This window comes from Serratia sp. BNK-17 (assembly GCF_048684935.1).
GTDB lineage: Bacteria > Pseudomonadota > Gammaproteobacteria > Enterobacterales > Enterobacteriaceae > Serratia > Serratia nematodiphila.
The window spans coordinates 2,326,548-2,384,218 of sequence record NZ_JBLQTR010000001.1; the positions used below are offsets into that span (position 1 = coordinate 2,326,548).

A 57,671-nucleotide genomic window follows, 5' to 3' on the forward strand; every position below is an offset into this window, starting at 1 on the left:
TGATGTTCCCGGTCGCCGATCTGCCGCAGCTGTCGAAGGGCAAGGGCAACAAGATCGTCTCCATTCCGGCGGCGCAGGCCGCCGCCGGTGAAGACAAGCTGGCCTGGCTGTTCGTGCTGCCGCCGCAGGCCTCCGTCACGCTGCACGTCGGCAAACGCAAGCTGACGCTGCGTCCGGAAGATCTGCAGAAGTTCCGTGCGGAGCGCGGCCGTAAGGGCACCCAGTTGCCGCGCGGCCTGCAGCGCATCGATCGCGTGGAAGTGGATGCGCCGGTGCGGGCGTCGGGTGGCGACAGCGAAGAGTAAGCGTTGGCGCCGGCGTTAACGGGCGGTCGCAGCGAGCTGTGGCCGCCTTATTTATTTTTGCTGGCGTTTATTTTCCAAATAGTTAACATTTCTGCGCATAAAATTATTGTGCGTACTGCCGCCTGGCAGGAAAATAGCGAGAAATGCAGGCGACATCGGCGTGCTTACCGCCTGGCCGGCAAATAATGAGTAAAGGAATCTGCGCAGCGAAGTAAACTGCGTTGGCAGTGTGCTAATGAGGTTGTTATGTTATTGATTTTGCGTGCCGTTCTCGCCACTCTTTTCTGTATTCTGGTGTGTATTTTCGGTTCTGTTTATTGCTTGTTCAGCCCGCGCAACCCTCGCCATGTGGCGACCTTCGGCCATCTTTTCGGCCGCCTGTCGACGCTGTTCGGCATCAAGGTTGAAACCCGCGTGCCGGCCGATGCGGCCAACAATGGCAACTGCATCTATATCGCCAACCACCAAAATAACTACGACATGGTGACGGCCTCCAATATCGTGCAGCCGCGCACCGTGACCGTCGGTAAAAAAAGTCTGGTGTGGATCCCGTTTTTCGGCCCGCTGTATTGGCTGACCGGTAATCTGCTGATAGATCGTGATAATCGCGCCAAGGCGCACGGCACCATCGCCCAGGTGGCGGAGCAGTTCAAAAAGAAAGATATTTCGATCTGGATGTTCCCGGAAGGGACCCGCAGCCGCGGTCGTGGGCTGATGCCGTTTAAAACCGGCGCGTTCCACGCGGCCATCGCCGCCGGCGTGCCGATTGTGCCGATCTGCGTATCGACCACCAGCGGTAATATAAATCTTAATCGCTGGAATAACGGTCATGTGATCGTCGAGATGTTGGCGCCGGTGGATACCAGCAAATACGGCAAAGAAAACGTGCGCGAGCTGGCGGCCCATTGCCGCGAGCTGATGGAGGCGAAAATCGCCGAATTGGACGCCGAAGTCGCCCAGCGCAACGCCGCCAAAAAATAAGAGTCTACCGGCTTCAAAGAATAGGATTTTAATTGGCGTTCAGCGCCGTTAACGCCTGAACGCCTGCTAATCTTGATTGGCGGGCGTTTGGGTTTTGCACACGGTTTAGTTATTGCTTTTCATGGAGAAAATATGTCACTCAGTCGACGTCAGTTTTTACAGGCATCGGGCCTGGCGCTGTGCGCGGGCGCCGTGCCGCTGAGGGCTGAGGCGAGCGGAACGCAGACCCCGTTACCCATTCCCCCGCTGCTGGAGTCTCGCCGCGGTCAGCCGCTGTTCCTGACCTTGCAGCGCGCCCATTGGGCGTTTATGGATAACCGCAAAGCGGCGGTGTGGGGCATCAATGGCATGTACCTGGGGCCGACGGTGCGGGTTTACAGCGGTGACGACGTCAAACTGATCTACAGCAACCGCCTGCAGGAGCCGGTAGCGATGACCGTCAGCGGTCTGCAGGTGCCAGGCACGCTGATGGGCGGCGCGCCGCGCATGATGTCGCCTAACGTCGACTGGTCGCCGGTGCTGCCCATTCGTCAGGCGGCGGCCACCTGCTGGTACCATGCCAACACGCCGAACCGTATGGCACCGCACGTTTACAACGGGCTGGCCGGGCTGTGGCTGGTGGAAGATGCCGTCAGCAAAGCGCTGCCGCTGCCCAACCACTACGGCGTCGACGATTTCCCGCTGATCATTCAGGACAAACGCTTCGATAACTTCGGCACACCGCAATACGATGCACCGTCGCAGGGCGGTTTCGTCGGCGATACGCTGTTGGTCAACGGCGTGCAAAACCCGTATGTCGACGTGTCGCGCGGCTGGGTGCGTCTGCGCCTGCTTAACGCCTCCAACGCGCGCCGCTATACCCTGCAGCTCAGCGACGGGCGGCCGTTCAACGTGATTGCCAGCGATCAGGGCTTCCTGCCTGCGCCGGTCGCGGTGCAGCAGCTGTCGTTGGCGCCTGGCGAACGCCGGGAAGTGCTGATCGACATGTCGAAGGGCGAGGAGGTGACCATCACCGCCGGTGAAGCGGCGGGCATCATGGATCGCCTGCGCGGCCTGTTCGAGCCGTCGAGCATTCTGGTGTCCACCCAGGTGCTGACGCTGCGCCCGACCGGCCTGCTGCCGCTGGTGACCGACAACCTGCCGATGCGCCTGCTGGCGGATCAGCTGTTGGACGGCAGCGCCAGCCGCACCCGCGATTTCCGCCTGGGCGACGGCGGCGTCGGCATCAACGGCGCGATTTGGGACATGAACCGCATCGACGTACAGGCGCAGCAAGGCACCTGGGAACGCTGGAACATTCACGCGGATACGCCGCAGGCGTTCCATATTCAGGGCGTGCAGTTCTTGATCAAACGCGTCAACGGCGCGCAGCCGATGGCGGAAGATCGCGGCTGGAAGGACACCGTCTGGGTCGATGGCGACGTCGAGCTGCTGGTGTATTTCAACCAACCTACCTCCGAACACTTCCCGTTCCTGTATTACAGCCAGACGCTGGAGATGGCCGATCGCGGCACCGCCGGCCAACTGATGGTGCAGCCGACGATGTAATCTGCGCTGTGGGCCGCTTACGGCGCCCGCAGCATTTCCAGGAAGGCCTGCACCACCGGCGTGACGCTGTCGGTGCGATACACCGCGTATAAATCCGCCGGCGGCGCCTGTTGCAGCGAGCAAAAGCGTACGCCGGGCCACGGGATGCGGCCGTAGCTGTCCGGCAGCAGCGTGATGCCGCAGCCTTCCGCCACCAGCGCCAGCAGGGTCTGCGGTTCGTTGACCTGATAAGCGACGTCCGGCAAAAATCCCTGCTGCAGACACAGATTGTGCAGATACAGCCCCAGGCTGGCCTCATGCGGCGGCAGCACGATGAAGCTGTCGTTCTGCAGCGCCGCCAGCGGGATGTTTTCCTGCCGCGCCAGCGGATGATCGAGCGGCAGCACCACGGCGATGCTCTCGCTTGCCAACCGTTGGCAGGTTAACCCCGGCAGCGTCTGCTGCTGCGCCTCTCGCCAGACCCCGATGTCGATATGCCGCTTTTGCAGCGCGGCGATTTGCTGGCTGGGCGTCAGCTCGTTCAACGACCAGGTGACGCCGGCGCTCCGCTCGCTGAACCGCCGCAGCGCCGCGATCAGGCCGCCCCAGGCCGAGGTGCCGACCATGCCGACCACCATGTGGCCGCCTTCGCCACGCCCCATCTGTTGCACCTGATGCAATGCGCTGTCGGCCTGATCCAGCAGCCGCTCGACGTTGCGCAGCAGCGTGCGGCCGGCCGGCGTCAGCGTCATGGAGCGGGTAGTGCGTTTGAACAGCACCACCCCGAGCTGGCTCTCCAGCTCCTTGATGTGCTTGCTGAGCGGCGGCTGTGACATATTCAGCCGCCGCGCCGCCTGGGTGAAGTTCATCTCTTCCGCCACCACGCGGAAATAGTGCAGCAGGCGGAAGTTAATCCGGCCGGGATCGGGCAGGGCATGGGGCGGATTCATACGGGGTATCGCCTCCTTGTGACGCAGCTCAACTTATAGGTAAATGGAATAAATCGGCCGCCAAGAATGTATTGGTCTCGGCCGCGCCTCGCTCTCTACTATGGGGCTTATTATCCCCCGCTGAAAGAGAGAATACGATGTTTAATCAAGAAGATGCTTTTATCTGCGCCGATGTCGTCCGCGCACGCCTGCCGGGTTTCCAGCCGAAAGCGGCCTTGATTCTCGGCTCCGGGCTCGGCGCCCTGGCGGAGGTGATGACCGAAACCGTCACCCTCGATTACGCGGAGCTGCCGGGCTTCCCGGTGAGCGGCGTCGCCGGCCACGCCGGGCAACTGGTCGCCGGCAAGCTGGAGGGCGTGCCGGTATTGTGCATGAAAGGGCGCGGTCATTTCTATGAAGGGCGTGGCATGCAGGTGATGACCACCGCAGTGCGCACCTTCAAACTGCTGGGTTGCGAATTCCTGCTGGCGACCAATGCCGCCGGTTCGCTGCGCCGTTCGGTGGCGCCGGGCAGCCTGGTGGCCATTACCGATCACATCAATTTCATGCCGGAATCACCGCTGGTCGGCGCCAACGACGATCGCTTCGGGCCGCGCTTCTTCAGCCTGGCGAACGCCTACGATCGCGATCTGCGCGCCCGGCTGGCGGCGGTGGCCGAAAGCGCGGGCATCCCGCTGGCGGAAGGGGTATTCGCCGCCTACACCGGTCCGAACTTCGAAACGCCGGCGGAGATCCGCATGATGCAGACCCTGGGCTGCGACGTAGTGGGGATGTCGATCGTGCCGGAGGTCCTGACGGCGCGGCACTGTGGCCTCAAGGTGCTGGTGGTGTCCGCGATGACCAACTACGCCGAAGGGCTGTCGGATACGCCTCTTTCTCACGAACAAACGCTCAGCTGCGCGGCGCTGGCGGCGGACGATTTCATGCGCCTGATCCGCGAGCTGTTCAAAACGCTGTAACACCGCAAGCAAACCGGCGGCGGGCTGCAGGGGGCCCGCCGCACCAATCATCGTTGAAAGCATAATAACAAGGTGATGGCGATGGCGATAAAAACACGATTGAAGGTAATGATTTTCCTGCAGTTCTTTATCTGGGGCGCCTGGCTGGTGACGCTGGGCTCCTACATGATCAACACGCTGCATTTCAGCGGCATGCAGGTGGGGATGGTCTACAGCGCCAAGGGCATTGCGGCGCTGATCATGCCGGGCCTGGCGGGCATCATCGCCGACCGGTGGATGAAGGCCAACTATCTGTATGCGCTTTGCCACCTGCTCGGGGCGCTGGCGCTGTACTGCGCGGCGCAGGTCGAGCAACCGATGCTGATGTTCTGGGTGATGCTGTTCAATGCCATGGTCTATATGCCGACCATCGCGCTCTCCAACGCCATTTCCTATTTTTGCCTCGAAAAGCACGGCTTTGACACGGTGAGGGACTTTCCGCCGGTGCGGGTGTACGGCACCGTGGGGTTCATTCTGGCGATGTGGTTGGTCGGTTTCAGCCGCATCGAGCTCAGCAATCTGCAGCTGTATCTGGCATCTGCGGCGTCACTGCTGCTGTCCGCCTATTCGCTGACGCTGCCGCGCTGCCCGACCAACCGCGCGGCCGAGTCGAAGAGCTGGGTGAGCGTGTTGGGGCTGGATGCGCTGGTGTTGTTCCGCCAGCGGCGCATGGCGCTGTTTTTCCTGTTCGCCATGTTGCTTGGTGCGGCGCTGCAGATAACCAATACCTTCGGCAACCCGTTCCTGCACGATCTGTCGCTCAATCCGCTGTATCAGGACAGCCTCAGCGTCCGGTATCCGGCGGTGCTGCTGTCGCTGTCGCAGATCTCTGAAGTGTTCTTTATCCTCACCATACCCTTCTTCCTGCGCCGTTACGGCATCAAGCAGGTGATGCTGATCAGCATGGCGGCCTGGACGCTGCGCTTTCTGTTCCTGGCGTACGGCACGCCGGTCGGCTTTGGTTTCGTGCTGCTGTTGCTGTCGATGATTGTCTACGGCTGTGCGTTCGACTTCTTTAATATCTCCGGCGCCATCTTCGTCGAGAAGGAGGCCGATCACCGCATCCGCGCCAGCGCGCAGGGGCTGTTCATGACCATGGTGAACGGTTTGGGCGCCTATCTGGGGGCGCTCGCCAGCGGTGAGGTGGTGGACTTCTTCAGCCATGACGGCGTGAAAGACTGGCAGAGCATCTGGCTGGTGTTTGCGCTGTATACGCTGGTGCTGGGGATTGTGTTCGCGCTGAGCTTCAACTATCGCCACCGGCCGCAGGAGAACGCGGCGGCGGCGCAGTGAGGCAGAGGGCGCGGCTTTGCTGCGCCCTGAAACGTCAGGCCTGCGGGAAGCGCTGTTGCAGCTGCTGCCGGTCCGGCGGATTGGCGGCACCGAGGCTGGCCACCACGCAAGCGGCGACCCGGTTGGCCAGATCGACCGCCCGCGGCAGCGGCCAGCCGGCGGACAGGCCTGCCAGCAAACCGGCGCAGTGGGCATCGCCCGCGCCGATGGTGTCAACGACCTCTACCGGATAGGCCGGAACGTGCAGCGGCGGTGTGCGGCCGTCGCAGATCCATGCGCCGTCGCGATCCAGGCGGCAAATCAGCGTCAGATTACGCGCGGCGGCATAGCGCTGTGCGGCCTCCACGGCGTCGCCGGCGCCGCACAGCGTGGCCACTTCGTCGCGGTTAAGCGTCAGCAGGGTGTGGCTGTCGCTGAGCATGGCGAAGAAATCTTCGCTGAGCTGGGCGATGCGCGGGCCGGGATCGATCAGGCGCGGTTGGTCGAACGGCATGCGCGTCAACCACTCGCGCAGCGCTTCGCCGTTTTCGCCGGCCAGCTCGTAGCCGCTGGCGTAGATCAGCGTGTGTTCCGTCAGCGGCAGGGTCGCCAGCTGCGCTTTATTCCATTGGCTTTCGCAACCGGAAACCGTGATAAAGGTGCGTTCGCCGTCCGGTTCCACCAGCGCCAGGCACCAGCCGTTGTCCATCTGACCGTGGCGCAACAGCACCTCCAGCCCCAGTTCGCCCATGGCGGCTTCGATCGCCGCGCCCCATTCGCCGTTGCCGACCGGCATACCGTTGATCACCGGAACTTCAAGGCGCGTCAGCGCGCGCGCTACGTTGAACGCGCAGCCGCCGATTTGCCGCGCCTGCGGCTGGGCTTCGATATCTTCGCCGCTGGTCGGCAGGCGGGGCAGCGTCATCACCAGATCGCCGACCGCGCCCCCCATCACCAGGACAGGTGTTACAGCTTCCCACTCATTCATTGATGTTCTCTGCGTTGGGTCAGGTACAGACCGTAAGCGATCAGACTAACCGCAAACGACACAAACAGCCCCAGGCTGGAGTCGGCGAACAAGCCTTTGGCCAGCGGGCCGTCGATAAAACCGGTTTTGGTGACCAGCAGGCCGCACAGGGCGCCGAGGAACCAGCAGAACAGCGGGGCTTTGCGCACGCCGCGGTTCTGGCCATGCAGGCCGTACAAAGCGTTGCCATCATACCCGTGGCGGCGGCGCAGGCACAGGTAATCGAGCAGGAAAATCGCCTCCCAGGCCGCCAGGAACACCCCGCAGAACACCAGGAAGGAGATGAACGGCCCCATGAAATCCCCGGAGATGAACAGGACATACAGGGCGATGCCCAGCACCACCACGGCGTCGATCGATACCGCCAGCCACTGTTTGACCTGCACGCCGATGGTCAGCAGGTTAAGGCTGGCGGAATACAGGCTGAGCACTGCGATGGTGACGATGCCGGCGGTGGCGGCCAGCAGATAAGGGATGGCCATCCAGGCGGGCAGCACCGAGCCTATCAGCGCGATGGGGTTGGCGGCGCTGGCCAGATCGGGGAGCTGCACGGAAAGCAGAATACCGGCCAGCATCAGCAGCATCAGCGGCAAACAGGCACCGCCCATCACCGCGGCGAAAATGCCTTTGCTCGACGAGCTCGGGCTTTGATAGCGGCTGTAATCGGCGCCGGCGATTGCCCAGCTGATGCCGGTGCCGGCGGCGATCACCGATACCGCCGGCAGGAAACCGGTCAGCCAGCTGCCGGATGGCAGCGCCAGCACCTGGCTCCACTCGGTATTGAACAGGATATAGAGCACCACGATCAGCGTCATGGTGCCAAAGATGCGGCTGAACCAGCTTTGCATCCAGACCACGGTATTTTGCCCCAGCAGGCTGACGACGACAGTGAGCCCGCCGAACAGCAGCAGGCTGAGCGCGGTCAGCAGGTGGTTGGTTCCCAGTCCGAAGGCCTCGAACAGCGCCGCCAGCGTCAGGGTGCCGGTGATCACGTTGACCGCTTCCCAGCCCATCAGGTTGATCCAACTGAACAGGGTGGGCGCCACGTTGCCCTTCAGCCCGAAAATCACTCGCGAGAGCGTCAGCGTAGAGGTACGCCCACGCTTGCCGGCGAAGCTGGTGAGGCCGACCAGCACGAAGCTGGCGACGCCGACCAGCGCGGCGAGTACCGATTGCAGAAAGGATAAGCCGAAGCCGACGATGATGGCGCCGTACACCACGCCGAGAATACCGATATTGGCCGCCGACCAGATCCAAAACAGCTCGATGGGCTTACCGGTCTGTTCCGCGTCCGGCACCCGGTCGATACCGGTGCTTTCTACCTTCCATGCTTCATTGCGATTGATATCGGTCATAGCAAATGATCCCTGTTGCGCAGGGCCGCGAGGGCCGCCGCAGTTGACTGAAAATCGATTCCGTTGGCGCGGTTGAGGCCGGCTATCCCGTTGTCGGTGAAGACGCCGATTCCGCGCAGTGTGTAGCGGCTGATGCCGCCGGGTCTGTCAAAATGAGGGCGGTATCCGCCTTATCGGGTGAGGCACGTCGGCCGCACGGCGCCAATGAGTGTAGTCAAAGAGTGGGTCTGCAGCGGGGTTTGGCGAAGCGGGAACCTTTCTATTTGCCGACATCGATCCGGTTCGCCCACCGCGAGGGGATCCTGTGATGTGGCGATGAGCAGTGAGCAGGCTATCCATTAGCTACGTTGCTTATTCTCGGCCGTTTGTGCTGACAGTATAGGCCCGCTACCGGCCATCAAGGGTATCCTTTAGGGCTGGCAGCGGGTTTTTTATTGTTTTTAAAGTGGGTCCCTGGTGTTGGTGCGATTGATGTATCAACATCAATAAGCACAGATTACGCGCGATCTAGATCCAATGAAAGTCCATTAGGCAAAAATTGTGATGCCACACTGAAAACATTAGCGATATTTTAGTTAAGGTGAGGGGCTTATCGCCGGATCGGCGATAGGATAAAAAACGAAATCCAGACAAATGGCATAGGTAAGAGGGCGGGCGAATGACGGATTTTATGGCCTGGCTGCGTGGCCATCTGGCCCAGGGGGCGGTAGCGCCGCGTTATATTCAGCTGGCGACGGCGATAGAAACCGCGATCAGGCAGCAGGTGTTGGCGGCGGAGGCATTTCTGCCGCCGGAACGGCAGATGGCGGAAGGTTTGGCGCTGTCGCGTGTCACCGTCAGCAAGGCGATGAAGCTGCTGGAGGAGAAGGGGCTGATTTCGCGGCAGCAGGGCGTTGGCACCCGCGTGGCGATGCGCATCGGCTATTCCCTCGATAAGGACAGCGGGTTTACCGCTCAGGCGCTGCGTCATGGCAGCCGCGTCAGCAATCGATGGCTGCTGCGCACCCGAGTCGGCGCGCCGGCCAAGGCCGCGGCGGCGTTGGGACTGGCGGAGGGGGATGAAGTGATCAAACTGCGGCGGTTACGCTTGCTGAACGGCAGCCCGGTCTCGCTGGAAACCACCTATATACCACCGCGCTTCTTGCCCGAACCGGCGCAGCTGGAACACTCGCTGTATGCGTTATGGCAATCGCGCGGCATCGTGCCGGAGGATAAACACTTTCTGTTGAAGGCGGTGTCCTGCAGCGACGAGGTCGCCGAACTGCTCAACGTGCCGTGCGGCGCACCGTTGTTGCACATCATCCAAACCAGCCGCAACGCTCAGGGTGAGGCGCTGGAGTTCAGCGATATCTTGTGCCGCAGCGACGTTTATGAATTCGAAGTGAACGGTTAGCGAAATAACCATGCTCTTTTTGCCACTAGTGCGTATAATCGCCGCCCGGCGATTAATTAACCTGTAAAAAGAGCAGCAGAATGAGCACCACCAGCCTGATCCAACCCGATCGTGAACTGTTTTCCTATAAGCCTTATTGGGCCGAATGTTTTGGCACCGCGCCGTTTTTACCGATGTCGCGGGCAGAGATGGATCAACTGGGCTGGGACAGCTGCGACGTGATCATCATCAGCGGCGACGCCTACGTCGATCACCCAAGCTTCGGCATGGCGATCATCGGCCGCATGCTGGAAGCGCAAGGCTTTCGCGTCGGCATCATCGCGCAGCCGGACTGGAGCAATAAAGAAGACTTCATGCGGTTGGGGAAACCGAACCTGTTCTTCGGCATCACCGCCGGCAACATGGACTCGATGATCAACCGCTACACCGCCGATCGCAAACTGCGCCACGACGATGCCTATACCGCCGGCAACGTCGGCGGCAAGCGCCCGGATCGCGCTACCCTGGTCTACAGCCAGCGCTGCAAAGAAGCCTATAAAGACGTGCCGATCGTGCTGGGCGGCATTGAAGCCAGTCTGCGTCGCATCGCCCACTACGATTACTGGTCTGATACCGTGCGCCGCTCGGTGCTGGTGGACTCCAAAGCCGACATGCTGATCTACGGCAACGGCGAGCGTCCGCTGGTGGAAGTGGCGCACCGTCTGGCCGCCGGTGAGAAGATCGGCGATATCCACGATATCCGCAATACTGCGGTGATGCGCAAAGAAGCGCTACCGGGCTGGAGCGGCGTGGATTCCACCCGCCTCGACAAACCGGGCCGCATCGAACCTATCCCGAACCCGTACGGCGAGGATCTGCCGTGCGCCGACGGCGCCAAGCCGAAAGAGCCGGAAGCCAAGCCTGTCACGGTGCGCGCCGCCAAACCGAAGCCGTGGGAGAAGACCTACGTGCTGCTGCCGTCCTTCGAGAAAGTGAAGGGCGACAAGGTGCTGTATGCGCACACCTCGCGCATTTTGCACCATGAAACCAACCCAGGCTGCGCCCGCGCGCTGATGCAGAAACATGGTGACCGTTATGTGTGGATCAACCCGCCGGCGATCCCGCTGACCACGCCGGAGATGGACAGCGTCTTCGCCCTGCCTTATCAACGCGTACCGCACCCGTCCTACGGCCAGGATCGCATTCCGGCCTATGACATGATCCGTTTCTCGGTGAACATCATGCGCGGCTGCTACGGCGGCTGTTCGTTCTGTTCGATCACCGAGCATGAAGGGCGCATCATCCAGAGCCGTTCGGAGGATTCGATCGTTCGCGAAATCGAAGAGATCCGTGACAAGGTGCCGGGCTTTACCGGCGTGATCTCCGATCTGGGCGGCCCGACCGCCAACATGTATATGCTGCGTTGCACCAACCCGCGCGCTGAGCAGACCTGCCGCCGCGCCTCGTGCGTGTATCCGGAGATCTGCACCTATATGGATACCAACCACGAGCCGACCATCAAGCTGTATCGCCGCGCGCGTTCTCTGGAGGGCATCAAGAAGATCCTGATCGCTTCCGGGGTACGTTACGATCTGGCGGTGGAAGATCCGCGCTATATCAAGGAACTGGCGACCCACCACGTTGGCGGCTACCTGAAGATCGCGCCGGAGCACACCGAAGAAGGCCCGTTGTCGAAGATGATGAAACCGGGCATGGGCAGTTACGATCGCTTCAAGCAGCTGTTTGATCACTATTCGAAGCTGGCGGGCAAAGAGCAGTATCTGATCCCATACTTTATCTCGTCGCACCCGGGCACCCGTGATGAAGACATGGTGAACCTGGCGCTGTGGCTGAAGAAGAACCGTTTCCGCCTCGATCAGGTGCAGAACTTCTATCCTTCGCCGATGGCCAACTCCACCACCATGTATTACAGCGGCAAAAACCCGCTGAGCAAGGTGGGGTACAAGAGTGAAGACGTGGTGGTGCCGCGCGGCGATCGCCAGCGCCGCCTGCATAAGGCGCTGCTGCGTTACCACGATCCGGCCAACTGGGCGCTGATCCGCGCCGCGCTGGAAGAGATGGGCCTGAAGCACCTGATCGGCAGCCGCCGCGATTGTCTGGTGCCAGCGCCGAGCATCGACGAGCAGCGCGAAGCGAAACGGCTGCAGCGCCATACCCGGCCGGCGCTGACCAAACATACCGATATCAATCGGCAGCGCACGCCATCCAACCGGCCGCCGCGCAAACCGATTCGCAAAGCCAAGCCGTAACGGCCGCACCGCGTGCGTAAACAAAAAGGAGAACCCCCGGGTTCTCCTTTTTACTTTTGAGCGTCACAGCTGCTCGTAGGCGGCCTCCACTTTCATCAAATGGCGCGGCGCCTGCGGCGCGGGATGGTATTTGCGCACGTGCCAGTTAAAGGCCTCCGGCGACAGATTGTTGATCATCGCGATGGCCTGCTGACGGTTGCTGGAGAAGGTGCGCAGCAGCGCGCCGGTGCCGTTGACGTAGGCGATGATGGTGGCGTAGCGCAGCGTGACGGGATTGGCGATCCCTTTAAGCTGTTGTTTTTGCAAGGTGGCCAGATAGGCGGCGCCAAGATCGATATTGGTGTCGGGATCCCGCAGGTCATCGTCGTCCGGGCAGCCGCGTTTGCCTTTGTAGCGATAGGCATCGCAGCCGGCGGTATCGGCTTTCAGCTGCATCAGGCCGATCGCATTGGATCTGCTCACTGCGGCGGGGTTGAAACCGGACTCCACCTGGATCATGGCGGTGATCAGCTTGGCGTCCACGCCGTATTCGCTGGCGGCGTCTTTAATGGCGCTGTCGAAGGCGTGGCGATCGTAGCTGACGCGCTGTTTCTTGCCGGCGCAACCCGCCAGCACCAGCATGATGCAAAGCATGCCCAGCCGTGACCCGTGTGAGAAAGAAAATTTCATGGTGCTCCGTGCTTGTCTGTTTTTTTAACGGCGTGAACCGGCGGGCGGAGCCTCCGGCGTCGTCATCATAACGTCAGGCGGCGCAAGGGAGCAATGTGCGGGAAGGAAAAGCCCCCTCCGGCCGGAGAGGGCTTGAGGGGGTTACAGGGTATCCGGATCAGGCCCCAGGCGGTTGCCGACGTCCAGCTTGGCGATCTCGCCCAGCTCGTCCTTATCGAGTTTGAAATCAAATACCTCGAAGTTTTCGCGGATACGCGACGGCGTGACCGATTTCGGGATGACGATAAGACCGCTGTCCAGGTGCCAGCGCACCACAATCTGCGCCGGGGTTTTCTCGTATTTCTCGGCCAGCGCCTTGATCAGCGGCTGGTCGAACACCCCTTCACCGCCTTGCGCCAGCGGGCTCCAGGATTCGGTGGCGATATGGTGCGTGGCGTTCCAGGCGCGCAGCTGGCGCTGTTGCAGCAGCGGGTGCAGCTCGATCTGGTTGACCACCGGCGCCACGTTGGTTTCATCCAGCAGGCGCTGCAGGTGCGGCGTATGGAAGTTGCATACGCCGATGCTTTTCACCAGGCCTTGCTCGCGCAGTTTGATCAGCTCGCGCCAGGCGGAGACGTATTGATCCTGCTGCGGGCGCGGCCAGTGGATCAGATACAGATCCACATAGTCCAGCTTGAGTTTTTCCAGGCTGGTTTCCAGCGCCGCCAGCGGATCGCCCTGATCGTCGTTCCACAGCTTGGTGGTGATGAACAGGTCGCTGCGCGGCAGCGAGCTGGACTGCAGCGCGGCGCCGACGCCTTCCTCGTTCTTGTAGATCGCGGCGGTGTCGATGGAGCGGTAACCGATCTCCAGCGCTTTGCTCACCGCGCGGGTGGTCTCTTCAATACTCGCCTGCCAAACGCCGAGACCCAACTGCGGCATCAGATTACCATCGTGGAGTTTGATGATGGGTTGTTGCGTTGTCATGCGCATCTCCTTGTGTACGGATTGCGGCGCCTGCGGCGCCGAAACGGCTATAGATAAATTCTAGTTGGCAAAATGGGCGGTTGCCGGGTTTGCCAGCCTAATTTCAGCGGTGGCGGGAGGGCTATTTTCTCCCCGCTCTCCCTGCGAATGAGCGGTAAGACGAGTGGAGCGAAACGATCGGCGGCGCTGAAGCGCCCGACTGCGCCCGGTGATCGGCCGGGCGCAGGATGCGGCGAAAATGGCTGGCGGAGACTAAAGCCTAGCAAAAAATCGCCGTTTTGCGATTAACGCGCCGCTTCATAAATGCGGCGGCTGACGTCCAGGGTGATGTCCTGATGTTCCCCCAGGGCGGTCATACCGTGCTGATGGAGCTTGTCGAGCAGCGCCGGAATGCTGCTGCCGTCGAGCTGATAATCCGCCATGCGGGTCGGCACGCCCATCTGCTCGAAGAAGGCGCGGGTGGCGGCGATGGCGCCGTCGATGCGGCTGTCTTCGCTGCCTTCGCGCAGGCCCCAGACGCGGTCAGCGTACTGCAGCAGTTTTTCGCGCTTCTGCGCTTTCTTCTCGTGCAGCAGCGCCGGCAGCACGATGGCCAGCGTTTGCGCGTGGTCGAGATCGTGCATGGCGGTCAGCTCATGGCCCAGCATGTGGGTCGCCCAGTCCTGCGGCACGCCGGCGCCGATCAGGCCGTTCAGCGCCATGGTGGCGCTCCACATCACGTTGGCGCGCACCGCATAGTTCTCCGGCTCGGCCAGCGCGCGCGGGCCGTCTTCCAGCAGGGTCAACAGCAGGCCTTCGGCGAAGCGATCCTGCACCTTGGCGTCGACCGGATAGGTCAGATACTGCTCCAGGGTGTGCACGAAGGCGTCGACCACGCCGTTGGCGATCTGGCGCGGCGGCAGCGAGTAGGTCACCACCGGATCCAGCACGGCGAAGCGCGGCTGCACCAGCGGTGAGAAGAAGTGCTGCTTGTCGCCGCTGCTTTTGCGGGTGATCACCGCGCCGCTGTTGGACTCGGAGCCGGTGGCCGGCAGCGTCAGCACGCAGCCCATCGGCACCGCGTCGGCGATGTGGCTGCCAACGGTCTGCAGAATGTGCCAGGCGTCGCTGCTGGCGGTATAACGGGCGGCGGCGGCGATGAACTTGGTGCCGTCAACCACCGAACCGCCGCCGACCGCCAGCAGGAAATCGATGTTTTCTGCTTTCACCACCTCGACCGCTTTCATCAGCGTTTCGTAGGTCGGGTTCGGCTCGATGCCGGAGAACTCCCGCACGTCGCGGCCGGCCAGCGCGCTATGCACCTGATCCAGCACGCCGTTTTTCTTCACGCTGCCGCCACCGTAGGTGATCAGGATGCGCGCGTCCGCCGGGATTTGGCTGGCCACTTCGGCAATTTGCTCCTTGCCGAACAGGATTTTGGTTGGGGTATGCAAAATGAAGTTGTGCATGGTTGATTTCTCTCTTTCTGTCAGGCAGGCGCCAAAGCGGCGCAAAGGTGTCTGGCCCGTATTGTCAGGAACCGGGCGGCAACGCACAATGCACATTCCTGTTTGGTTCTTGCCTATTCCTACAAGTCACTGTAGAAATGGCGAGTTTTAAATTATGATTTATGCCGAATCGTTCTGACTGTAAGAGGGTGTTTCCGTGATTGAAATCGATGCGCTGCGCAGCCGCATGGCGCACCAGGCGATGGCTATCGCCAGCGGCAACGGCTACACGCCGTCGCCGGTGCCGCGGGTGAAGATTTTGTATGTCGATCGCCACAGCCCGCGTCAGCCGGTGATGTATGAACCGGGGATCGTCATCGTTTTTCAGGGGCACAAGGTCGGTTATTGCGGCAATAAGAAGTTCCAATACGATCCGCGCAACTACCTGCTGATGACGGTGCCGCTGCCGTTTGAATGCGAAACCTTCGCCAGCCCGGAACTGCCGCTGGTTGGGTTGGCGGTCAATATCGATACCCAAATGCTGCAGGACTTGCTGATCGACATCGGCGATGACGACTACCTGATGCAACCGCGGGCTGAGAGCAACGGGGTGAACCTGGCGGAAATGACGGAAGAGTTGCTGTGCGCCACCGAGCGTCTGCTGGACGTGATGGCCAATCCGCTCGACGCCCGGGTGCTTGGGCCGCAGATCGTACGGGAGATTCTCTATTATGTGCTGCGCGGCGCCTGCGGCGCGTCGCTGCAGGAGTTGGTCAATCGCCATACCCACTTCAGCCAGATCGCCAAGGCACTGCGGCGTATCGAACATCAGTATGCCGACAGCATCAACGTCGAGCAGTTGGCCAGCGAGGTCAACATGAGCGTCTCGGCATTCCATCACAACTTCAAGGCGGTGACCAACACTTCGCCGCTGCAGTACGTGAAGTCGTACCGGCTGCATAAGGCGCGCCTGTTGATGGTGCATGACGGTCTGAAGGCCAGCACGGCGGCGATCCGCGTCGGCTACGAAAGCGCGTCGCAGTTCAGCCGCGAGTTCAAACGGCTGTTCGGCATGACGCCGAGCGATGAAGTCGCCCGGCTGCGCGAGGCCAACCCGCTGCTGCTGGAGGGCTGAGCCGCGTTTATGGGGTTAAGACGATCTTGCCGAATGGCCCGCGATCGAGGTGATCCAACGCCTGAGACAGCTGATCGAAGCGGTATACCTGGTCGATCACCGGCTGCAGGTTGACGGCGTCCACGGCGCGCACCAGGTCTTCCAGCGCGCGGCGGTGGCCGACGCCGATGCCCTGAATCACTGCGGATTTTAATAGCAGTGGGCCGGCGGGAGCGGAAATCTCGTTGCCTTCCAGGATGCCGATTACCGAGATGCGTCCTCCCACCGCCACGGCGCGCACCGAGTTACCGAGGTTGGTGCCGCCGACGGTGTCGATCACATGGTCGATGCCGCGATCCTGCGTCAGCGCATAAATCGCCTCCACCCAATCGCCGTCCAGCCGGTTGATGCCATGATTGGCGCCCAATGCCAGGGCTCGCGCCAGCTTTTCATCGCTGCCGGAGGTGACATAGACCTCCGCACCGTGGGCTTTGGCGATCTGCAGCGCGAACAGCGCCACGCCGCCGGTGCCTTGCACCAGCACCGTATCGCCGGCATGCAGCTTGCCTTGTTCCACCAGCGCGAACCAGGCGGTCAGCCCGGCGCACGGCAGGGTGCTGGCCTGGACGTCGTCCAGCGACGCCGGCGCCGCTACCAGCCAGTCTTCATGCAAAATCACGTATTCCGCCAGCACGCCCTGATAAAAACCGCCGAGGGTGTGGTAAGGCACCCGGTGCGCATCGCCGTAGGGTTTTTGCTCGCCGTCGAGCCAACCGGGGCTGAAGGTGGAAATGACGCGCGCGCCGGGCTGAAAGCGGCTGACGCCGGGGCCGATTGCATCGACCTCGCCGGCCATGTCCGAGGCGGGCGTGAACGGCTGCGGCAGCGTGAGCCCCATGCCGCTTTCTATCATCAGTTTGTCACGGTAATTGAGTGAGATAGCCTTCACTTTCACTCTGATTTCGTGCGGCCCCGGCTGTGGGATGGCGCTTGCGCTCAGCTGCAGGTGCTCACGCCCCAGGGCGCTCATCGTCCAGCGTTGCATTGTATTGGTCATGATGTTCTCCAAAGTCAGCGATTAACAGACCTGCCGATAATATCGTTGATGAAGGTTCGCCAGTGGCGATAAGATTTCCGCAGATTGTTTCTTTCAGAGCGACAAATCATGAGCGATCGGTTGAGCGGTATTTCGGTATTCGTTACCGCCGTGGAGGCGGGCAGTTTTGCAGTGGCGGCCAGTCGGCTGCATCTTTCGCGTTCGGCGGTCGGCAAAACTATCGCCCGGTTGGAGCAGCGGCTGGGGGTGCGGCTGTTTCATCGCACCACGCGCAGCCAGAGCCTGACCGACGACGGTGCGCTGTTCTACGAGCGCTGCCTGCGGGCGCTGGAGGAGATCCGCAGCGCGGAAACGCTGCTGGAGTCGGGCAAGCGGCAGGTCAGCGGCCGGCTGCGGGTGTCGATGCCGGTGCTGTTTGGCCGCATGTGCATTGCGCCGCTGCTGACCGAACTGACGCGCGAGCATCCCGGCCTGGAGCTGGAGCTGTCGTTCAGCGATCGGGTGGTTGACCTGATTGAGGACGGCTTCGATATGGCGATCCGCAACGGTACGCTGGCCAACAGCAGCGGCTTGGTGGCGCGCCGCATCGGCGATCACCGTATGACGCTGTGCGCCTCGCCGGCCTATCTGCAGCGGTGCGGCGAACCGCACAGCATCGAGCAACTGGCGCAGCATGAGGCGGTGACCTATATGCGCGCCGGCGCGCGGCGCAGCTGGCTGGTATTGGATAGCGACGGCAAGCCGCAGGACGTGATGCCGAACAACCGGCTGCAAATGGACGACCTGCAGGCGATAGCGGATGCGGCGACGGCGGGTTTCGGCATCGCCTGGCTGCCGTGCTGGCTGGTGCGTGAGCAGTTGTTGAGCGGGGCGCTGGTGCGCTTGCTGCGCGATCGGCCGGGCGCCGCCTTTGAAGCGCATGCGGTGTGGCCGCACACGCCTCACCTGCCGCTGAAGGTGCGGCTGGCGGTGGATACGCTGGTGAGCAAACTGCCTGCCAGTCTGGCGTTGGTCGAGAAGGCGCTGTAGCGCGCCCGATTCAGGAAGAGGCGGCGCGTTTTTTACGCCAGATCACCAGCATGGCGCCCAGCAGGCCGACAAACAGCAGCAGCAGCGGCAGCAGCATCAGGCCGGTCATCACCTGGCTTTCGTAGCGTTTCACCAGAGGGATTTGGCTGAACGCGTAGCCGAGGCCGACCAGCGCGCAGACCCAGATTGCCGCGCTCAGCCAGTTGAACACCTGGAAACGAGAGCTGTTGAGCCCGGAAATGCCGGCCATGGTCGGCAGCAGGGTGCGCACGAAACCGAGGAAGCGGCCGATCAGCAGCGCCGTCAGCCCGTGGCGGTTGAACAGGTTGTGCGCGCGCTGGTGGTACTGTGCCGGCAGTTGCAGCAGCCAGCTCTTCACCAGGCCGGTGTGGCCCAGCCAGCGGCCCTGGATATAGCTCAGCCAGCAGCCGAGACCGGCGGCGGCGGTCAGAATCAGCAGGGTGGGGGCAAAGCCCATCACGCCTTTGGCGATCAGCGCGCCCGACAGCAGCAGCAGGCTGTCACCGGGAAGGAAGGAGGCGGGCAGCAGTCCGTTTTCCAAAAACAGAGTGGTGAAAAGTACGGCGTAAACCACCCAAATTACGCTTGGATCGGCGAGGGCGATAAAGTCCTGCTGCCAAAGCGCATGAATAATCTCTCGTAATACATCCATTTTATGTCCTGTTGCATGCCGGTTGCGCCCGGGGTCACATTCTCCAGGATGCGGCGGTTACCGTATCTGACAGTTACCCGGTTAGTGTACCGCTAATAGCTTAAGCCGACATTAAACGAGACGAAGAAAATTATCGGAATCCGCCTTAGCGCACGCCGTTGAGGCGATCGAAGCCGGCCGCCAGATCGGCGATCAGGTCTTCGACGTTCTCCAGGCCGATATGCAACCGCACCAGCGTGCCGGAAAAATCGACGCCGCCCGCCGGGCGGATCGCTTCCAGTTCTTCCGGCTGGTTGGCCAGGATCAGCGACTCGAAGCCGCCCCAGGAGTAGGCCATGCTGAAGTGGCTGAAGTTATCCAGGTAAGCGGCCAACTGCGTATCGTCCAGCCGTTCCTTCAGCACGAAAGAGAACAGCCCGTTGCAGCCGCTGAAGTCGCGGCGGTAGAACTCGTGGCCCTTGCAGCTCGGCAGGGCCGGATGATTGACCGTCGCCACCTCCGGCCGCGCCGCCAGCCAGTTGGCGACCTCGATGCTGCTGCGTTCGTGCTGCTTCAGCCGCACGCTCAGGGTACGCAGGCCGCGGCTCGCCATGTAGGCGGTGTCGGCATCCACCATCTGCCCCATCAGATAGGAGTACTCGCGCAGTTGATCCCAACAGCGCGCGTTGGCGACGGCGGTGCCAAGCATGTAATCGGAATGGCCGATCAGGTATTTGGTGCCGGCCTGAATAGAAATGTCGATGTCGAAATCCAGCGCCTTGAACAGCACCCCCGCCGCCCAGGTGTTGTCTATCATGATCACCACGTCCGGCGCCACGGCGCGAATGGCCTGCACCATCGCCGGAATGTCCTGCACTTCCAGGGTGATGGAACCGGGGGATTCCAGGAACACCACGCGGGTATTGGGCTGGATCAGTTTGGCGATATCGGCGCCGATCAGCGGATCGAAATAGGTGGTGCTGACGTTCATGCGGCCGAGGATATGGGTGCAGAAATCCTGGGTCGGTTCGTACGCAGAGCCGGTGACCAGCAGGTGATCGCCGGCGCCGACGAACGACAGGATCGCATTGGCCACCGCCGCCGCGCCGCAGGGGTACAGCACGCAGCCGGCGCCGCCCTCCAGCTCCACCATCGCATCCTGCAGGGCGAAGTGGGTCAGGGTGCCGCGTCGGCCGTAAAACAGCTCGCCGTGGGCGCGTTGCGCGGTGGCGTGTTTTTTGGCGGCGACGGAGTCGAAGACCAAAGAAGAGGCGCGTTGCGTGACGGGATTGACGGAGCCCTGGGTGTAGCGTTTGCCGCGGCCGGCGCCGATCAGCGCGGTTTCGATATGTTTTGACGTCATGGTACCTGGCTCACCTCTGGTTGCTCTGCACGTGCCCGTTTACGATAGCCCTTACGTTAACATGAGTTAATATAGCCATCCAGACGTTTTAACTTCCAGATATAGAAACGGCTATAATTGGCTGCCGGTCACGCATTTCTCGCGTAATCCTTCTGCCGAGTGGGAACAGAGAAGTCCATTCCTCGGCTGAGGCGCCGTTCGGCAGCGTGGTCTTGTTGCGCCGTTGTGGGATAAAAGTAACGAAATCACCCTATAAAAGGGGCATTTGGCGGTGAACGGACACAGATTGGCGCTTTGTGGCGATGCTGGCTAAAATTTTCTCGTTTATTTGGTAAATAATAATGAGAACCACTATCAATCCCCGGTTGGTTTGATATGATCGCACGCTGAATTATTCCTTAATTTTGATCGGTAATGGGTGGAGGCACAGCGTGAAAACGGCTGGCAAGAATTTAAATCAAGGATCGTTCGGCCAGGGCCGGGCGCAGTGGGGCAAGGCCTTCGGCCGCAGCCTGATGGCATCTATGGTGCTGGTCGTAGGGCTGGCCGGCAGCGCGCAGGCCGCGCCGGCGAGCAATCCGGCCGTTGCCGAAAGCGTTGCGCCGACCACCGCGCCTGCACCTGCTGCAGCCGCCGCGCCGGAGAGCATCACGCCGGTGAACCCGGCGCCAACGATCCAGCCACCGGAAACCCGCGGCATGGACCTGTCCGTTTGGGGCATGTACCAGCACGCCGACGCGGTGGTGAAAGCGGTAATGATCGGCCTGGTGCTGGCCTCGATCGTGACCTGGACCATTCTGTTCTCCAAAGGCAGCGAACTGCTGCGCGCCAAGCGCCGTCTGCGCCGCGAACAGCTGGCGCTGGCCGAAGCGCGCTCGCTGGATGAAGCCTCCGAACTGGCGCAAAACTTCGGTCCGGAGAGCGTCAGCGCGGTATTGCTGAACGACGCGCAAAATGAGCTGGAGTTGTCTGCGGAATCCAACGACAACAACGGCATCAAAGAGCGCACCGGCTTCCGCCTCGAGCGCCGCGTGGCGGCCTACAGTCGCAACATGGGCCGCGGCAACGGCTTCCTCGCCACCATCGGTGCCATCTCGCCGTTCGTCGGCCTGTTCGGCACCGTGTGGGGCATCATGAACAGCTTCATCGGCATCGCCCATTCGCAGACCACCAACCTGGCGGTTGTGGCGCCGGGCATCGCGGAAGCGCTGCTGGCGACCGCGCTGGGTCTGGTCGCGGCGATCCCTGCCGTCGTTATCTACAACATCTTCGCTCGCGTCATCAGCGGCCACCGCGCGCAGGTGGGCGACGTGGCGGCGCAGGTCTTGCTGCTGCAGGGCCGTGATTTGGATCTGGCCGCGACGGCGGAAGCCAAGCGCTCACAGCACGCGCACCAACTGCGGGCGGGGTGAGACATGGCGATGCGCTTAAATGAAGATCTGGACGACAGCGGCGAACTGCATGAAATCAACGTGACGCCGTTTATCGACGTCATGTTGGTGCTGTTGATCATCTTTATGGTGGCCGCGCCGCTGGCAACGGTAGATATCCGCGTCGATCTGCCGGCCTCCTCCGCCAAGCCGCAGCCGCGGCCGGAAAAACCGGTGTTCCTGTCGGTGAAGGCCGACAAACAGCTCTACGTCGGCGATCAGCCGGTGAATGCCGATCAGTTGACTTCGGTGCTGGATCAACGCACCCAGGCTAACAAAGAAACCACCATCTTCTTCCAGGCGGACAAGAGCGTGGACTATGAAACGCTGATGAGCGTGATGGACACCCTGCGTAAAGCCGGCTACCTGAAAGTGGGGCTGGTGGGCATGGAAGGCGCCGCCAAATAGCGGGCTGATGAAACAGAAAAGGGCGCTTCGGCGCCCTTTTTTACTGGTTCAGAGATATCACTCTTCGGCCAACAAAGCCCGGGAACCGGCATGGCGCCAGCGGATACGGCCCGGCAGATAAAGCGCGTTCTGTTCCAGAGGCCGCTCGTCGATCAGTGCGGTGACTTGGTCGAAGCTATGTTGCGCCAACGCCCGGCAGTCCTGTGCGACCGTATCGATCTTCAGCGTCATGCAGTCGAACAGGTAGTGATCGTCGAAGCTGCACAGGTGGATGTCGCTCTCCATCAGCTGATGTTGAGTCAGATAACGCAATACCCCTTCCAACAGGCCGCAGGCGGCGGTAAACAGCGCTTTGGGCGGCCGCCCCAGCTGTGCGCAAAGCTGAGCGAACATCTCGTAACCTGAGCTGGGGTGATAGTTGCCGTTGATGATCCATTCCGGTTTGCACTCGATGCCGGCGCGCTGCAGGCCAAGCTGGAAACCGGCCAGCCGATCGCGGGTCGGCGAAATGCGCGGCTGCCCGCCGAGAAAATAGATCTCGTCCGGATGTTGGCGCGCGACCTTTTCCACCAGGTCGGCGGTCGAGTTGACCGAATCGGTGATCACCAGCGGCAGTTCGGAACCAGCGATCAGACGGTCCATCTGCACCACCGGCAGTCCGACATTGATCTTCTGGTATTCCGCGTCGTTTAGCTGGCTGGAGGCGACAATCAAGCCGTCCACCTGCCGCTGCACCAGACTGTTCACCGCCATCATCTCCTGCGCCGGGTTTTCATCGGTGCAGGCGATCAACAGCTGCAGGCCGGCTTCGCGGCACAGCGTTTCCAGCTCGCGCGAAATCACCGCAAAACCGTAGTTGGTCATCTCCGGCACCACCAACCCCAGCGTGTGGCTGCGGTTGGAGCGCAAAGAGCGGGCGTGGATGCTGGGCTGATAATGGTGTTCGTGCGCCAGCGCCAGAATGCGATCGCGGGTGTCGTCGGACACCCGGTATTCCTTGCTGCGGCCGTTCAGCACCAGGCTGGCGGTCGATTTCGACACCCCGGCCAGCGTGGCGATGTCACTGATGGTAATGCGTTTATTTTTTTTCACTGACGCCATCTGAAGTCATCGGAGGATGCGTCATTCTAGCATGCATGGCGTCAGCGGCCAGTATTCCAACGCCAGCGGCGCGCTCCCGCACAGCCGCAGTTGCGGCTCACCCGCCGGGAAGTAGCGTGCGCTCATCACCGCCTCGCCGTGGTTGATGAAAATCTCCACGCTGGAACGATCGAACAGCAGTTGCAGATGCGTGACCGGGCCGCGCCAGTAACGGTGCTCCGGCCGGCCGTCGGTCAGGGAAGCGCGCGTCAGCTGCAGCCTTTCGCCGTCCCATTTCAGCGTCATCGCGTCGCCAAAGGTTGCGTTGAACGGGCCCTGCGGCGTCAATTGCAGCTCCGCGGCCCCCAGCGCATAGGCGGGGGCGTTATCGGCGCGGCCTTGCCAGCCTGCTCGCTCACCGCGCAGCTGTTGCAGCTCGCGCGCCGGGCGCTGGTGGAGGCGGCCATGCCGCAGCGACAGTTCGCGCGGGCAGGTCATGGTGTGGATCCAGCCGTAACGGCGTGTCGGATGGGCTTCTTCATCTTGCTCGGGCACGCCCATCCAGCCGAACAGCAGGCGGCGGCCATCTTCCGCCAACGTCGTCTGCGGCGCGTAGAACTCGAAGCCGGCGTCCAGCTCGCGGAATTCGCCGTGGCTGAAGGCCGCCTGCCGGTAATCCAGCTTGCCGAGCAGATAACCGGCCTGATAACGGTTGAGATAGCGTTCCGGCTGCGGCGTCAGCCCCTGCGGACAGCAGATCAACACCTCATCGCCGTCCAACGAGAACAGGTCCGGGCACTCCCACATGTAGCCGAATTCCTCTAAGCCGTTCAGTCCGGAACCGGCGATCTCTCCCAGCGCTTGCCAGTCGCGCAGATCGCTGGAACGAAACAGCAGCACCTTGCCGCGATCCTGCAGGTCACGCGCGCCGAGCACCATGTACCAGTCATTTTGATGACGCCACACTTTCGGATCGCGTACGTGACCGCTGTAGCCCTCCGGCAGCGGCAGCACCGGCCCAAGTTTGCGATATTCGCCCCGTTCGCTTTCCTGAGCCAGGCATTGGTAAGCGGTGCGTGAGCCGCCTGGGAATTTCACGTTGCCGGTGTAGATCAGCGTGATTTTGCCTTCCGCCACCACCGCCGAGCCGGAGTAACAGCCGTGGCTGTCGTAACAGGCGCCGGGCGCCAGGGCGATTGGCTGGTGCTCCCAACGCAGCAAATCAGCCGACTGCCAGTGTCCCCAGCATTTGTTGCGATGATCGCAACCCAGCGGATTCCACTGATAAAACAGATGATAAACGCCGTTGTGCTGGATAAAGCCGTTGGGATCGTTCAGCAGGCCAACGCTGGGTGCCAGATGCCAGTCCGGTCGGTGCGGATCGCGCCGCGCGAGCGGCTGGCCGTTCATGACCGCCCGCAGTGCCTGTTTGATTAAACTGAGTTCTTCCATCATTGCGCGTCCGTGTTGTATTTCAGCAGTAGGGAGAGGACAAAGGCGCTGCCAAACGCGATCGCCAGACCGATGATATAGCTGACCAGAGAACTGGCCTGCACGATCGCCATGCCGGGGATCGCCGTCAGCCCGACCGCGTTCATGCCGACATGGTTGGCCACCACCCAGGCGCCGCCGAGCGCGCCGCCCGCCAGCGCCGCCAGAAACGGTTTCACGAAGCGCAGGTTGATGCCAAACAGCGCCGCCTCGGTGATGCCGAGCATGGCGGAAAAGGCCGAAGGCACCGCAATGGCTTTGATTTTGGCGTCGCGGGTTTTGAAATAGACCGCCAGGCAGGCGCCGCCTTGAGCGATGTTGGCCATCGACCAGATCGGCAGCAGGAAGTTGACGCCGATATTGGGGTTGCCGAGCAGCCCGGCTTCTACCGCGTGGAAACTGTGGTGGATGCCGGTGATGACGATAGCGGAATAGAGGCCGCCGAACAGCAGCCCGGCTAACCACCCCGCATGGGCAATCAGCGTGCTGAGCACGAAGGAGATGCCGTCGCCCAGCGCGCGGCCGGCGGGGCCGATAAACAGCAGGGCGACAAAGCCTGAGATCACCACCGTCAGGAACGGCGTCAGGATCAGATCGAGCGCGTTGGGGATCACCTTGCGCAGCCGTTTTTCCAACAGGCTCATGAACCACACCGTCAGCAGCACCGGGAATACCGTGCCCTGGTAGCCGATCATGGCGATGTCCAGACCGAAGAAGTTCATGGTGTGGAACCCTCCGGCGACGCCCCAGGCATTGGTCAGCGCCGGATGCGTCAAAATGCCGCCGAGCGTGGCGCCCAGATAGGGATTGCCGCCGAATTCGCGTGCGGCGGTGAAGCCGATCAGAATCGGCAGAATAATGAACGCCGCCGAACTGAACATATCCAGCATGATGAACAGCGCGCTGTTGGCATCGGCCCAGCCATAGGTTTTCACCATGCCGAGCAGCCCCATCAACAGGCCGGACGCGACGATCGCCGGGATGATCGGCACGAAGATGTTCGACAGCAGGCGGGCGATGCGCTGCAGCGGGTTGAGCTTTTTCGCCGCGATATCGGCGGCTTCGGCCTTGCTGGATTCGCTGACGCCCGCCGCCTTGATGAATTCCGCATGCACCTTGTTGACCAGCCCGGTGCCGAAGATCACCTGGATCTGGCCGGCGTTGCTGAAGCAGCCTTTGACGCCGTCCAGTTTGCCGATGGCCTCTTTGTCCACCTTGCTGTCGTCCACCAGCACCAGGCGCAGGCGTGTGGCGCAGTGGGCGGCGCTGGCGATGTTCTCTTTACCGCCGAGCAGCGGCAACAGCGCGTTGGCGGTTGCGGTAATGTCCATGTTGTCCCCTTGCTAAATAAAAATGCCGCCGCGCAGTTTGCGGCGCAGCGCCGTGAATCGGTGTCAGAAGAAATACTTGAATCTGGCGCGCATGCCGTAACGTTGGTCGTTGTCGCCATTGGCGATCTTGCTGTCGGCGTTGGCTTCCAGCAGCGACACATAGGCGCCTAAATACAGGTTGAAATTCTTCATATTCATAATGTTAGGTATCTGATACGACGCATGAACGGTGTGGATGTCGTAGTTGCCTGGTTCGCTGAGCGGGTTGTGGATATCGGCGGCGATCCCGGCGGTATTGAACTCTTTGATGTTGTTGTGCGCATAGATATAACCCAGTTCGAAGCGTCGCCACAGCACGTTGACGCCGGCGGTCAAGTCTTGCTCGCCGGCGGCATCCAGGTAGGCGGCGCTCAGGTTGGCCACCACGCCGTTATCCGGATCGGCCGCGTTGGTGTTCCAGCTCATGGTCATGCCGTAGCCGTTGCGCTTGGATTGATCGACGAAGCGACCCTGGCTGTCCTGATAGCCGTAGGCGTTATTCACCACGTTGCTTTCCATCGCCGCCGCGATGCTGAAGGCGTCTTTCTTCCAGGCGATCACCGGGCGCAAATAGGCGACGTTTTTCTTATTTTCCAGCGCATTGCCGTGGTAGCTGTTGTCCTGGAACAGCGAGGTGCCGTCTTCCACCAGCGTGTTCAGTTCGAAATAGACATCCCCGGCGTATTTGCTCAGCATCAGGTTGCCGCCGCTGCTGCTGCGGCCGCGGCCTTCTTTCATCATGTAGATATAGCCGAAGCCGTCGGCGTACAGGTCGTTGGCGGTATTGCCGGAGTATTGAATGAAGGTGTCCTGATTCAGCGGGAACATGTCGTAGGCTTCGAAGCGGCCGATTTTGGTTTGCCAGTTCTTTTCATTGCCGAAGAAGAAAGCGGCGTCGTCCAGGTTCATTTTGCCGCTCATGTCCGCCAGCGGCTGGACGCTGAAGCCGGAGAAGTTGCCGTCCTGATTGCGGCGGTAGCCGTCCAGCCCGACCAGAATGCGGCCGTTGATGTCCCAGCGCTCTTTGTTGCCGGGTTTCCAGTCCTTGTGGTCGCTGCCTTTTAACGACGTCAGCTGGCCGCTGCGGCTGGCGCCGTCCAGGTTGAACTCCACGTCGCCATACAGTTTCAGATCGTTGAAACCGTTCAGTTTCAGCGCGCTGGTCGGAGAGGATTGCGTTTCCAGCGTGGCGGCGCGCTGCGCGACCTGCGCGGTTTGCCTTTCGGTGCTGGCGGTGCGCTGTTCCAGCTGTTGCGCCCGGCGTTCCGCCGCCGTGGCGCGGGTTTCAGCCTGAGCGGCGCGCCGTTCCGCCTGCGCCAGACGTTGTTCCAGCGCGTTGAGACGCGCCTCGATACTGTCGCCGCCCGAGGCCGCAGCGGCAGACGTGGAGAGGAAAAGCCCTGTTGTTATCGCCAAATAGCTGAGTTTTTTCATCATCGTCTATCATCCGGGAAGGGTTGTTATTATTTTTTGCTAAATTGCTAAACCGGTTTTTCATGGCGAAAGATAGCGATCGAGAAGCGGACTGGCAATCAAGTTTGCTAACCCGATTCAGCTATTGTGATCGAGTACGCAAATCGCGGGTTAAAAGACCACGGCGCTCAGGGGGGCGCCGTGGATGCAGAGAATCAACGCAGGAAAGCAGCCAACTCGTCGGCGCGGGGCAGGGCGGTCATGGCGCCCTTGGCGGTGGTGGCCAGCGCGCCGCAGGCCTGAGCCTGAGCGATAACCGCCGGCCATTGAGCTTCCTGCGGCAATGTGTGAAGACGTGCCAGCGCCGCTAACAGCCCGGCGACGAAGGCGTCGCCGGCGCCGGTGGTATCGACCGGCACGACAGGCGTTGCGCGGAAATGACGCAGACGATGCCCATCGTGTACGCAGACGCCGTCGCCGCCCAGCGTCACCAGCAGCAGGCGCAGCGGATAGGTTTGCATCATCCAGCGCATGGCGTTCTCCAGATCGTCAAGATGGCTGATGAAAGCCAGCTCTTCGCGCGACAGTTTCACCACGTCCGCCAGCAGCAGCGCCTTTTGCAGGCAGGGGCGCAGCGCTTCCGGCTGGCGCCAGACCTCTTCGCGGATGTTGGGATCGAAACTGACCCGGCCGCCGACTGCCCGCATGCGTTCCATCGCCGTAAAGGCCGCGCTACGGCTGGGCTCCTGCGACAGCGCGATGGAGCAGAGGTGCAGCCACTCGCCCCGCTGGAAAGCCGGCAGATCGTCGGGCTGCAAAAACAGATCGGCGCTGGGCTGCACCATAAACGTGAATGAGCGCTCACCCTGAAGATCGAGATCCACCACCACCGTGGAGGTGTGGTGTTCGGGATCCGGCCGCATATGGCCGATATCCACCCCTTCATCGCTCAGCACCTGCTGCAGAAAGGCGCCGAAGCTGTCTTGCCCCACCCGGCCGATAAAGGCGCTGTCGCCACCGAGGCGGGCGATACCCACCGCCACGTTCGCCGGCGCGCCGCCGGGGCATTTGAGATAACCGTTGGCATTTTCCGGCACCAGGTCGATCACGGCGTCGCCCAGTACCCATACGCGATTCATCATGCTTAATCCCTGTTTTTGTCGTTGTCAGATGGTGAGCTAAAATAGAAGAACCGGTTTAGCAAGGCAATGAAATAATCCTCAGAGCCGCTTGGTCAGTGAGGAAGATCAATCTTTCTGCTGGGCTTGGGGATAAGGGGATCTGCCCCGCGAACCGGCGCGGGGAGAGATAGCGGTGCGTTTAGCCCAGCTTCGGATAGACGCCGGGACCGATTGGCAAGCCTAGCGCATACCAGACCAGCAGCAGCAAAATCCACACGCTGAAGAACACCAAAGGATAGGGCAGGATCAGCACGTAATAGGTGCCGAGCTGCGCGTCTTTGCGGTAGCGCTGCAGGAAGCCGAGGAACAGCGGCAGGAACGGCGACATCGGCGCCAGCGGCAGCACCGCAGAGTCGGCGATGCGGAAGATCATCTGGGCGAACGCCGGGTGGAAACCGAGCAGCATAAACATCGGCACGAAGATCGGCGCCAAAATTGACCAGATCGCCGAGCCGCTGGCGATGAACATGCACAGGAAGGCGGAGAGGAACATCAGGCCGAGAAACGCCGGTGCGCCGCTCATGCCGGCGGCTTCCAGCATGTCGGTCAGGCCGACGGCCATAAACTTGCCCATGTTGCTCCAGTTAAAGAACGCCACGAACTGCGACAGCGGAAACACCATCACGATAAAACCCGCCATGCTTTTCATCGGATCGAGCAAGTGGTGGGGAATATCGTCCGGCCGCCGGATCTGTTTGGTGACCACGCCATAGGTAATGGCGACGGTGAAGAAGAACAGGATGATGATCGGCACAATACCCTTGATGAACGGGGAAGGGATCACCGAACCGGTGTTCGGGTCACGCAGCGGCGCGGCCTCCGGCACCACCAGAGCGGCGATGATGGCGATAAACACCAGCGCGGCGATGCCGCTCATCATCAGCCCCCGGTTCTGCAGCGGGGTCAGCACTGCGATTTTGTCTTCGGCGCCGCCTTGCCACTTCGGCAGACGGGGCTCGATAAACTTGTCGGTGAGCAGCGCGCCGGCGATGGTCAGCACGATCACGGAGGTGGCCATAAAGTACCAGTTGTCGATCACGCTGACGTGAACCGCGCCATCCACCGCTTTGGTGGCTTCGGTGCTGATGCCGGAAAGCAATACGTCGGTGGTGACGATCAACAGGTTGGCGGTAAAGCCGGAGGCGACGCCGGCGATCGCCGCCAGCAGTCCGGCTATCGGGTGGCGACCCACCGCGATAAACATCAGCGCGCCGAGCGGCGGCATCACCACCAGCGCAGCGTCCGACGATATATGGCTGAAGAAGGCGATAAACAGCACCATATAGCTGGCGTAGCGGGCGCTGACGCGCGAGGCCATTTTGTACATCAGCGCCTGCAGCAGGCCGACCTTTTCCGCCAGGCCGGCACCTATCACCAGCGCCAAAATAGCCCCCAGCGGCGCAAAGCTGCTGAAGTTATGGATGATATTGGGAAATATCCACTGCATGCCCGCCACGCTCATCAGGTTATTCACCTTGATGAGCTCGCCGGTGGCCGGATTTTTCACCGCCACATCGAGCCAGGAAAACAGCGCGGTGGCCAGCATAAGCACCAGGATCAAATAGACGAACAGTAAAAACGGATTGGGGATCTTATTGCCGATGCGTTCCACCCAGTAAAAAACGCGTCCGGGGCTTTTATTGATTGGCGTTGTGGCCTCACTCATGATTTTACCCTCTGTGTTTGCTCTGTTGTGTGATTGTTATTATTTGATTTATTTATAATTATACTTAGTGGCCCGGTTGTCCGGGCCCTGTCTGTTCATGCTATTTCAATGGCGATGGTTGCACCCCCTGCGGGATTGGGCAGCGGTACGGCTGTTCGGCGCGCCGGCGCTCGAACTCGCTGCGGCAGCGCGCCAGCAGGGCGCTGTCGCTCAGCAGATCGATGGCGGTCGCCGCCATCACCTTGCCGGCCAGGCACATGCCCTTATGGGCGATAGCGGTGCGGCCCTGCGCCACCAGTTGCCAGGTGTGCAGCGGAGTGCCGAGTGCGAAACAGGGACTGAAGCATTGGGCGGTCGGCGCCACCCAGCTCACGTCGCCAACGTCGGTAGAGCCGTACAGCAGATCGTCGGATTCCACATAAGGCGCGACCTCATCCATCAGCACCTTATCTCCCAACTGCTGCACCCATTCGCGCCCGGCCGCGCCGCCGGTGCGGGCAATATTGAGTTTGGCGTTGCGCAGATCGTCGCGGCTCAGGGTTTGGCGGATTTCCTCGGCGAAGCGGCGCTCGGCGTCGCTGTACTCGGGCAGACCGAAATCGCACAGGTTTTGATACATCGCGCGTTCCAGGCTGCGGTTCGGCACATAGTTGGAGCAGGCTTTGTCGAAGCGCACCTCCATCTGGGTGTCAGTCATCAGCGCTGCGCCCTTGGCGATGTTGATCACCCGTTGGTAAATGTCCTGCGCCTGATCGAGCTGCGGCGCGCGGATCAGGTACAACACTTCGGCATCGGCCTGCACCACGTTGGGGGAGCTGCCGCCGGTGTTGGTAACCGCGTAGTGCAGCCGCGCTTCCTGCACGATATGTTCGCGCAGGAAGTTGGCGCCGGTATTCATCAGCGTCACCGCGTCCAGCGCGCTGCGCCCCAGGTGCGGCGAGTTGGCGGCATGGGCGGCGACGCCCTTGAAGTGAAACGCCGCCTGGATGTTGGCCAGCGTGCTGGTATTGAACATGCCGCTGAAGCCTTCCGGGTGCCAGGTGAGGGCGGCGTCGACGTCATCGAACAGGCCTTCGCGCACCATGAAGGTCTTGCCGGAGCCGCCTTCTTCGCCGGGGCAGCCGTAGAAGCGCAGGGTGCCGCTCAGCCGGTTCTGCTGCATCCACGCCTTGGCGGCGAAGGCGCCCGCCAGCGCGGCGGTGCCCAGCAGGTTGTGGCCGCAGCCATGGCCGTTGCCGTTTTCCACCAGCGGCTGCGGCGTGGCGCAACCGGCCTGCTGGCTCAGCCCGGCCAGCGCGTCGTACTCGCCCAGCAGCGCGATAACCGGGTGGCCGCTGCCGTAGCTGGCGATGAACGCCGTCTCGATGTCGCCCACGCCGCGTTCAACCGAGAAGCCTTCCTGTTCCAGCGCATCGGCCAGCAACGTGGCGGAATAGGTCTCGTTAAAGCGCGTTTCCGGGTGGTCCCAAATCGCGTCGCTCAGCGTGCTGAAGCGGGGCCGGCGTTGGTCAATGTAGTCGTCGATAAAGGCCTGCAGTTCTGAGTTGCTCATGCTCCGCTCCCGAATGTCGGCAGGTTCAGCGCCAGCGACGCCAGCGTTTTCACCGCCACCGCCATCACCTGCTCGTTGAAGTCGAATTTCTCGTTATGGTGCCCGGCGCTCAGCTCGGTGCCGAAAATGACGTATGAGGCCTGGCCGCCGCGGGATTTCACCCGTTCCATCATGTAGGTGGCGTCCTCGGAACCCGCAGCCTGTTCGCGGCGATCGACCACCGAGGCCAGCTCGGTTATCTGCTGCGCCTGGCGGCGGATGTAATCCACCCACGGTTGGGTCGGTTTGCTGCTCTGCGCCGCGCCCATCAGCGCGATATCGCAGGCGACGCCGTGCATTTTGGCGGCGCCTTCGATGGCGTTCAGCGCCTGTTGATAAACAAACGCGTTGATCTCATTGGTGGCGCCGCGCGTCTCCACCTTCATAAACGCCCGATCGGCGATCACGTTGCGGCCGGTGCCGGCCTGCAGCACGCCGACATTGATGCGCGAGCTGCCTTCGCTGTGGCGCGGGATGGCGTAAAGCCCCAGCGCAGCCTGCGCCGCTGCCAGCAGCGCGTTGCGGCCGTCTTCCGGCTTGGCGCCGGCGTGGGAGGCGACGCCGCGGAAAGTAACGTCCAGCTTGCTGGTGGCCATAAAGCTGTCGCTGCCGCACACCAGCTCGCCGGCCGGCACGCCGGTGCCGATATGCACCGCGGTGAAGAAATCGACGTCGTCCACCACGCCGGCCTCCACCATCGATTTTGCGCCGCGTGTGCCTTCTTCCGCCGGCTGGAAGATCAGTTTGACGGTGCCGCAAAGCTGGGACTCCAGGCTTTTGAACACGTGCGCCAGCCCCAGGCCGATGGTGGTATGGCCGTCATGACCGCATGCATGCATCATGCCGCTGTTGCAAGAGGCGAACCCTTCGCGGAACGGCAGGTGTTCGGGTTCCAGCAATTCGTTGAGATCGAGGGCGTCCATATCCACGCGATAAGCGATAGTCGGGCCGGGGCGGCCGGTATCGAGCGTTGCGACGATGCCGGCGAAGCCGCCGGAAAAATGCGGCAGCCATTTCTCCAACGCCCCCTGATTGCGGGCGCGCTGTTCCTGCGCTTCCAGCTCGGCGGGCGAGGGCAGCCCCATGCGCGCCTCTGCCTTGATGACCTCGCGGCCTAGCTGCAGGCGATAGCCCAGCCGATCGAGTTCTTCCGCCACCAGGGTGGCGGTGCGGAACTCAAACCAGCCGGATTCGGCATAGCGGTGGAAGTCGCGGCGCCAGGCCTGCAATTGCGGGTACAAATCAGCCACCAACATCGAAAGCGAATTAGTCATAGTGATATCTCATAAGTTATCGCGCGCTGGATCGCTCCAGGCAGCAGTTATGCTCTGAACTGAAATCAGACGGTGAAGCTATTGCAAAGAAAAAGGTGCGTTTGGTTACTAACTGCCGTGAATGGCGCTTATTGGCGCAGAAAATGCGCTTAATTAAGCGAAATAAGAATTTGGTTATTTATTATGTTTTTTCCGAATGTACACAATGGAATCTGGCTAAATAAGATGCCAATATCTTGCTATTGATAAACAACGGTTATCGCCTTTCGCCTATGCCAGCCTCGATAAAATTGCACCAATTGCGTGCATTTGTGGACGTTAGCCGCCAGGGCAGCATCCGCGCCGCCAGCCGCACCTCTCGCCTTTCCCAGCCTGCGCTGACCAAGGCCATTCAGGAACTGGAAGAGGTGCTGGGCGCCAAGCTGTTTATTCGCCGCAGTCAGGGGGTGGTATTGACCGACTGCGGCGATAACTTTTTCCAGCATGCCAGCCTGATCCTCGAGGAGCTGCGGGTGGCGCAGGAAGACATTCAGCAGCGGCTGGGGTTGGCGGGCGGCACGGTGAATATCGGCGTTGGCGGCAGCATTGCGCGCACCGTGATGCCGCAGGTGGTCACCCAGTTTCACCGTGAGTATCCCAACGTGAAGGTGCGCATCGTCGAGGGGCAACTGGTGTCGATGATCCCAGAACTGCGCCAGGGCGAGCTGGATTTTACCGTCAATACCTATTATCCCAGCAGCCTCGACAACGAGCTGCAGTATGAACGGCTGATGGAAAAAGAGTATCGGGTGGTGGTGCGCAAAGGGCATCCGATGGAGGGGGCGACCTCGCTGAAACAGCTGCAGCACTGCGACTGGACCATGCCGACGCCGAAAGGCAGTTACTATCGGCTATTGCACGATCTGTTCGGGGACTTGGGCATGGCGCCGTCGATCAGCGTGACGTGCGAGACCTTTATGGCCTGTACCAGCCTGGTGGCGCAGAGCGATTTTGTCAGCATTCTTTCGGTGGACGTGATTTCGGATCCGATTTTGGGCAAGCATTTGGTGCCGCTCGAGCTGGAAGAGCGTCTGCCGAAAGCGACGTTTTATCTTATCCAACGCAAGGACACCACCCTGACGCCGATGGGCGCGCACCTGGCGCGCCTGTTTCGCCTTTACTGTCGGTGATACCGAGGCCCTGCCGGGCCCCGGCATTAGAAGGCGATTGACCCCTGCACGAAGAAGGTGCGCGGTTCGCCGACGTACTTGCCGAAGTTGTTGTCGTTGGAGCGGGTGAAGTAGCGCTGATCGAACAGGTTTTTCACCCCGGCACCCAGCGTCAGGTTCGACAGCTGCGGCCCGAAGTTATATTCCCCGCGCATATTCCACACCATGTAACCGGCGATATTGCCGAACTGGCCATCGGCGCTTTCCTGCGTGATGTACTCCGGCCCGGTGCCCGGCGAATGCTGTTTCGACTGCGCATAACCGTCCAGATTCCATACCCAGCTGCCGGTGGCGTAACGTGTACCGACGGTATAGACCTGGCGCGAGTAGAACGGCAGATCTTTACCGGCGAAGTCGCCCTTGTCGGTGCTGGCCTTGGTGTAGGTATAGCTGGTGTAGACGCTGGCGCCGTCGAGCGCGCGATTCAGTTCGCTGAGATCGTAGCTGAGTGCCAGCTCGATGCCTTTGTGCTTGGTGGCACCCATGTTGGTCCAGCCCACGTCGTTGCTGATGTACTGCAGCTGGTTATCGAAATCGATGTAGAACAGCGTGGCCTCGGCCTTGACTACGGTGTCGTCGTAGCGAGTGCCGAATTCATAGGTGTGCGCTTTTTCCGCCGTTAGCCCCGGCGCCGGCTGGTTGCCGTTGCCGCCTTTGGTCAGTTGGAAATACTGCATGCTGCCGAACGAAGTGTTGGCGTTGGCGAACAGTTTCCAGGCGTCGGACAGGTGGTACATCACGTTCAATGACGGCAGCGGCTCGCTGTAGCTTTTCTTGCGGCTGATATTGTTGAACGAATCGTCCACGTGGGTGCGGATGCTTTCATAACGCAGGCCCGGCGTGACCGTCCAGTTGCCGACGTTAATGGTGTCGTCGATATAGAACGCGTTGGCCGCGGTGCCGCCGGAGGTGTGCTGGTAATAATCCGGGGTCTCCGGCGTCGAGCCGATATTCGCCGGGTTATACCAGGCCGAACGCGACGCCTTTTCATCCATGGTTTCATTCAGGTAGCGGTAACCGAGGGTGATCTCGTGCGCCATATCCCAGAAACGGAAGACCTGCGAGTAACTTGGTTCGATAGCCCAGGTTGAATAGTGGCGCGGATAGGAGACCATGCGCCGCTGGCCCGCGTTTTTGCCGGTGCCTTCCGATTCGATGTTGCTGCCGCGGTAGCTGTCGGTGAAGTAGGTCAACACTTCGAATTGTTTGTCGTCTTCCTGATGTTTGTACTTGAACGACATATCCTTGCGGCGGCCTTCGAACTGGTCCCACGGCCGCGTGGATTGGAACGGGTTTTGCGCGTATTGCGCGGTGCTCAGCCCGCCCGGCATGCCGGCTTTGGCGTCGTAGTAGTGGAAATTGGCCAGCAGCTCGTCACGATCGGTGAACGCATAACGCGTTTTCAGCATGAAATCGTCGATGTCGGTGTTGTCGTTGTTGTCGCGGTAACCTTGGCCGTGCAGCCCGGAGTAGAGCAGTTCGGCGCCGAGGCCGTTGTCTGCGGTGCCGCCCACGGAGGCGCTGGTCAGGGTCTTCAGGCCGCCGTGGCTGGCGCCCTGGGTTTGTACGCTGGCGGTGCCGCCAAACGTTTTGGGAATGTCACGGGTAACGAAGTTGATCACGCCGCCGACGTTCTGCGGCCCGTAGCGCACCGCGCCGCCGCCGCGCACCACGTCCACCGATTGCAGATTACCGATAGACAGCGGGGCCATCGACAGCTGCGGCTGGCCGTAAGGCGCGACCGCCAGCGGGACGCCGTCCATCAGAATGGTGGAGCGTGGAGAAAGACGCGAAGTCAGGCCGCGTACGCCGACGTTAAGCGAGATGTCACTGCCGCCGGTGCCGTTGCTGTCGCGCACCTGCACGCCGGGTACGCCGCGCAGGCTATCGGCGATGGTTTGGTCGCCCTGTTCGTGCATTTGCTGCTGGGTGACGATGGAACGCGCGCCCGGATGGTTGAGCAGCACCGAACTGGTATCAGGGTTGTCCAGCCAGTTGCCGACGACGGTCACGGTGTCGGTATCGTTCTGAGATGAGTTATCAGTAGCAAGGACAGGGAATGCGATGGCGATGGAAGCCGTTAGCAGAGAAAGCCGAAAAAGGGGTGACATAATAATGCCTTAAGAGTTTCAGACCCGGATGTGTTTTTTTAGAAAAGACAATCTTAATGATAATTATTGGCAAGTAAATAGAATTGTTACGGGATAGTTAAGCGGGTAACTAAATAATGAATGCGGGAAACAGGGCCCGGCTGGCGGGCCCTGGCGGGGGCTATTGCGGCGTAAGCCAGAAGACGCCGCTGTAATCCAGCGCGGTGAATTTCTGGTGCACCATTTCGATATCCGCTTGCGGATCAATATCTTTAAACAGCGCCGGGTGCAGGAACTTGGCGATCGCCTCAACCGCGATAAAGTTGAGCGGCGTGTCGTAAAATTGATGGTAAATCGCCATCACGCGTTTTTCTTTCACCGCTTTCAGCACGTTAATGCCGGTGCGATCCAGCAGGTGCGCCAGTTTCTTTTGGCTGGTGGCCATATCGGTGGCGTAACCCAGCGGCACCGCCAGCGTGCCGCGATGCCCGCGGCTCCAGTCGGCGCCGGTCAGCAGATAGAAATCCGGGTTGCTGCTGATCACCTGTTCGACGTTCACTTCACCGCCCATGTCTGAAAACAGCGTGCTGCCGATATTATTGCCGCCGGCGGTCTCGATGAACTGCCCGAAGCTGCCTTTGCCGAAGGTGTTGCAGCACTGTTCGCCTTTGATGCCGGCGCTACGCTCGATGAAGACGCTGGGGCGCTGCTCCGGTTTCAGCGTGGCGACCCGCTGCCGCACCAGCTCGAGGCGCTGCTGATAGAGACGGATGAAGGCGTCGGCATTGGGCTGCTCGTCAAATACTTTACCCAACAGCGCCATGCTGGCGACGGTGTTGGTCAGCGGCTGTTGGCGAAAATCGATGATCAGCACCGGGATGCCGACCTTTTCCAACTGGGTCAGCACGCCGCTGTCTTTCAATTTGCTCAGCAGGCCAATGTCGAAAATGATCAGATCCGGTTGACGCACCACCGCGCTTTCCACGCTGAAATCACTGGTGTAGGGGTTGTCGAAGGTGGGGATCTGCATGACCTGTGGGAATTTTTTCGCGTAGGCTTCAACCAGATCCGGCGCTTTGACCTTCAGCGAGTTGTCCCAGGCGATGATGTTTTTCAGCGGCTCCTGCGGATGCAGAATATTCAGCGCCAGCAGCGCGCGGGCATCGGCCAGGATAACGCGTTTGGCCGGTTGCGGCAGGGTGACCTGGCGGCCGGCGACATCGGTGACGACGATCGGCGCGGCTTGAGCGGCGCCGGCCAACAGTAAAACGCAGGCGGCCAACCAGCGGCCGGCTTTGGCGATAAGAACAGCGGGCATGAAGATCCTTGGGTAATCGGCGAAGAACGAGAACGCAATGATAAGCGATATCCTTTCGCTTTTTGAACTCCCTTGATGCTGATAGATCATCCCATGCCCATCAGCGGGTCGCTGACGCTGTGCTCACCGTCCTCCAGCCGCCTATGAGTGCGGCGTGCCGGTGCGGTTATTGGCGGGAATGGCCAGCGCTTTGCGAATCGAGGCGGGCAACAGCGAGAACGTCGATCCGATGGCGGCAGCCCGCAGGATGTTTCTGCGAGAAAGGTCAGGCATGCGTCGTTAATCTCCGTCAGTGTGCTTTGAAGATAGCCGCTGACGATGATAATGGTGAAAAATAACAGGGAGATGAAAGCGAGAGAAACAATGCTCCCTGGCGGGAGCATTGGGGGATGAGGCTTACTGTCTGATCAGGCGGCCGAGCGCCGGCGCCGTCTCGAAATCGCTGCGGAAGGGGTTGATGTCCAGGCCGCCGCGGCGGGTGTAACGCGCGAACACGCTGAGTTTTTCCGGGCGGCAGCTCTGCTTGATGTCGTTGAAAATGCGCTCGACGCACTGCTCGTGGAATTCGTTGTGCTGGCGGAAGGAGATCAGGTAGCGCAGCAGGCTTTCGCGATCGATTTGGCGGCCTTCATAGCGGATCACCACACTGCCCCAGTCCGGCTGATTGGTGACCAGGCAGTTGGATTTCAGCAGATTGGAAGACAGCGTCTCCGCTACGTGCTCCCCTCTCTCGGCCGCGCTGCTCAGGTACTCCGGCTTGAAGGCGAAGTCGTCGATCGTGATATCCAGATCGTCGATATTGATGCCCGGCAGGCGATCGATTTGCGCCGGGTAACCTTCCAGCCCCGGATAGAGTTTGACGGTGACCTGGCCGTTGGCCGCCTGCGACAGATCTTTTTGCATGGCGGCGCTCACCTGTTCCACGCTGTCGAAGCGCGTTTGGTTGAAGCTGTTGAGATACAGCTTGAACGATTTGGATTCGATCAGGTTCGACGAGGAATGCGGGAAGGTAAATTCGCCGATGCCCACCACCGGCTTGCCCTTTGCGTTGAGCCAGGACAGCTCGAAGGCGGTCCAGAGATCAAAGCCGCTGAACGGCAGTTGCCGCTCGTCCACGCCGATCAGATCGCGGCCGCGGGCACGCGGCAAGGCTTCGAGCAATGCGGGAGCATATTGATCCGGATAATCGGAGTTCGCGCCAAGATGGGTGATTTTATCTTGCTTTTGGATATGCATATTCATTGCCCTTTGCTTGTTCGGTATTGATGTAGCGATTAAACAGACTGCGGGTGGCGTAGATCGGCCCGACGCCCAGCAGGGCGTAAACCACCTTGATCAGGAACTGCGACAGGATCATGGTTTTGATGATGTCCCAGCTCAGCACGTTGTAGAACGCCAGCGTACAGAACACCACGCTGTCGATGGCCGAAGCCACTACGGTGCTGGTGATCACGCGCACAAACAGGTAGCGGGAATTGGTCAACTCTTTGATTTTGCAGAGCAGGTAGGAGTTGACGTTTTCGGAGATCAGATAGGCCGCCGACGAGGCCACCAGCACCGCCATGATGCTGTGCACGATGCCGTTGTAGGTCTCGCTGTACTCCCACTGCGGAATGCTCGGCACCAGCGTCGTTACCCAAACGCCCAGGACGAAGGTCAGATTGGCGATAAACGAGATGATGATGGTGCGCCTGGCCAGCCGTAAGCCATAGAATTCGTTGAGGATATCCACCAGAATGAACGTGAGCGGGTAAATGAAGATCGCCGGCGGCGTGATGAGATTCAGCACCGGGATTTGGATCGGCTTGACGCCGCACAGCGTTGAGAAAATATAAATCACGCTGAGCGCCACGGTAATAATCAGGTAGGCGTACCAGGATCGTTCATGGCGATCGCTGAGCTCGTAGGCGGTTTTTTGTTGGTTGTCACCATAGAGTTTACGGTACAGCGCCTGCAGCTCGTGCCGGCTCAGATCTTCTGATATTTCGCTGTCGGCCAGCTCATTCAGCCCCATGGTGATGGTTTTGCCGGTGGCCAATACCATAACATTGGCCGCGATGGCGCCATGCCGGGTGAAGCCCAACAGCTTGAACTTCTGATTCGGTTCCATTTATAGCCTTTCTCCAACGATGTAACCCAGGAATTGCACGGTGTCCTGAGGGCGTTTGTCCATGCTTTCGCTGTCTTTGTCGTCAACCACAAAGAAGCCGCTTTTTCCCGAGTGATACAGCAAAGGCGAATCGCAAATCAGTACCGGCGGGCGTTTGATGATGATGACTTCGCCGGGAATAAATGACCCTTTAATTTCGGTCTCTATTTTCATTGCCAACATGTTCGACTCATCGCCGAAGAAATAAGTCAAAGGGAACTCAGTGACCAGTTGCCCGATCTTGCGCTGCGAGACGGCCAGATAGCGCGACTGCGGGATCACCGGAATGGCGGAAGGGTTCTTGTTGCCTTCGGTGGACAGCGTTTCGTTAAGCAGCTCCAGCTTTTCCAGATCGTAATCTTCGATCTCTTCACAGGAGACACCGAAGAAATCGGAGATCCGATTCACGGTGGATTGCTGAACGTTGTTCACTCTTCCATCAAGAATTTTGTAGAGAGTAGTGCGCGTCAGGCCGCTGCGATTGGAAAAGGAAGCCTTGGTTTCACCGCGGGTACGCATCAGATATTCAATATTCTTAATGATGTTGATTTTGCGCTGTGCGTTGGTGGTTTTCATTGGCTGTCCTTACAAACATTACGCAGGCTTCACTATATCTTACGCAGTGGCGTTGTCCAGATAAAAAGGCGCAGGCGAGCAGGTAACGAACTGATTATTAGCAGTAATTATTGTTTTCCGTCAGCCGTTTAGCGCAATGATATCAGCGGAGGCGGTCTGCTTCCTCTTCGCGAAAGATAAAGCCGTGCAAATCAATTGATTAGGTTTTTCTTATGAAAAAGTGAACACAAAAGCCGGTTTTATGTTTACTTTTATGTTGACCAAAGCCGATTTCATGGGCTACTGTTCATTCAAGCTGAAGTTTCTCTTTACGATCAAAGCACGGAAGCCGACAGTTTTTATAATAAAAAGCTCAGAGGGGGCGTTGCCACACTCTGAGCATAATGGATAGCTTGCTACCGACACCAGGGACCCTAACCACCATGGCCGTTTGTCTGCGCGATCGGCTCATTCTTTTGCATTGAATCCCCTTTTCGAGCGTCTAACACTCCCCCGTTACCGGAGGAGTGCATTACCGCGTTCACGAAAATCAGAGCGATTTCTGTGATGCCAGCGGTTTTTGCGCCCGGCTGAAGACCAGTTTAAGCAGCCAATACAGCAGGCTGGCAGCGACCAGGGAATTGATGGTCGGTACGCCCCATTCGGTCGCCAGGCCAACGGCGCCGCCGGCGATGCTGGCGACGATCGCCGCCCAGCCGATAGTTGGCGTTTCGTTCGGCAACTGGCCGTTCCGGCGGCTCTCATCCAGGATCTTGCGATGGCTGCGCAGCAGATAATAGTCCACCAGCATGATGCCGATAATCGGCGGGAAGACCACGCCAAGCACCGTCAGGAAGTCGACAAAGCGGTCAAGAATGCCCAGCACCGACAGCGTGGTGCCCAGAATACCGATCACCAGCGTAGTGTAGGTGTACTTCAGCTTCTTGCCGGTGATGCCTTCCACCGCATTGACGATGCCCAGCGAAGAAGAGTACAGGTTGAGATCGTTGACGCGCAGGGTGGAGAACACCACCACCAGCAAACCGGCGCCGCCGGCCGCTTGCGACATGATGGTGACCACATCCGCGGTGCCCAGGGTTTTGGCGATCAGGATCGCCAGGCCGTTCACCACGAACTCGCCGGCGATAATGGTGAAGAGCGTGACGCCGAGCACGTGCTTGCCGTTTTTGGAGTAACGGGTCAGATCGGGGGTCATCAGGCTGGCCACGATGGCGCCGCCGACGACGATGGTGATGCCGGCGCTGATGGTCAGCGGTTCACCCGGCGGCGCCAGCTGGATGATCTCTTGCAGGTTATGGCCGGAAAGCGCGGTCACCGAAATATAGGCCACCAGCATGATGAACATCGGCACCGCGATACGGGCGGCGATGCGCAGCGCCTTGAAGCCGAATGCCACCAGGATGGTCAATAGCGTGCCCGAGAGCCCGGCGGCCAGGCCGAAGCCCAGCTTATTGCCGAGCGCGAAGTCGAGCGACTTGGCGAAAATGGCGTTCTGAATGCCGAACCAACCCAGCAGGCTGACGGCAACCACCACGCCTATCAGCACCGAGCCCAGACGGCCGAAGCCGCACCAGCGCGCCAGCAGGCTGCCGGAAATGCCTTCGCGCATGCCCGCCAGCCCCAGGCCGTAGGTCACCACGCCGAAGATCAGGCTGCCGACGAAGATGGCGGTGAAGGCGTCAATCAGCGTCATGGAATTGCCGAGTACGGCGCCGAGCATGAACTGGTCCAGTGCGGTCAGCATGCCCATATGCACGATGGCCACGCTTAAAAACGAAACTCGTTTATCCTGCGGCACCCGGGTGAGCGGATAATCTTCGATCTTTATCACGGTGAGATCTTCCTTGCGGTTCAAATAAACTGAATGCCTTTGGTTATCAGGCGATCGGGAATGTAGTTATCCAGATTGGCGTATTTGCAGTATTCCTCAAATTGCTGCTGAGTATGCACGTTGGCCTTTTGGTAAATGTTATAAATGCGGTTTTCGATGGTCTTATTGCTGACATTATAGATTTTGGCGATCTCTTTCACCGTAAATCGTTGCAGCATAAGGAAAATAACATCGAGTTCGGCACGGGTGAACAGCTCGTTATTGACTTCGGTGGTCAACACGCTGGGTTTTTGCTGATTGATGTACTTCAGCGGCGACAGGCTGTTCATCGGCTTGGCGTTCCAGATCACGCCAATCACCTGTTTGTCATCGTTGTACACCGGCAGCTTTTCGCTGATAAACGGCGTCAGGCTGTCTTTGCCGTACCAGTAGTGCGTTTCTATGACCGTGACCCGATCGCGCGCCGCTTCGGTCATCTTGTCATGCTCGATAAAGTCGGCGGCGGAGTCGGCCCAGTCGGCGGGGAACTCGTGGTCATATTTGCCGGCGACGTCGAAATTCAGCGGCGTATTGGTATAGAGATAAGCGGCGCGGTTCATATAGAGGTGGCGGGACAGGTGGTCTTTGATGCCCCAGGGTTCGCTCAGGTGCTCCATCATGGTGATGAGGCCCTTAAAATAAGATTCATTATTTTTATGTGATGAACCCATACCCACCTCTGTGCCGCTCAGGCCGCGTTACAGGCTTTTAGCCAGATAATGGCGGGTGTGGCGATGCGCATAGTCGCCCAGCTCGCCGTAGACCCGGTAGCCCAATTTTTCGTAGAAGCCTCTGGCCTGGAAATCGAAGGTATCGACATAGGCCATATGGCAACCGCGCTTGCGGGCTTCTTCTTCGGCCAACTCCATCAATTGGCGGCCATACCCGCTTTTGCGGCATTGATCGCCAACCCACAGATACTGCACTTCCAGGCCGCCCCACCAGGTGCGCGCGACCAGGCCGCCGACGATCTGCTGGTTGTCGTCGGTAACGGTCAGGAACAGCGGGTGAATGTCTACGGGCTGGGTTTTGTGATTGTGCGCCCAAAGGCTGTCGATAACGAACTCTTCATCCTGCGGGTTGGGTTTGTCGGTGATATTAATATTCATTTTTAATATAATCCCCTGATTTAATTATTCAAAATGTAACTATTCGCTTTTGCCCCAACCGCTTCTATTATCACTTTCATTAATGTATTTCAAGGGTGGTTTTCACCCTTTTCTACCAGGTGAGCGGGCGCTTATACTCAGCATAGCAGGGTGAAAAAACAGTGAAAAGACCGTATCCGAACGCTGAACGCTCTGCTGATGCAATCTTTTCTACTTGCGCCTCACCAGGGCCTTACCTTAATGGCGGCCCCCCTTAAAAGAGCAAAGTAATTTTGCCGAACAGGGGGCCGTCTCGTTTATTATCAGCGTCATATTGTTCACTCTCTTCCTTTACGCTTTCGCGCCGAATCCATCAGAAAATGTAGGGTATTACCGCGTAATGCTCTGCCATCTAATCTATTAATAATCTCTTACATATTTCGTGGTCTCCCCTTACACATTCTTTACGAAACGCTTTCTCATTTTTTATTTCGCGCCGATGAGTGAAGATGAAGTGCTAATTTCGTAGATGGGTCGTTTATGTTTCCTTCCGTTCGTGGTGATGACAACCTCCTGGTAATGCACGCTTTGATGGCAAGGAATGAACAAAGCGCAAAAACCCCCCAGTAAAGGGCTCTTCATCCTGATCCTCAGGTAAAAAATTCATACGCCAAAAATCGAAATAGCCAAAAAGAAACTCCGTTTACGTCTGCTCTTTTGCGTCACCAGCCTGAATGCATGCGCCATTTCTACGGGACTTCTCTCTCCCCGGTGAAATGGGGAGCACAATCTGAATGAAGAAAAGAGAACGGCAGCGTTGATATGAGTCGTGTCTGACGTGTTAGCGGTATATTACGCGGCGAAAGTCATTCGATTCCGCGTAATACATTGGTAAAAACGTTGATAATAATCGTCCTGTTAAGATAATTCTGCTGGAAAACTCCCGGAAGGGTAGCGTATCGCCTAAGCTTTGCTGATTTAGCCCAAGATATTAATTTTTATAACCTGATGGCCCGTCGCATCGCTGTTTTATGTCTAAACTAAATTTCACTTGATTTTCATTCTCATCCACTTTGGTTTTTTATCGGGAAAAACAAATAAAAAACAAATAGATGCGCCTAATTTATGGTTGTCTCTATCAAATGACATTAATGCAAAGGTAGAAGCAATCAATACATCATTTTTCACATGCCGCGTATTCCTCTTAGGGTAATTTAAGGTTTTTCCTTTGGTAAAATTCTCATTGAATAAGGTGATTCCTAGGTGAAAAACAGAATGTAACCGCTCTCATTTTAAAATGAGCGGATAATCATTCTCTTTACCGCTGAGATAAATCCTAATTCGGACTGTGAGTTCGGTTGTGATTTGGGTTTGCCTCAATCACTCATTAATAGGAATAATAAAACTATGTGTTGTTAAATTCTTGATGTTCTTTTATATGGCTATGTTTTTTATGTTTTTTTTGAATTTTAATTATTTCCTCAATAAATGGGAATAATAAAAATAAATTTAACTGGCTGTTTTTTGACTTTCACTGATTATTCTGTGTTAAAACGGAGTTATGTGTTTAATTTTATCGTTAAAATAGTTATTTGTTCCGATTGTGTTTTGTTTTATTTGATTTTATTCTTATTTTTTATTTTTTTTCGATACTTATCTCTAGTGATTGTGCTTTTTTGATTGGTTTTTTCTTTTCGGATATATTTGGTTCGTGAAAGTGGCTTTCGGGAATTTTATGACTGGCATATTTGTCGGTAGGATTCTGTATGGATTAACTGCGCTTTCATTAGGTTATCATGGACTGATAGGCATATTTCCTAATCACTTTCTCTTTTGAGCCATGATTCTTTACACCATGGGCTTACGTATTCGTTATTAGTAACTTGAGCTGCCACTTGCAAGCTTTGCGGTGATTGGCACCTGTCATAAACTGTTTAAGGAAAGATTTCGTATGGCATCTTTAAATTATCAGAAAGAGGCTGCAGCACTGTTATATTCAGTGCTTGGTGAAAAAGCTGACGCTGCCACTTTCGACTCAGTCGGCAATAGCATTGAAAAAGGCCAGATTACAGCGGAAAGCTATGTAGATACCCTGCTGAACTCTGCTGCAGGTGTCAGCCTCTATGGCGGCAAAAGCGATCTGGATATTCTGAACAGCATTTATGCCTCCACTTACGGCAAAGCTGCGCCGGAGGGGTATCTGTCGGGCTTGCTGGCTAACTCCAGCCTGGAAACGTCGATCACCACCATCGTCAATGATCTGCTGAACTACAGCGGCTTTGATCAGGGCACGCTGGCTTCTCAGAACGCCTACGATCAGCAACTGAACACCATCCTGTATCCGTCCTATGACGCTGCAGGCGGCGCGCAGGGTGTTGCCGACGTAACGGCGCTGTATTATCTGGTCGGTATCGATCCGGTATCGGGCACCGTAAACTCGCTGGGCAGCCAAATTAACGCCGGTACGCTGACGTTTGAGCAGGCCGCCTCCAAGTTTGTCAACGATCGTCCGGCGTTGAAAGGGCTGTCTAACGACGCGTTCATTAAGCTGGTATTCACTGAAGGTTATGGCCGCGCGCCGACCAGCGCTGAGCTGAATACTTATACTTCCTTCCTGGCGAATGGCGGAGACCGCGGTCAGCTGTTGGTGAACGTGACTAACGATCTGCGCGGCACCGTCGGTTCGAACGATCTGGGCGCGCAACAGCAGTTCCTGCACGACACCACCCCGCATGCGCCGGGTCAGATCGCCGATCTGGCTTCTCAGGAGCAAGTCGCTTCCATCTTCCTGGCTATCCCGCAGCGTAACGTCGATGCGCAGGGCCTGGACGACTGGAGCAGCTACCTGGGCAAGGACGGGCACTCGCTGAACTCGTTGACGGCGAAGCTGATCACCTCCGCTGAGTTCCAGAAGAAAGGCGCGCAGCTGAGCGGCAACGACTACATCCAGCATGTGTTCACCGCAGTGCACGGCACGCCGGCCACCGCAGCTCAGCTGGCGCAGTACGCCAAACTGGGTTCCGATAAGGCGCTGATCACCACCGCCATCATCAACGATCTGCGTACCTCTACCGCAACGGATGCGGCGACGGTGACCCAGCAACACGCGTTTGAATACGATATCGGCACCAGCCTGACCTACAAAACTGCGGCGACCCTGTCCGCTTCCGCAGCGGGCGGCAACGCCACCGGCAGCGTCAACACCGGCACGAGCCATGTGCTGACCAACGCAGAGACCGCCGTGCTGGTCAACGCGGTGCTGAACGCCGATGCGGCCACCACGGTCAACCTGAAGTTCGCCGATCACCTGGCTGACCTGACCATCAACGGCAACAAGGCCGCTACGGTCAACCTGTCGGACAATGGCGTGAACACGGGCGTCGACATTACCGTAAACAACGGCAACGTGATCCTGAACGCCAGTTCTGGCAGCGATGACGTGCAGGTGACTTCCGCCGCCAACATCGCGACCGGCACCGCGCAGTTCAACCTGGGCAATGGCAACGATGCGCTGAAATGGGGCGGCAACGCCACCAACGGCTACAACGTGGTCAGCAGCAGCGTGCGCGCGAACGGTGGCAATGGTTCGGACTCCATCTCCGCCAACTTCATCACCAAGCAGCTGACGACCACCTCCAGCTCCTTCCTGGGGATCACGTCGTACAAAACGACCGTAGGCACCAACGCCGGTCAGTTCAGCAGCTTCGAGAAGATCGATCTGGGCGGCTACATCGGCGGCACGCAGGCGACGCTGAACGGCGCTGCCGTTAGCGTGAACAGCGGTCATCAGTTCGACTTCGGCGTGATCACCGGCAACGCGACCGCCAATGAGGTCGCCAAATCCGGCAGCCTGACCAACGGTCCGGCGTACTCTACGCTGGGGACGCAAGGTTTCGTGCTGTCCAGCTTTGCCAATGACGTGCATGTGATCAACATCTCCAACTTGAAAGGTGCTGACGCGGCGCAGTTGGAAGTGACCGGTGACGCTACCGCCAACAGCAGCCTGGACTTCACCTTCCTGCAGAATGCGAGCAGCAAGTTCGACATCAACTTCAATGCGGTGAGCAACAGTGATGTAAACGCGGGTTCCGTTTCGCTGAACAGCAGCAGCAGCGCGCTCTTTGGCACGGCGTTGTCCACGGTCAACATCAACTCCAACGGCAGCGGTGATTTCATCAACGTGCTGAATCTGGCCAGCAGCAGCCAGGTGACTAACGTGAACATTTCCGGCAACCACTATCTGGATCTGGATATCGGTTCCGGCAACGGCAGCGTGCGCACTATCGACGCTTCAAGCAACAGCGCCGGCGTTGACATCACCGCCAACGTCGCCGGTACCGGACAGGGCATCATCCTGAACTTCCTGGATCTGTTCCCGTTCAACGGCATCACCAAAGCGATCGCGTCGCTGTTCGGCTTCAAGAGCGATGACGTGCACATCACCGGCACCGCTCACGACGACGTCATCAGCGCGATGGGCAACAGCTATGTGACCGGTGGCGCCGGCGCGGACACCTTCAAACTGCTCAGCAGCACCCCGGATGCGGGCGTGACCATCAATGACTTTAACACCCACCAAGATACCCTGGTGGATGTGAAGTCTGGTCTGGCGCTGTCTGACAACGGTGTCATCAACGGCAACAACGGCACCCAGGTGGCCGATTACGGCTACAGCTCCAACGATGCTCTGCAGAGCATTCTGGGTGGCATTTTGACCGGCGGCATTACGTCGACCATCAGCTTCATCAACGCCATTTTGGGCATCAAAGACCAGCCGCTGTCGCACGTGGGCGTTGTGGGTTCAAGCGCAGGCAGCTATGTGCTGATCGACAACAACGGTGACGGCAAACTGGACAACGGCGATACCCTGGCCTTCCTGCAGGGCGTAAGCCACCAGGATGCGGCGCACATGTTCTACAACAACGACATCACCACCAACGGCGTGCAGTCTAACGTCGGCGATCTGGTTCACGCTTAACAGCAACAAAAGCAGTCGACCCCAGGCGGGGAGAAATCCTCGCCTGTTTTTGCCTCTCGAACTTTTACGCGGGCAAATAACTTTGGATTTACATTTTCTCTCTGTCGTCAATATTGAAAAAAGGTAGTACTAATTTGCGTCAGTATATTGGCAGTAATGAAATTGCGGATGTTATACGCACGCGCAGCAAAATATTCTGGACCGTCGGTATCTTTACCGCTTTTATCAATGTGTTGATGCTGGTTCCTTCCGTCTACATGTTGCAGGTTTACGATCGCGTACTGCCTTCGCGCAACGATATTACGCTCCTGATGTTGACCCTCATCATGTTGGCGATGTACGCCATGATGTCGCTGCTGGAATATGTGCGCAGCATGGTGGTGATCCGCATCGGCAGCCAACTGGACATGCGGCTGAACACGCGCGTCTATACCGCGGCCTACGAGGCCAACTTGAAGAACGGAACGTCGGATGCAGGGCAGATGCTGGGCGATCTCACCACGGTTCGCCAATTCCTGACCGGCAATGCGCTGTTCGCGTTTTTCGACGCCCCGTGGTTCCCGATTTATCTGTTGGTCATTTTCTTGTTCAACCCGTGGCTTGGGTTGTTCGCGCTGGTCGGCGCGCTGTTGCTCATCGCGCTGGCGATAGTCAACGAAATGGTCTCCAAACAGCCTCTGGGGGAGGCGAGCAAGCTTTCCCTGATGTCCGGCAGCCTGGCGAGCGCCAACCTGCGCAATGCGGAAGTGATCGAAGCGTTGGGCATGTTGCCGAACCTGAAACGCCGCTGGTTCCTGTTGCACAGCCGTTTTCTCAACAGCCAACGAGTGGCCAGCGAACGCGCCGCCACCGTCACCGCCATCACCAAATTCGTGCGTATCTCGCTGCAGTCTCTGGTGCTGGGGTTGGGCGGCTGGTTGGCCATCGACGGCCATATCACGCCCGGCATGATGATCGCCGGCTCCATCCTGATGGGGCGCACTCTGGCGCCGATTGAACAAGTGATCAACGTGTGGAAAAGCTGGAGCGCGGCCAAGCTGTCTTATCAGCGCCTGGTCAAGCTGCTCGATGAGCATCCGCAACGCGGCACCGGCATGTCGCTGCCCGCGCCGGTGGGCGCGCTGGCCGTCGAAGGCGTGACCGCCACGCCGCCGGGTTCCAAAGGCGAACCGGTCTTGCACAACGTCAGCTTCGCCCTGCAGCCGGGCGACGTGCTGGGCATCATCGGGCCGAGCGCTTCCGGCAAATCTACGCTGGCGCGTCTGTTGGTCGGTATCTGGCCGGTTTCAGAAGGCATCGTTCGTCTCGATACCGCGGATATCTACCAGTGGAATAAAGATGAACTGGGGCCGCATATCGGCTATCTGCCGCAGGATATCGAGCTGTTTGCCGGCACCATCGCGGAAAACATCGCCCGCTTTAACGATATCGACTCGGAAAAAGTGATTGAAGCCGCCAAATTGGCCGGCGTGCATGAGCTGATCCTGCGCTTCCCGCACGGTTACGATTCGATTATCGGCCACGGCGGCGCCGGACTTTCAGGTGGGCAGAAGCAGCGCATAGGTTTGGCGCGCGCACTGTACGGCGATCCGGCGCTGGTGGTGTTGGACGAACCCAATTCCAACCTCGATGACGCCGGCGAAAAGGCGCTAAATCAGGCGATTCAGCAGCTGCAGCAGCACAACAAGACGGTGATCCTGATCACCCACCGCACCAACCTGTTGTCGATGACCAGCAAATTGTTGTTGCTCGCCAACGGCGCTGTCAACGCGTTCGGCCCGACTCAGCAAGTCCTGCAGGCGCTGGCCAACGCTCAGAAACAGCAGCAACCGGCCAATCGCCAGGTCGCCGGTGCGGTGAATGCGCCAGCCGCCGCAGGCAGCTTCGCGCAAACGAAAACCCATTAATTACAGGCTAATCGGGCGGCTGGGCCGCCCGATGCCAGAGGTACCTGTATGTCTATGCCAGTTAGCGCACCGCAGACTTCTCTGGAAGTCGCGCTTCCTCAGGATGAGAAGAAATATACCCGTTTGGGGTGGTTGGTTTTGGCCCTTGGGCTGTTCGGATTTTTCATTTGGGCGGCGTTCGCCCCCTTGGATAAAGGCGTCGTGTCGGCAGGTTCGGTGATCGTTTCCGGCAACCGTAAAACGGTGCAGGCGCCGGCGAGCGGCATCATCAAGAGCATTAAGGTCAAGGAAGGCGATTCGGTTAAAGCAGGCGAAGTGCTGGTGCAGTTGAGCCAGGTACAGGCGCAGGCGCAGGTCGACTCCCTGAGCGATCAGTATTACACCACGCTGGCCAGCGAAGCGCGGCTGGTGGCCGAGCGTGACGGGCGCGATGCCATCACGTTTTCACCGGAGTTGGAAAAACTCGCCGGCGAAGCGCGCATCGCGGAAATCCTGACGCTGCAACAACAGCTGTTCAACTCGCGTCGGCAGGCGCTGAAAAGCGAAATCGACGGCTATCGCCAGTCGATCGAAGGCATGCGTTATCAGTTGAAAGGGCTGCAGGACTCGCGGGGCAATAAGGCGATCCAGCTGTCGAGCCTGCGGGAACAGATGAACAGCATGAAGCAGCTGGCCAGTGAAGGCTACCTGCCGCGCAACCGCTATTTGGAGATCCAGCGGCAGTTCGCCGAAGTGAACGGCAGCATTGATGAAACGGTGGGGCGCATCGGCCAATTGCAAAAACAGCTGCAGGAGTCACAGCAGCGCATCGATCAGCGCAATGCGGACTACCAGCGCGAGGTGCGTACCCAACTGGCGCAAACCCAGATGGACAGCAGCGAATACCGCAATCGTCTGGAGACGGCCTCGTTCGATCTGGATAACACCTCGATCACGGCGCCGGTCAACGGCACGGTCGTCGGGCTGAATATCTTTACCCAGGGCGGTGTGGTCGGCGCCGGCGACCATCTTATGGATGTGGTGCCGAGCCAGGCGTCGCTGGTGGTGGATGCGCGCCTGAAGGTGGAACTGGTGGACAAGGTGGCCCAGGGGCTGCCGGTCGATCTGATGTTCACGGCGTTCAATCAGAATAAAACACCGAAGATACCGGGCGAAGTCACGCTGATTTCGGCCGACCGCCTGGTGGATAAAGCCAATGGCGAGCCGTATTACCAGATGCAGGCGACGGTGACGCCGGAAGGCATGAAGATGCTGGCGGGACTGGATATTAAACCCGGCATGCCGGTGGAAGTGTTCGTCAGAACCGGCTCGCGCTCACTGTTGAGTTATCTGTTCAAACCGATTATGGATCGCGCGCGTACGTCGCTGTCGGAGGAATGATTGTGGCACGACTGACAAGGAATTTGGCCGGTGTCGCGTTGGCCGGAGCGGCGTTGTTCGCCTTCTCCGCGCCGGCGCAGGCTATAGGCGTGCTGGATGCGTACTCGCTGGCCATGCAAAAAGATCCGACTTTTTTGGCGGCGCTGAAGGAGAAGGAAGCCGGCGCTGAAAACGAAAACATCGGCCGGGCGGGGCTGCTGCCGAAAGTGTCGCTGAGCTATCAAAACTCGCCGAAGAACTGGCAGCAGGTCACCAGCCCGCAGCGGGTAAACATTTTCAGCAATGAGACCATCGACGTGACCACCCGGCAGCAATATCGCAGCTACTCCGGTTCGGTCACGCTGACCCAGCCGCTGATCGACTATGCGGCCTATGCGCGCTACCGCACCGGTGTGGCGCAGACGCTGATGTCCGACGAGCGTTTTCGCGGCAAGTTTATGGATCTGGCGGTGCGCGTCGTGAGCGCCTATGTCGATGTCGCCTACGCCCGGGATCAAATCGCGCTGGCGGAGGCGCAAAAAGCGGCCTACCAGGAGCAGTTGGCGCTCAACGATCGTCTCCTGAAGGCGGGAGAAGGCACGGTGACTGATGTCTCGGAAACGCAGGCGCGGTTCAGCCTGGCGGAGGCGCAGGCGATAGAGGCGCGCGACGCGTTGGACGCGGCTCAGCGAGAGTTGGAGGTGATCATCGGGCTGCCGCTGGATCAGCTGGAAACGCTGCGCGGGCTGCGGCCTGGCAAGTTCCAGGTGGCGCCGCTCACGCCGACGACCTTTGATGGGTGGCGTGAAAAAGCCATTGCGCACAACCCGACGTTGGCGGCGGCGCGGCACGGCGTGGAAGCAGCGGAGTACGAGGTGGAACGCAACCGGGCGGGATTTTTCCCACAGGTGCAGCTTTACGCTTCCCACTCGGAAAACGATTCCAGCAGCGACAACACGGTGAACCAGAAGTACCGCACCAACAGCATCGGCATCCAGGTCAGCATGCCGCTGTATTCGGGCGGTGGCGTGGCCGCATCGACCCGGCAAGCGGCGGCCAGCTACGGCCAGGCAAAATATGAAATGGATGCGCAGGTGGGGAGCACGCTGAACGATTTGCGTAAACAGTTCAACCTGTGCCTGAGCAGCCGCGCCAAGCTGGCGGCGTATGAGCTGGCGGTCAAGTCGGCGACGGAACAAGTGGATGCCACGCGCAAGAGCGTGCTGGCGGGGCAACGGGTGAACGTCGACGTACTGAACGCGGAGCAACAGCTTTACAGCGCGAAACGCGATTTGGCTTCGGCCAAGTACACCTATATCAAAGCCTGGGTCAGCCTGTTAAATGGCGCGGGCGCGTTGGATCAAGGACACATTCAACAAATAGCCAAATATTTCTGATGCTGCTGCATTCGGTTTCTGCTTTGGCCGGATGCACTGCGGTCAAGTAAGACGTAGAAGCGTTGCGTGGAACACCCACGGAGGGAGCGGTATATGAATAGGAGCTATCGGAGTCTTGTTTTAAAGAACAAAACTGTAGAAAGCATCGCCGTACTGGAACCTTTTCCTTATGTATCCAACGTGCTGGTGGATATGTTTCTGGGGATACCTGAAGTCACGGCCATCTTCGATACGCAACGAATAGAGACGTTGCAGGAGGTGGTGGATAGGAAAGGCATCAATATGGTGTTTATGGATTTGGTTGACAGCGATAACGACCCTATTGCGGGATTATCTTTCATTACCAAGAATGCCTTGCTTTGGCAACATATTGATTTGGTTATATTTACATCAATAACGAATTCTTACATCCTGGAGTTCGCAAGGAAAGTGGGCGCGGTCGCCATACTCTCCAAACGAGACGAGATGGATAAAATCAGGGAGAAGATCAAAACGATATTTTCACGGCGCTCTTTCTACTATCCGAAAGAATGGGCGTTTTATGGAGATGTCAATAATATGAACTTTACACGCAGCGAGTCGGCGATCATTTACTTTCTGTGCCATGGAAAAAGCATGAATGAGATATCTGAGATAATGGGGATATCTTATAAAACAGCACATACCCATAAAAGCAATATTATGAACAAGTTAGGCGTTAAAGGGTTGTTTAACCTACATAAGGTCATTCGTGCGATTAGATTTTCTGAAGGGCACGCCTAATCGTTTTTCGGTTTGATTAACTTAAATCACCGCCAATTTTTGCATAAAGACAAATTTTACCCCCATTTATACCGTTAAAGTGGTATGCAGTAGAAATGTAACGTGAGGAAACAATGGAAAAGATTTTATTAATCGCAGCTTGCGGTCTGCTGGTGACGGCTTTTTTCGCCTTGTATCGACACTTCAAAGGGCGACGTACTTTAGGCCGGCGGCGCCATTAAACCGGCCGGCACCCTCCGCGGCGATGTGATGGGGCGCCTTTCCAGAGCTTTAAGGATAATAAAATAAAAGCCTGGAAGGGTTAAAATATAGATTTACAAATGCGTATATAAACTTTCATTTATAACAAGAAAGCACGATGTGAGAGAAGCCATTGACCCCGCAAGCGCGGGGTTTTTTTTCGGCATCATGAACGGCCTGCCGCCGCTGCGGGAAAATACCCCTGCGATTCAACTGTTCAATGTCTTTCGATTGGCACACTATATTGCGGATTATTCCTCCGCGTGCCCAATATTGCCGTCAGTAACGTTTGCATATGAGAAATGGCGAAGAAATCATGGTGATGATATATTGATTCTTGAGTTTTCCAATTTCAATATATTGCTTGCTTTTACCGTCGATTTGCAGAACGTATTTTTCTTCTATCGATTTCGGCACGTTATCCAAGGCAGAAGGCTTGATATTCACATCATCGATAATGTAGATGCCTTTATTGTCTAAGTCCCACATCTGAAACTTGATCTCTCTGTCGATGCGATAAACTTTGTCCCCGAGCGTTAGCCCGCCTTTTTGCAATATCATTCCATGCCGGTTGTTATAGAGGTTAATCAGCAGGTTGGTGCGAATCGTCACGGATTCTTCGTTGTTAATGTTCTTTCTCGACAACAGTTCGCCCATGCATTGAAGTTTTATATCCGAGCGGCTGCTGATGAACCAGAGTACCGTCGCTGCAGTAGCTAATGAAAATAAAGCGGTTGAACAGATGAGCGCGAGCCTTTTCATTTTATTGTTCCTTGCACGCTTCTTATAGATTTACAGTTATTATAATTGCTATCATCGGCTACCTGGCAAATACCGATAAACGAAACGGGCGATACAAAAGTACTTACGTTGTCTTTGCTGTAAAGAATATCATAACGCGTCGTCTCACAATCCAGCGGTTCGTTACGAAGTTCGGCTTTTGCCTGGTCGATTATCGTATTTTTCACGTGAGGCGGGTTCACGCCTAAATAATAAACATTGCACTTTTTGTAATTGTACAATAAAGCAGGCGTTTCCGTATAAATAACCGGCTCTTTGTTCTGCGTGAGTACATAGAGAAATGACACGATAAACGCTAAGCAGGCAATAATGGCGCTGACGGCGAGAATAGGGGACGGCGCATCTTTGCCTGGTTCGTTATCGGTAATAGGCATCTCTGTAATCGGTAACGTTTCAGGAATGTTCTCCTCGAGAACGGGAGCTTCTTTTAAAATTGCTTCGACCCGAGCATTGAAAATAAAACCGACTTTAGGGATGGTAGTGATAAGTTGCGGATCGTGACCGAATGTCTCAAAGGCTTTGCGTAACTCACTGATCGCGACATTTAGACTATTATTTGAACCTGTAAAACCGTAATCAAACCACACCCGAGCAATCAGCTCGTTGCGTAACGCTGTTTCTTTATTGTGCTTTATCAACTCAAGCAACAGACGGGTGGCCTGGTTGGAAAGCTCCAAAACGCTTTCGTCTTTATCCTGGACTTTAAGATTTTTCTCATCCGGCGAGAAAACCATTCTTAACTCTATGATATACTTCATTTTTTGTGCTGTCATGATTCCGTTACGATAGCCTAAATATAGCTTTAACCATTATATATAGGGAGTCAACATTTCTATATCAATTCTTTTAAATATCTTATTTATTTGAGTTTAAACAGGATTTTATCCTGTTTTGTGTTTGTTTCCGCTTAATTATAAGAATTTATTCATTATTATTGCTTATTTTTTGGTTTTACTGTCTGTTGTTTTCTATAAATTATTATAAGGTTTTGCTTGGGTTCTCTCTGAGTATAATTTCTCTCCACTGAGGCGACACTTCTTGGTGGTGTTTTTTAAGTAATATTTGATTTGGCGGGGCGATTTGAAATTATTTTTAGTGTCGCTTTTATGCGCTATTTTTCTGAACGATGATTTTTTTATGACTCAGCGTGCGGAATGTGATAAGTGCGGATCATGAAAAGGAGTTTTTATAACAAGGACGTGTGCTTTTTTGCCTGTGGGTGAAAAATATGCCGGGGATGCATGATGATTCTCGGTAAAATTTTATATATATAAATACATATATTCATTGATGAATACATCTGATACCGCTCGCCGTTTAAGGCGATTGCGGCCGGAGGGCATTATTGCATGTATGGGGTTATATATGTTTATTTGATTGAATAAAGTAATGGAGTTTTACATGAACAAGAAAATTATCTCTTTGGCGGTGCTGGCTGCTGCGATGACGTCTGCTGCGGCAATGGCTGAAGACAATTCCGCCGGTGGCGTTATTTCTTTCTCCGGTGCGATCACTGACACCACTTGTACTATCAACGGCGGCAAAAGCGCTGACTTCACCGTTGCGCTGAGCCCAATTTCTGTGAAAGACGCCGGCACGACTGTAGGCCCGATCACTAAAAACAAGAAATCATTCTCTCTGACTTTCTCCGGCTGTACGCCAGCTAGCGGCACCGCAGGCACCCCGCTGAAAATTTACTTCTCTTCTGCAGATAACATCTCTAACGATGGCAAATATTTGCTGAACAACTCCGTTAATGAAAATGACGCCGCCGTTGCTAAAAACGTAGGCTTCTCATTGGCTGAACCGGGTTCTTCTACCCCCATTCAGCTGAACGTGCCTTACAACACCAGCATTATCGGTGATAAAACTGCGCCAGAGTCTGAAACCCTGACACTGGATGCTTATTACTACAAGACCAATGCAGACGAAGCGAAAGTAGGTGCTCTGAGCTCTAACGTGACCTACACCATTTCTTATCTGTAATTGGAAAATCGCCAGGCCCGATATTTGGGTCTGGCGTTAAGGGTCGATGATGAAAAAGTATTTATTTCTGGCCGGTTTGCTGTTCAGCTCCACGTATTCTCATGCGAACGTGGTGATTAACGGGACCCGAGTCATATATCCGGAAAGCAATAAAGATGTTGTGGTGCAGCTGTTGAATAACGGCAAGGACCCGTCTTTGGTGCAGTCTTGGATCGATGATGGCGATCTCAATTCAACGCCTGAAACCGCTAACGTGCCTTTTTTGCTTTCACCACCCGTGGTGAAGGTTTCGGGGGATAGCGGCCAACAATTGCGCATTAAGAAAGTGGGGGTTGCGCTGCCGTCGGATCGCGAATCCGTGTTCTATCTCAACGTGCTGGATATTCCGCCGACGCCGGAAAACCTGAAAGGCACCAATACGCTGCAACTGGCGATCAAGTCGCGGATAAAGCTGTTCTATCGTCCCAGCGGTCTGAACGGCGGCGCCGGTGAAGCGCTTAAAAACGTCGACATTCAGGCCAACGGCAAAGGTTTCAAAATCATTAATAAAAGCCCTTACTACCTGACGGTGGCGAATATCGACAATAAAGATAAAAAGCACCTGCTGGTGGATTCCGTGATGGTTGCGCCATTCTCTGATGTCTTCGCTGCAACTAAAGAGGCGGTGATGAAAAACACCCCATATACCCTGATGTATATTGATG

The 57,671-nt window shown here is 58.2% G+C and carries 47 protein-coding genes (2 of these 47 cut by a window edge); 19 read left to right on the forward strand and 28 right to left on the reverse strand.

All coding sequences use genetic code 11. The features are described from left to right. The 3 genes from parC to ftsP all read left to right on the forward strand — a co-directional run. Positions 1 to 305, forward strand: partial view of a DNA topoisomerase IV subunit A gene (gene parC, locus ACMGF7_RS11105; RefSeq protein ID WP_004937261.1) — the end only. 1,969 nt of this gene lie to the left of the window's left edge; the window shows 305 of its 2,274 coding nt (coding positions 1,970–2,274); the start codon falls outside the window, past its left edge; it ends in the stop codon at positions 303 to 305. Between the two features lie 246 nt (positions 306 to 551). Continuing rightward, positions 552 to 1,286 (forward strand): 1-acylglycerol-3-phosphate O-acyltransferase, encoded by a 735-nt coding sequence (locus ACMGF7_RS11110; protein ID WP_004937266.1) that lies wholly within the window; start codon positions 552 to 554, stop codon positions 1,284 to 1,286. A 132-nt stretch (positions 1,287 to 1,418) separates the two neighbouring features. Then, positions 1,419 to 2,834: a cell division protein FtsP gene (gene ftsP, locus ACMGF7_RS11115; protein ID WP_004937270.1), complete on the forward strand. Its 1,416-nt coding sequence runs from the start codon at positions 1,419 to 1,421 to the stop codon at positions 2,832 to 2,834. A 17-nt stretch (positions 2,835 to 2,851) separates the two neighbouring features. Here ftsP and ACMGF7_RS11120 read toward each other — a convergent pair whose 3' ends face one another. Continuing rightward, positions 2,852 to 3,763: a LysR family transcriptional regulator gene (locus ACMGF7_RS11120; protein ID WP_197763836.1), complete on the reverse strand. Its 912-nt coding sequence runs from the start codon at positions 3,761 to 3,763 to the stop codon at positions 2,852 to 2,854. Between the two features lie 137 nt (positions 3,764 to 3,900). On the opposite strand from ACMGF7_RS11120, the gene xapA reads away from it, so the two are divergent. Together xapA and ACMGF7_RS11130 are read left to right on the forward strand one after the other, a co-directional pair. Further along, complete coding sequence (xapA, locus tag ACMGF7_RS11125) at positions 3,901 to 4,722, forward strand: xanthosine phosphorylase (RefSeq protein WP_197763837.1); 822 nt, start codon at positions 3,901 to 3,903, stop codon at positions 4,720 to 4,722. Between the two features lie 81 nt (positions 4,723 to 4,803). Further along, positions 4,804 to 6,054 (forward strand): nucleoside permease, encoded by a 1,251-nt coding sequence (locus ACMGF7_RS11130; RefSeq protein ID WP_049241560.1) that lies wholly within the window; start codon positions 4,804 to 4,806, stop codon positions 6,052 to 6,054. Positions 6,055 to 6,088: 34 nt separating this feature from the next. On the opposite strand, the gene ACMGF7_RS11135 is transcribed toward ACMGF7_RS11130, so the two are convergent. Next, on the reverse strand, positions 6,089 to 7,021 hold the full coding sequence (locus ACMGF7_RS11135; protein ID WP_049241521.1) for a PfkB family carbohydrate kinase: 933 nt from the start codon (positions 7,019 to 7,021) through the stop codon (positions 6,089 to 6,091). Next, positions 7,018 to 8,415 carry a purine-cytosine permease family protein gene (locus tag ACMGF7_RS11140; protein ID WP_049241523.1) on the reverse strand — a complete coding sequence of 466 codons (1,398 nt, stop codon included), beginning with the start codon at positions 8,413 to 8,415 and terminating at the stop codon, positions 7,018 to 7,020. Before ACMGF7_RS11140 ends, ACMGF7_RS11135 begins: the two co-directional genes overlap by 4 nt. Positions 8,416 to 9,073: 658 nt before the next feature. Between ACMGF7_RS11140 and ACMGF7_RS11145 the strand changes: the two genes are divergently transcribed. Further along, the gene (locus ACMGF7_RS11145) at positions 9,074 to 9,808 is read left to right on the forward strand and encodes a GntR family transcriptional regulator (protein ID WP_004937283.1); all 735 of its coding nucleotides are present in this window, start codon (positions 9,074 to 9,076) and stop codon (positions 9,806 to 9,808) included. An 80-nt stretch (positions 9,809 to 9,888) separates the two neighbouring features. Beyond that, entirely contained in the window at positions 9,889 to 12,057 is a 2,169-nt protein-coding gene (locus ACMGF7_RS11150) for a YgiQ family radical SAM protein (RefSeq protein WP_004937285.1), read from the forward strand. Between the two features lie 63 nt (positions 12,058 to 12,120). Here ACMGF7_RS11150 and ACMGF7_RS11155 read toward each other — a convergent pair whose 3' ends face one another. From ACMGF7_RS11155 to yqhD, 3 genes are all read right to left on the reverse strand, one after another. After that, positions 12,121 to 12,726, reverse strand: coding sequence for a transglycosylase SLT domain-containing protein (locus ACMGF7_RS11155; RefSeq protein WP_049241526.1), 606 nt, complete (start codon positions 12,724 to 12,726; stop codon positions 12,121 to 12,123). 141 nt (positions 12,727 to 12,867) lie between these two features. Further along, positions 12,868 to 13,692, reverse strand: coding sequence for a 2,5-didehydrogluconate reductase DkgA (dkgA, locus tag ACMGF7_RS11160; protein WP_004937289.1), 825 nt, complete (start codon positions 13,690 to 13,692; stop codon positions 12,868 to 12,870). Between the two features lie 284 nt (positions 13,693 to 13,976). After that, a complete protein-coding gene (yqhD, locus tag ACMGF7_RS11165; RefSeq protein WP_015379073.1) occupies positions 13,977 to 15,140 on the reverse strand; it encodes an alcohol dehydrogenase in 1,164 nt (387 codons plus the stop codon). Positions 15,141 to 15,366: 226 nt separating this feature from the next. Between yqhD and ACMGF7_RS11170 the strand changes: the two genes are divergently transcribed. Beyond that, a complete protein-coding gene (locus ACMGF7_RS11170) occupies positions 15,367 to 16,254 on the forward strand; it encodes an AraC family transcriptional regulator (RefSeq protein WP_370531160.1) in 888 nt (295 codons plus the stop codon). Between the two features lie 7 nt (positions 16,255 to 16,261). Here ACMGF7_RS11170 and ACMGF7_RS11175 read toward each other — a convergent pair whose 3' ends face one another. Next, positions 16,262 to 17,290: a zinc-binding dehydrogenase gene (locus tag ACMGF7_RS11175; protein ID WP_197763840.1), complete on the reverse strand. Its 1,029-nt coding sequence runs from the start codon at positions 17,288 to 17,290 to the stop codon at positions 16,262 to 16,264. Positions 17,291 to 17,398: 108 nt separating this feature from the next. On the opposite strand from ACMGF7_RS11175, the gene ACMGF7_RS11180 reads away from it, so the two are divergent. Next, positions 17,399 to 18,319 (forward strand): LysR family transcriptional regulator, encoded by a 921-nt coding sequence (locus tag ACMGF7_RS11180; protein ID WP_033632074.1) that lies wholly within the window; start codon positions 17,399 to 17,401, stop codon positions 18,317 to 18,319. A gap of 10 nt (positions 18,320 to 18,329) precedes the next feature. On the opposite strand, the gene ACMGF7_RS11185 is transcribed toward ACMGF7_RS11180, so the two are convergent. Together ACMGF7_RS11185 and metC are read right to left on the reverse strand one after the other, a co-directional pair. Continuing rightward, entirely contained in the window at positions 18,330 to 18,992 is a 663-nt protein-coding gene (locus ACMGF7_RS11185) for a DedA family protein (RefSeq protein ID WP_004937300.1), read from the reverse strand. Positions 18,993 to 19,137: 145 nt separating this feature from the next. Further along, entirely contained in the window at positions 19,138 to 20,334 is a 1,197-nt protein-coding gene (gene metC, locus ACMGF7_RS11190) for a cystathionine beta-lyase (RefSeq protein ID WP_033632075.1), read from the reverse strand. Positions 20,335 to 20,765: 431 nt separating this feature from the next. Between metC and exbB the strand changes: the two genes are divergently transcribed. Both exbB and exbD read left to right on the forward strand, forming a co-directional pair. Beyond that, entirely contained in the window at positions 20,766 to 21,746 is a 981-nt protein-coding gene (exbB, locus tag ACMGF7_RS11195; RefSeq protein ID WP_004937304.1) for a tol-pal system-associated acyl-CoA thioesterase, read from the forward strand. A 3-nt stretch (positions 21,747 to 21,749) separates the two neighbouring features. Then, positions 21,750 to 22,172, forward strand: coding sequence for a TonB system transport protein ExbD (gene exbD, locus ACMGF7_RS11200; RefSeq protein ID WP_004937307.1), 423 nt, complete (start codon positions 21,750 to 21,752; stop codon positions 22,170 to 22,172). Between the two features lie 57 nt (positions 22,173 to 22,229). Here exbD and ACMGF7_RS11205 read toward each other — a convergent pair whose 3' ends face one another. From ACMGF7_RS11205 to ACMGF7_RS11240, 8 genes are all read right to left on the reverse strand, one after another. Beyond that, positions 22,230 to 23,273 (reverse strand): LacI family DNA-binding transcriptional regulator, encoded by a 1,044-nt coding sequence (locus ACMGF7_RS11205; protein ID WP_015379068.1) that lies wholly within the window; start codon positions 23,271 to 23,273, stop codon positions 22,230 to 22,232. Positions 23,274 to 23,294: 21 nt separating this feature from the next. Next, the gene (locus tag ACMGF7_RS11210; RefSeq protein ID WP_049241529.1) at positions 23,295 to 24,704 is read right to left on the reverse strand and encodes a sucrose-6-phosphate hydrolase; all 1,410 of its coding nucleotides are present in this window, start codon (positions 24,702 to 24,704) and stop codon (positions 23,295 to 23,297) included. Further along, positions 24,704 to 26,074, reverse strand: coding sequence for a sucrose-specific PTS transporter subunit IIBC (locus tag ACMGF7_RS11215; RefSeq protein ID WP_015379066.1), 1,371 nt, complete (start codon positions 26,072 to 26,074; stop codon positions 24,704 to 24,706). Before ACMGF7_RS11215 ends, ACMGF7_RS11210 begins: the two co-directional genes overlap by 1 nt. A 63-nt stretch (positions 26,075 to 26,137) precedes the next feature. Continuing rightward, positions 26,138 to 27,547 (reverse strand): carbohydrate porin, encoded by a 1,410-nt coding sequence (locus ACMGF7_RS11220; RefSeq protein WP_049241562.1) that lies wholly within the window; start codon positions 27,545 to 27,547, stop codon positions 26,138 to 26,140. A gap of 194 nt (positions 27,548 to 27,741) precedes the next feature. Then, a complete protein-coding gene (locus ACMGF7_RS11225) occupies positions 27,742 to 28,668 on the reverse strand; it encodes an aminoimidazole riboside kinase (RefSeq protein WP_197763842.1) in 927 nt (308 codons plus the stop codon). Between the two features lie 178 nt (positions 28,669 to 28,846). Further along, positions 28,847 to 30,373, reverse strand: a complete 1,527-nt coding sequence (gene abgT / locus ACMGF7_RS11230; RefSeq protein ID WP_049241533.1) for a p-aminobenzoyl-glutamate transporter — start codon at positions 30,371 to 30,373, stop codon at positions 28,847 to 28,849. A gap of 100 nt (positions 30,374 to 30,473) precedes the next feature. Beyond that, a complete protein-coding gene (locus tag ACMGF7_RS11235; protein ID WP_164095649.1) occupies positions 30,474 to 31,925 on the reverse strand; it encodes a M20 family metallopeptidase in 1,452 nt (483 codons plus the stop codon). Next, a complete protein-coding gene (locus ACMGF7_RS11240; RefSeq protein ID WP_164095648.1) occupies positions 31,922 to 33,238 on the reverse strand; it encodes a M20 family metallo-hydrolase in 1,317 nt (438 codons plus the stop codon). The genes ACMGF7_RS11235 and ACMGF7_RS11240 overlap by 4 nt, the downstream gene beginning before the upstream one ends. 272 nt (positions 33,239 to 33,510) lie before the next feature. Between ACMGF7_RS11240 and ACMGF7_RS11245 the strand changes: the two genes are divergently transcribed. Continuing rightward, the gene (locus ACMGF7_RS11245; RefSeq protein WP_015379061.1) at positions 33,511 to 34,407 is read left to right on the forward strand and encodes a LysR family transcriptional regulator; all 897 of its coding nucleotides are present in this window, start codon (positions 33,511 to 33,513) and stop codon (positions 34,405 to 34,407) included. A gap of 26 nt (positions 34,408 to 34,433) precedes the next feature. On the opposite strand, the gene ACMGF7_RS11250 is transcribed toward ACMGF7_RS11245, so the two are convergent. From ACMGF7_RS11250 to ACMGF7_RS11290, 9 genes are all read right to left on the reverse strand, one after another. Next, entirely contained in the window at positions 34,434 to 36,557 is a 2,124-nt protein-coding gene (locus tag ACMGF7_RS11250) for a TonB-dependent receptor family protein (RefSeq protein ID WP_033645775.1), read from the reverse strand. 160 nt (positions 36,558 to 36,717) lie between these two features. After that, positions 36,718 to 37,854, reverse strand: a complete 1,137-nt coding sequence (locus ACMGF7_RS11255) for an ABC transporter substrate-binding protein (protein WP_044030444.1) — start codon at positions 37,852 to 37,854, stop codon at positions 36,718 to 36,720. Between the two features lie 141 nt (positions 37,855 to 37,995). Continuing rightward, positions 37,996 to 38,127, reverse strand: a complete 132-nt coding sequence (locus ACMGF7_RS11260) for a hypothetical protein (RefSeq protein WP_273874944.1) — start codon at positions 38,125 to 38,127, stop codon at positions 37,996 to 37,998. A gap of 123 nt (positions 38,128 to 38,250) precedes the next feature. Continuing rightward, positions 38,251 to 39,090, reverse strand: coding sequence for an NADPH-dependent 7-cyano-7-deazaguanine reductase QueF (gene queF / locus ACMGF7_RS11265; RefSeq protein ID WP_273875002.1), 840 nt, complete (start codon positions 39,088 to 39,090; stop codon positions 38,251 to 38,253). Next, complete coding sequence (locus tag ACMGF7_RS11270) at positions 39,068 to 39,964, reverse strand: queuosine precursor transporter (protein WP_197798888.1); 897 nt, start codon at positions 39,962 to 39,964, stop codon at positions 39,068 to 39,070. The genes queF and ACMGF7_RS11270 overlap by 23 nt, the downstream gene beginning before the upstream one ends. After that, positions 39,965 to 40,579 carry a helix-turn-helix domain-containing protein gene (locus tag ACMGF7_RS11275; protein WP_004937341.1) on the reverse strand — a complete coding sequence of 205 codons (615 nt, stop codon included), beginning with the start codon at positions 40,577 to 40,579 and terminating at the stop codon, positions 39,965 to 39,967. 529 nt (positions 40,580 to 41,108) lie between these two features. Next, positions 41,109 to 42,410, reverse strand: a complete 1,302-nt coding sequence (locus tag ACMGF7_RS11280; RefSeq protein WP_049241566.1) for a cytosine permease — start codon at positions 42,408 to 42,410, stop codon at positions 41,109 to 41,111. 20 nt (positions 42,411 to 42,430) lie between these two features. Beyond that, on the reverse strand, positions 42,431 to 43,120 hold the full coding sequence (locus ACMGF7_RS11285) for a helix-turn-helix transcriptional regulator (RefSeq protein ID WP_004937346.1): 690 nt from the start codon (positions 43,118 to 43,120) through the stop codon (positions 42,431 to 42,433). 27 nt (positions 43,121 to 43,147) lie between these two features. Next, positions 43,148 to 43,558, reverse strand: a complete 411-nt coding sequence (locus tag ACMGF7_RS11290) for a GNAT family N-acetyltransferase (protein WP_004937348.1) — start codon at positions 43,556 to 43,558, stop codon at positions 43,148 to 43,150. 1,930 nt (positions 43,559 to 45,488) lie between these two features. Here ACMGF7_RS11290 and ACMGF7_RS11295 point away from each other — a divergent pair. From ACMGF7_RS11295 to ACMGF7_RS11315, 5 genes are all read left to right on the forward strand, one after another. Next, a complete protein-coding gene (locus ACMGF7_RS11295; RefSeq protein ID WP_049241539.1) occupies positions 45,489 to 48,515 on the forward strand; it encodes a beta strand repeat-containing protein in 3,027 nt (1,008 codons plus the stop codon). Positions 48,516 to 48,751: 236 nt separating this feature from the next. Further along, entirely contained in the window at positions 48,752 to 50,422 is a 1,671-nt protein-coding gene (locus ACMGF7_RS11300; RefSeq protein ID WP_370531153.1) for a type I secretion system permease/ATPase, read from the forward strand. 48 nt (positions 50,423 to 50,470) lie between these two features. After that, on the forward strand, positions 50,471 to 51,802 hold the full coding sequence (locus tag ACMGF7_RS11305; RefSeq protein WP_049241543.1) for an HlyD family type I secretion periplasmic adaptor subunit: 1,332 nt from the start codon (positions 50,471 to 50,473) through the stop codon (positions 51,800 to 51,802). Positions 51,803 to 51,804: 2 nt separating this feature from the next. After that, positions 51,805 to 53,178, forward strand: coding sequence for a TolC family outer membrane protein (locus tag ACMGF7_RS11310; protein WP_049241567.1), 1,374 nt, complete (start codon positions 51,805 to 51,807; stop codon positions 53,176 to 53,178). Positions 53,179 to 53,271: 93 nt separating this feature from the next. Further along, positions 53,272 to 53,940, forward strand: coding sequence for a LuxR C-terminal-related transcriptional regulator (locus tag ACMGF7_RS11315; protein WP_049241544.1), 669 nt, complete (start codon positions 53,272 to 53,274; stop codon positions 53,938 to 53,940). A 519-nt stretch (positions 53,941 to 54,459) separates the two neighbouring features. On the opposite strand, the gene ACMGF7_RS11320 is transcribed toward ACMGF7_RS11315, so the two are convergent. Together ACMGF7_RS11320 and ACMGF7_RS11325 are read right to left on the reverse strand one after the other, a co-directional pair. After that, complete coding sequence (locus ACMGF7_RS11320; RefSeq protein WP_049241545.1) at positions 54,460 to 54,942, reverse strand: hypothetical protein; 483 nt, start codon at positions 54,940 to 54,942, stop codon at positions 54,460 to 54,462. Beyond that, on the reverse strand, positions 54,939 to 55,754 hold the full coding sequence (locus ACMGF7_RS11325) for a winged helix-turn-helix domain-containing protein (protein ID WP_420286436.1): 816 nt from the start codon (positions 55,752 to 55,754) through the stop codon (positions 54,939 to 54,941). Before ACMGF7_RS11325 ends, ACMGF7_RS11320 begins: the two co-directional genes overlap by 4 nt. A gap of 628 nt (positions 55,755 to 56,382) precedes the next feature. On the opposite strand from ACMGF7_RS11325, the gene ACMGF7_RS11330 reads away from it, so the two are divergent. Together ACMGF7_RS11330 and ACMGF7_RS11335 are read left to right on the forward strand one after the other, a co-directional pair. Next, positions 56,383 to 56,967 carry a fimbrial protein gene (locus ACMGF7_RS11330; RefSeq protein ID WP_049241569.1) on the forward strand — a complete coding sequence of 195 codons (585 nt, stop codon included), beginning with the start codon at positions 56,383 to 56,385 and terminating at the stop codon, positions 56,965 to 56,967. Between the two features lie 49 nt (positions 56,968 to 57,016). Continuing rightward, positions 57,017 to 57,671: the 5' portion of a molecular chaperone gene (locus ACMGF7_RS11335; RefSeq protein WP_049241570.1), read on the forward strand. 41 nt of this gene lie beyond the right edge of the window; 655 of the gene's 696 nt are visible here — the first part of the coding sequence; its start codon is at positions 57,017 to 57,019; its stop codon lies beyond the right edge, outside the window.

Coding starts and splice junctions, on each gene's coding strand:
- ACMGF7_RS11110 (WP_004937266.1), top strand. CDS start 552: ATGTTATTGATTTTGCGTGCCGTTCTCGCCACTCTTTTCTGTATTCTG.
- ftsP (WP_004937270.1), top strand. CDS start 1,419: ATGTCACTCAGTCGACGTCAGTTTTTACAGGCATCGGGCCTGGCGCTG.
- ACMGF7_RS11120 (WP_197763836.1), bottom strand. CDS start 3,763: ATGAATCCGCCCCATGCCCTGCCCGATCCCGGCCGGATTAACTTCCGC.
- xapA (WP_197763837.1), top strand. CDS start 3,901: ATGTTTAATCAAGAAGATGCTTTTATCTGCGCCGATGTCGTCCGCGCA.
- ACMGF7_RS11130 (WP_049241560.1), top strand. CDS start 4,804: ATGGCGATAAAAACACGATTGAAGGTAATGATTTTCCTGCAGTTCTTT.
- ACMGF7_RS11135 (WP_049241521.1), bottom strand. CDS start 7,021: ATGAATGAGTGGGAAGCTGTAACACCTGTCCTGGTGATGGGGGGCGCG.
- ACMGF7_RS11140 (WP_049241523.1), bottom strand. CDS start 8,415: ATGACCGATATCAATCGCAATGAAGCATGGAAGGTAGAAAGCACCGGT.
- ACMGF7_RS11145 (WP_004937283.1), top strand. CDS start 9,074: ATGACGGATTTTATGGCCTGGCTGCGTGGCCATCTGGCCCAGGGGGCG.
- ACMGF7_RS11150 (WP_004937285.1), top strand. CDS start 9,889: ATGAGCACCACCAGCCTGATCCAACCCGATCGTGAACTGTTTTCCTAT.
- ACMGF7_RS11155 (WP_049241526.1), bottom strand. CDS start 12,726: ATGAAATTTTCTTTCTCACACGGGTCACGGCTGGGCATGCTTTGCATC.
- dkgA (WP_004937289.1), bottom strand. CDS start 13,692: ATGACAACGCAACAACCCATCATCAAACTCCACGATGGTAATCTGATG.
- yqhD (WP_015379073.1), bottom strand. CDS start 15,140: ATGCACAACTTCATTTTGCATACCCCAACCAAAATCCTGTTCGGCAAG.
- ACMGF7_RS11170 (WP_370531160.1), top strand. CDS start 15,367: ATGGCGCACCAGGCGATGGCTATCGCCAGCGGCAACGGCTACACGCCG.
- ACMGF7_RS11175 (WP_197763840.1), bottom strand. CDS start 17,290: ATGACCAATACAATGCAACGCTGGACGATGAGCGCCCTGGGGCGTGAG.
- ACMGF7_RS11180 (WP_033632074.1), top strand. CDS start 17,399: ATGAGCGATCGGTTGAGCGGTATTTCGGTATTCGTTACCGCCGTGGAG.
- ACMGF7_RS11185 (WP_004937300.1), bottom strand. CDS start 18,992: ATGGATGTATTACGAGAGATTATTCATGCGCTTTGGCAGCAGGACTTT.
- metC (WP_033632075.1), bottom strand. CDS start 20,334: ATGACGTCAAAACATATCGAAACCGCGCTGATCGGCGCCGGCCGCGGC.
- exbD (WP_004937307.1), top strand. CDS start 21,750: ATGGCGATGCGCTTAAATGAAGATCTGGACGACAGCGGCGAACTGCAT.
- ACMGF7_RS11205 (WP_015379068.1), bottom strand. CDS start 23,273: ATGGCGTCAGTGAAAAAAAATAAACGCATTACCATCAGTGACATCGCC.
- ACMGF7_RS11210 (WP_049241529.1), bottom strand. CDS start 24,704: ATGGAAGAACTCAGTTTAATCAAACAGGCACTGCGGGCGGTCATGAAC.
- ACMGF7_RS11215 (WP_015379066.1), bottom strand. CDS start 26,074: ATGGACATTACCGCAACCGCCAACGCGCTGTTGCCGCTGCTCGGCGGT.
- ACMGF7_RS11220 (WP_049241562.1), bottom strand. CDS start 27,547: ATGAAAAAACTCAGCTATTTGGCGATAACAACAGGGCTTTTCCTCTCC.
- ACMGF7_RS11225 (WP_197763842.1), bottom strand. CDS start 28,668: ATGATGAATCGCGTATGGGTACTGGGCGACGCCGTGATCGACCTGGTG.
- abgT (WP_049241533.1), bottom strand. CDS start 30,373: ATGAGTGAGGCCACAACGCCAATCAATAAAAGCCCCGGACGCGTTTTT.
- ACMGF7_RS11235 (WP_164095649.1), bottom strand. CDS start 31,925: ATGAGCAACTCAGAACTGCAGGCCTTTATCGACGACTACATTGACCAA.
- ACMGF7_RS11240 (WP_164095648.1), bottom strand. CDS start 33,238: ATGACTAATTCGCTTTCGATGTTGGTGGCTGATTTGTACCCGCAATTG.
- ACMGF7_RS11245 (WP_015379061.1), top strand. CDS start 33,511: ATGCCAGCCTCGATAAAATTGCACCAATTGCGTGCATTTGTGGACGTT.
- ACMGF7_RS11250 (WP_033645775.1), bottom strand. CDS start 36,557: ATGTCACCCCTTTTTCGGCTTTCTCTGCTAACGGCTTCCATCGCCATC.
- ACMGF7_RS11255 (WP_044030444.1), bottom strand. CDS start 37,854: ATGCCCGCTGTTCTTATCGCCAAAGCCGGCCGCTGGTTGGCCGCCTGC.
- ACMGF7_RS11260 (WP_273874944.1), bottom strand. CDS start 38,127: ATGCCTGACCTTTCTCGCAGAAACATCCTGCGGGCTGCCGCCATCGGA.
- queF (WP_273875002.1), bottom strand. CDS start 39,090: ATGCATATCCAAAAGCAAGATAAAATCACCCATCTTGGCGCGAACTCC.
- ACMGF7_RS11270 (WP_197798888.1), bottom strand. CDS start 39,964: ATGGAACCGAATCAGAAGTTCAAGCTGTTGGGCTTCACCCGGCATGGC.
- ACMGF7_RS11275 (WP_004937341.1), bottom strand. CDS start 40,579: ATGAAAACCACCAACGCACAGCGCAAAATCAACATCATTAAGAATATT.
- ACMGF7_RS11285 (WP_004937346.1), bottom strand. CDS start 43,120: ATGGGTTCATCACATAAAAATAATGAATCTTATTTTAAGGGCCTCATC.
- ACMGF7_RS11290 (WP_004937348.1), bottom strand. CDS start 43,558: ATGAATATTAATATCACCGACAAACCCAACCCGCAGGATGAAGAGTTC.
- ACMGF7_RS11295 (WP_049241539.1), top strand. CDS start 45,489: ATGGCATCTTTAAATTATCAGAAAGAGGCTGCAGCACTGTTATATTCA.
- ACMGF7_RS11300 (WP_370531153.1), top strand. CDS start 48,752: ATGCTGGTTCCTTCCGTCTACATGTTGCAGGTTTACGATCGCGTACTG.
- ACMGF7_RS11305 (WP_049241543.1), top strand. CDS start 50,471: ATGTCTATGCCAGTTAGCGCACCGCAGACTTCTCTGGAAGTCGCGCTT.
- ACMGF7_RS11315 (WP_049241544.1), top strand. CDS start 53,272: ATGAATAGGAGCTATCGGAGTCTTGTTTTAAAGAACAAAACTGTAGAA.
- ACMGF7_RS11320 (WP_049241545.1), bottom strand. CDS start 54,942: ATGAAAAGGCTCGCGCTCATCTGTTCAACCGCTTTATTTTCATTAGCT.
- ACMGF7_RS11325 (WP_420286436.1), bottom strand. CDS start 55,754: ATGACAGCACAAAAAATGAAGTATATCATAGAGTTAAGAATGGTTTTC.
- ACMGF7_RS11330 (WP_049241569.1), top strand. CDS start 56,383: ATGAACAAGAAAATTATCTCTTTGGCGGTGCTGGCTGCTGCGATGACG.